24 protein-coding genes and 1 pseudogene are annotated in these 51435 nt (G+C 71.9%); 11 read left to right on the top strand and 14 right to left on the bottom strand.

The annotated features are described in order from the left end of the window. Nucleotides 1-501: 501 nt before the first annotated feature. A pseudogene (locus tag SNR22_RS25150) lies at nt 502-723 on the top strand (MerR family DNA-binding transcriptional regulator); the annotation flags it as partial. 170 nt (nt 724-893) lie between these two features. After that, a complete protein-coding gene (locus SNR22_RS25145) occupies nt 894-2087 on the top strand; it encodes a DUF418 domain-containing protein (RefSeq protein ID WP_320069123.1) in 1194 nt (397 codons plus the stop codon). 61 nt (nt 2088-2148) lie between these two features. On the opposite strand, the gene SNR22_RS25140 is transcribed toward SNR22_RS25145, so the two are convergent. Both SNR22_RS25140 and SNR22_RS25135 read right to left on the bottom strand, forming a co-directional pair. Then, nucleotides 2149-2856, bottom strand: coding sequence for a glycosyltransferase family 2 protein (locus SNR22_RS25140; protein ID WP_320069122.1), 708 nt, complete (start codon nt 2854-2856; stop codon nt 2149-2151). Nucleotides 2857-3000: 144 nt separating this feature from the next. Beyond that, a complete protein-coding gene (locus tag SNR22_RS25135) occupies nt 3001-3621 on the bottom strand; it encodes a YdcF family protein (protein ID WP_320069121.1) in 621 nt (206 codons plus the stop codon). 233 nt (nt 3622-3854) lie between these two features. Between SNR22_RS25135 and SNR22_RS25130 the strand changes: the two genes are divergently transcribed. The 3 genes from SNR22_RS25130 (at nt 3855) to SNR22_RS25120 (ending at nt 11150) form a co-directional block, all read left to right on the top strand. Then, nucleotides 3855-5939, top strand: a complete 2085-nt coding sequence (locus SNR22_RS25130; RefSeq protein ID WP_413775701.1) for a cellulase family glycosylhydrolase — start codon at nt 3855-3857, stop codon at nt 5937-5939. Between the two features lie 942 nt (nt 5940-6881). Next, nucleotides 6882-9005, top strand: a complete 2124-nt coding sequence (locus SNR22_RS25125; RefSeq protein WP_320069120.1) for a discoidin domain-containing protein — start codon at nt 6882-6884, stop codon at nt 9003-9005. 90 nt (nt 9006-9095) lie between these two features. Continuing rightward, nucleotides 9096-11150, top strand: coding sequence for a glycosyl hydrolase family 28-related protein (locus tag SNR22_RS25120; protein WP_320069119.1), 2055 nt, complete (start codon nt 9096-9098; stop codon nt 11148-11150). Between the two features lie 312 nt (nt 11151-11462). On the opposite strand, the gene SNR22_RS25115 is transcribed toward SNR22_RS25120, so the two are convergent. From SNR22_RS25115 to SNR22_RS25100, 4 genes are all read right to left on the bottom strand, one after another. Further along, nucleotides 11463-15128 (bottom strand): discoidin domain-containing protein, encoded by a 3666-nt coding sequence (locus tag SNR22_RS25115; RefSeq protein WP_320069118.1) that lies wholly within the window; start codon nt 15126-15128, stop codon nt 11463-11465. A 125-nt stretch (nt 15129-15253) separates the two neighbouring features. After that, nucleotides 15254-18130, bottom strand: a complete 2877-nt coding sequence (locus tag SNR22_RS25110; protein ID WP_320069117.1) for a discoidin domain-containing protein — start codon at nt 18128-18130, stop codon at nt 15254-15256. A 245-nt stretch (nt 18131-18375) separates the two neighbouring features. Continuing rightward, nucleotides 18376-21414 (bottom strand): discoidin domain-containing protein, encoded by a 3039-nt coding sequence (locus SNR22_RS25105; protein WP_320069116.1) that lies wholly within the window; start codon nt 21412-21414, stop codon nt 18376-18378. A gap of 135 nt (nt 21415-21549) precedes the next feature. Further along, on the bottom strand, nt 21550-22956 hold the full coding sequence (locus SNR22_RS25100) for a DUF1996 domain-containing protein (RefSeq protein WP_320069115.1): 1407 nt from the start codon (nt 22954-22956) through the stop codon (nt 21550-21552). Between the two features lie 359 nt (nt 22957-23315). Here SNR22_RS25100 and SNR22_RS25095 point away from each other — a divergent pair, with 359 nt between their 5' ends. Then, complete coding sequence (locus SNR22_RS25095; protein ID WP_320069114.1) at nt 23316-24104, top strand: DUF427 domain-containing protein; 789 nt, start codon at nt 23316-23318, stop codon at nt 24102-24104. A gap of 66 nt (nt 24105-24170) precedes the next feature. Here SNR22_RS25095 and SNR22_RS25090 read toward each other — a convergent pair whose 3' ends face one another. The 3 genes from SNR22_RS25090 to SNR22_RS25080 are packed head-to-tail and all read right to left on the bottom strand — an operon-like array spanning nt 24171 to nt 35895. Next, the gene (locus tag SNR22_RS25090) at nt 24171-25658 is read right to left on the bottom strand and encodes a hypothetical protein (protein ID WP_320069113.1); all 1488 of its coding nucleotides are present in this window, start codon (nt 25656-25658) and stop codon (nt 24171-24173) included. A gap of 3 nt (nt 25659-25661) precedes the next feature. After that, nucleotides 25662-26105, bottom strand: a complete 444-nt coding sequence (locus SNR22_RS25085; RefSeq protein ID WP_320069112.1) for a hypothetical protein — start codon at nt 26103-26105, stop codon at nt 25662-25664. A gap of 58 nt (nt 26106-26163) precedes the next feature. Beyond that, nucleotides 26164-35895, bottom strand: a complete 9732-nt coding sequence (locus tag SNR22_RS25080; RefSeq protein WP_320069111.1) for a pre-peptidase C-terminal domain-containing protein — start codon at nt 35893-35895, stop codon at nt 26164-26166. A 346-nt stretch (nt 35896-36241) separates the two neighbouring features. Here SNR22_RS25080 and SNR22_RS25075 point away from each other — a divergent pair, with 346 nt between their 5' ends. Beyond that, nucleotides 36242-38881 carry a tetratricopeptide repeat protein gene (locus tag SNR22_RS25075; protein WP_320069127.1) on the top strand — a complete coding sequence of 880 codons (2640 nt, stop codon included), beginning with the start codon at nt 36242-36244 and terminating at the stop codon, nt 38879-38881. 39 nt (nt 38882-38920) lie between these two features. Here SNR22_RS25075 and SNR22_RS25070 read toward each other — a convergent pair whose 3' ends face one another. After that, entirely contained in the window at nt 38921-39811 is an 891-nt protein-coding gene (locus tag SNR22_RS25070; protein WP_320069110.1) for a hypothetical protein, read from the bottom strand. 4 nt (nt 39812-39815) lie between these two features. Continuing rightward, on the bottom strand, nt 39816-40160 hold the full coding sequence (locus SNR22_RS25065) for a peptidase inhibitor family I36 protein (RefSeq protein WP_320069109.1): 345 nt from the start codon (nt 40158-40160) through the stop codon (nt 39816-39818). On the opposite strand from SNR22_RS25065, the gene SNR22_RS25060 reads away from it, so the two are divergent. Then, nucleotides 40159-40431, top strand: a complete 273-nt coding sequence (locus tag SNR22_RS25060; protein WP_320069108.1) for a hypothetical protein — start codon at nt 40159-40161, stop codon at nt 40429-40431. The two genes, SNR22_RS25065 and SNR22_RS25060, sit on opposite strands and share 2 nt — an antisense overlap. A gap of 669 nt (nt 40432-41100) precedes the next feature. Further along, entirely contained in the window at nt 41101-41658 is a 558-nt protein-coding gene (locus tag SNR22_RS25055) for a winged helix-turn-helix domain-containing protein (RefSeq protein WP_320069107.1), read from the top strand. 90 nt (nt 41659-41748) lie between these two features. Here SNR22_RS25055 and SNR22_RS25050 read toward each other — a convergent pair whose 3' ends face one another. Then, complete coding sequence (locus SNR22_RS25050) at nt 41749-46107, bottom strand: S8 family serine peptidase (RefSeq protein WP_320069106.1); 4359 nt, start codon at nt 46105-46107, stop codon at nt 41749-41751. Nucleotides 46108-46443: 336 nt separating this feature from the next. Between SNR22_RS25050 and SNR22_RS25045 the strand changes: the two genes are divergently transcribed. Both SNR22_RS25045 and SNR22_RS25040 read left to right on the top strand, forming a co-directional pair. Further along, nucleotides 46444-46992 carry a winged helix-turn-helix domain-containing protein gene (locus SNR22_RS25045; protein WP_320069105.1) on the top strand — a complete coding sequence of 183 codons (549 nt, stop codon included), beginning with the start codon at nt 46444-46446 and terminating at the stop codon, nt 46990-46992. Between the two features lie 126 nt (nt 46993-47118). After that, on the top strand, nt 47119-48138 hold the full coding sequence (locus tag SNR22_RS25040) for a zinc-binding dehydrogenase (RefSeq protein ID WP_320069104.1): 1020 nt from the start codon (nt 47119-47121) through the stop codon (nt 48136-48138). Between the two features lie 3 nt (nt 48139-48141). Here SNR22_RS25040 and SNR22_RS25035 read toward each other — a convergent pair whose 3' ends face one another. Then, nucleotides 48142-49308, bottom strand: a complete 1167-nt coding sequence (locus SNR22_RS25035; protein WP_320069103.1) for a hypothetical protein — start codon at nt 49306-49308, stop codon at nt 48142-48144. 298 nt (nt 49309-49606) lie between these two features. Beyond that, nucleotides 49607-51193, bottom strand: a complete 1587-nt coding sequence (locus SNR22_RS25030; protein WP_320069102.1) for a DHA2 family efflux MFS transporter permease subunit — start codon at nt 51191-51193, stop codon at nt 49607-49609. Between the last annotated feature and the right edge of the window lie 242 nt (nt 51194-51435).

Genomic DNA, 51435 nt, shown 5'->3' with positions numbered 1-51435 from the left:
GAACAACCACACACCATCCGAAACCCCCACACAATGGGAGCCCATCCGGGGCATTTCCGTTCACCGTTCCGTTCCTCGCACCCGCCGCTCTCGCGCCGGGCACTTTTACTAAGTTACCCGCCGATTTTCGCTCTGTCAAATCGGCATTTCCCGATTCGAACCGCTTCCATTCTCATTGCGGGCACCATTCATCGACCGACTTTCGCCGGACGCTTCCTGGGATCCGGCAGGCCGTCCGCCGCGGTTTCCCGCTTGGCGCCCGTTTCCCTGCCGGCGCTGAACAGTACCCCGCCGGCTCCACCGCGCCAAATCGGCCCCCTGCCAGCCGGGAGGAAGCCGATGCTCCGGCGCGTGCGACGCGAGTCTTCCCTGGTCAACCGACCGACTCAGGGCTGCACACCAGGCCCTGCGCAGCTCTGCCCGCTCGGGCTGACGGTGGTGCGAGCCGGACACCCCCTCGGCAGAGCCGTCTACCAGCACCCCTGCCCTGATCGTGCGGCCATGACCAGCGTCACCCACCGGGAACTCTCGGGCAGGTGCGGCGCAGGCGGCAGGCGGCGCCGACGAGCGCCCGGGCCGGAACACCCCGGCGGCCGGCTGGCGCAGATCGGCAAGGTCGCCGAGCGGGTCGGGTTGAGGATCCGCACCATCCGTCACTACGAGGAGCTCGGGCTGATCGGCTCCGCGGCGCACAGCGAGGGCGGGTTCCGCCTCTACCCGGAAGTCGTCACGGTGAGCGGCCGACCGGCTGACGGGCGTCGTCGCGCCGCCTGTGGCGGACGCCGGGTCCGTCGAAAGCAGCACCCCGATCTCGCCAGCCAGCAGGAGGCCGGGCGGTACGGCGGCTGACAGCGTTGACAGCGTCAGCCGCCGTACCCCGAGAGGGAGCCCCCTTGGCCACCGCCGTCACCACCGCCGCCGGCCCGACCGGCACCCGGATCGCCCTGCTCGACGTCCTGCGGGGGGTGGCGATCCTGGGCACCCTCGCCACCAACGTGTGGATCTTCGCCACCCCCGGCTCGGAGGCCCGGCTCCTGGTCGACGCCGCCGCGGTGTCGGCCACCGCCAATCTGACCGGCGGGCCGGTCGCCGCCGTCGCCGAGGGGGTCTTCCGGTTCCTCGCCAACGGCAAGTTCCTCGCCCTGCTCACCATCCTGTTCGGGGTCGGCCTGGCGATCCAGCACGGCTCTGCGGTGTCCCGGGGCCGGGCCTGGCCCGGCCGGTACGGCTGGCGGGCGCTGCTGCTGTTCGTCGAGGGGACGCTGCACTTCGTCCTGGTGTTCGCCTTCGACGTGCTGATGGGGTACGCGGTGACCGCCCTGCTGGTGGCGTGGCTGCTCGCCCGTTCGGCGCGGGTGCAGAAGGTGGCGATGTCCCTGGCCGCCGGGGTGCACCTCACCCTCATGGGGCTGCTCACCCTCGCCCTGGCGCTCGCCCCGCCCGACGAGCGGGCCGTTCCCGACGCGCCCGGCCGGTTCTTCACCGAGGGTGGTTACCTCGCGCAGGTCACCTTCCGGCTGGCCAACTGGCTGCCGCTGCGCGCCGAGCCGATCATCAGCTTCGGGCTGCTGGTCTTCCTGTTCCTGCTCGGGGTGCGGCTGTTGCGGGCCGGCGCGTTCGGCACCGACGACCGTGGCCGCGCGCTGCGCCGTCGGCTGCTCCGCCTCGGGCTGGGCGTCGGGCTCCCGCTGAACGCCGCGACCACGCTGGCCGGGCCGGAGCTGTTCCTGGTCGACCGGTACGTCTGCGCGCCGCTGCTGGCGGTGGGCTACCTCGGCCTGGTCGGGGTGCTGCTGGACCGGCGGAGCACACCGGGCGCGGTGACCTCCGGGTTGACCGCGGTGGGTCGTACCGCGCTGTCCTGCTACGTCCTGCAGAACGTGTTGTGCGTGGTGGTCTGCTACGGCTGGGGGCTGGGGTTGGCCCGATCCTGGCAGGGGGCCGCGCCCTGGTGGGTGCTGGGCCTGTGGGCGGGGGTCAGCGGCACGCTGGTGCTGGTGGCGAGCTGGTGGACGGGCCGGTTCGGGGCGGGGCCGCTGGAGGCGGCCCAGCGGGCGGTATTGCGCCGGCTGGACCGGCCGTCCTGACCGCCCCGAGGGGTTCGGTGGGTCGCGGCTTCCCGCCGGTCTGCTCGTGCGGGGCGCGACACTACCGGCGTGGGCGGGGCGCGGCCAGCAGCGTCGAGGCGGTGAACCGTAGCAGCGGCAGGTAGATCCGTACGGAGTCGCTGAGCGACGCGAAGTGCGAGGACTCCTTGTCCGCCAGGTAGGTGGTGGCGATGACGGTCTGCCGCACGGGGTGACCGTCCCGGACCGCCTCGAGCAGGATGTTCATCTCGTACTCGAATCGCTCGCCGGGCACCGCGAGCAGCCAGTCGAGCAGGGCGTGCGAGTACGCCCGCAGGCCGGTCTGGGTGTCCCGGACCCCGACGCCGGTGGCGGCCCGGAAGAGCAGGCCGGTGACGCCGTTGCCGATCCTGCTGCGCAACGGGACTGTCCCGTCGAAGCGCCGCACGCCCAGCACGATGCGTTCGTCGTCGTGCAGGGCGCCGGCGACGCGCAGGACGTCCGCGACACGGTGTTGACCGTCGGCGTCGGCGCAGACCACGTCGTGGCCGGGATGCGACCGGGCGATGTGCCGGAACCCGGTCTTGAGGGCCACGCCCTTGCCCCGGTTCGTCCCGTGGCGCAGGACCTCGCAGCCCAGCTCGCGCACGGCGTCGAGGGCCGACGCGGACGCCGGGCCGCTGCCGTCGTCCACCACGACGACGCGGGCGTCGGGGGCGGCGTCACGCAGGTCGCGGACGAAGGCGAGCAGCCGCTGCCGCGGTTCGTACACCGGCGCGAGAACAATCATGTGACCCGCCCACCCTTTCGTGACATCGGCCGATCCGATGTCGACGGTCCTGTACCCCGTCGGCGCTCGCGCGTCACCTCCCGTCCGCCACCGGCTGCTACCGGCTGCCCCGGGCGGGCCTGAGCCCGGCCGCCCGGCCCCGGTTCAGCCGCCGGCCCGCCGCAGCAACGCGATCATCGCCCGCTCGCGGCGCAGCAGCCCCCCGGGGTCGCCGGCGCCGAGGAACCACAGCCGGGACGCGAGGCGTACGGCGTTCTCGGGCCACCCCGTGGGCTCGGGCTCCCCGCCGGTCGCGGGGACGTCGAGCAGTGCTCCGCCGCGCAGCCCGAGCGCCCGGCGCGCGAGGTACCTGACCCGCGGCAGGTGCCAGGAGTGCGAGACGATGCCCAGCGGGTGGCTCGGGCCGAAGACGTGACCGTCGAACAGTCCGTCCTCGGCGGTGCGCAGAAGGTTCTCCAGGGTGCTGCGCGAGCGCGGTTCGGCGTGTAGCTCCGCGTACCGGTCGAGGCCGGAGTCGAGCGCGTGCCGCAGCATCAGGTCGGCCTCGCGGCACCCGGCCGGCGGCGGGTCCGCACCCTCGGCGGCCTCCGCCCAGCCGCCGCTGAACACCACTCGGGGCAGGTTGCCGCGCGCGGCGGCGCGCCGGAACGACGCCTCGTTGGCGGCGACGTAGTCGAGTGCGGCCTGCACCCGCGCGGTGCTGGCCGGGGTGAGCGCCCAGGTCGTGCCGGAGCGTCGCACGCCCCGGCCGAAGACGATGAGCACGGTGGCGGTCGGCGACGTGTGTCCTCCCCTCGGCGGCTGTCTGACAAGCGTAGCCGGATGGCCGGGAGGCGGCCCGGGCCTGCCGTAATCGCAGTCCAGCCATCGCACATATCGGCATGCGACGATTGACAAAGTTTAGATTGACAACTTAATCTGCCGGCGATCCGACCGCCGTCCACGCACGACGACGGCCACCACCTTCGAAGCGGCACCACGTCCCGGCAAGGAGCGTCATGACCGTTCTCCAGCACCCCAGAAGACGTACGCGATGGCGGATCGGCGCGTTCACCAGTGCCGTCACGATGCTGCTGGCCGCGATCGGCGTGCTGCTGACGGGCCCCGCCCAGGCGGCGGCCGGTTGCGCCGTCACGTACCAGGTCAGCAGCCAGTGGCAGGGCGGGTTCGGCGCGAACGTGAGCGTGACCAACCTCGGCGAGTCGGTCAACGGCTGGCGCCTGACCTGGACCTTCCCCTCCGGACAGCGGGTGACCCAGGCGTGGAACGCCACGGTCACCTCCGCCGGCAACGACGTGACCGCCGCCAACGTCAGCTACAACGCCACCATCGCCACGAACGCGACCGTGTCGTTCGGCTTCAACGGGTCGTGGTCCGGCGCGAACACGAACCCCACCGCGTTCGCGCTCAACGGCGTCGCCTGCACCGGCGGCACCGGTCCCACCACCGCGCCGCCGACCACGCCACCACCGACCACTCCCCCGCCCACCGGTGACGCGATGGCGGCCGTGGCCGCCATGCAGCCCGGCTGGAACCTGGGCAACTCCCTCGACGCGGTCGGCGCCGACGAGACCGCCTGGGGCAACCCGCGTATCACCGAGGCGCTGCTGGACAACGTGCGGTCGCAGGGCTTCAAGAGCATCCGCATCCCGGTCACCTGGAGCGCACACCTGGGCGGCGCACCGAGCCACACCATCGAGGCGGCGTACCTCAACCGGGTCAAGGAGGTCGTCGACTGGGCCCTCGCCGACGGCTTCTACGTGATGATCAACATCCACCACGACTCATGGCAGTGGATCAACACCATGCCCACCGACCGTACCAACGTGCTGACCAAGTACAACGCGATCTGGACCCAACTGTCGAGCACCTTCCGCAGTTCGTCGGCGAAGCTGGTGTTCGAGAGCGTCAACGAACCCCAGTTCACCGGCAGCTCCGGCGACGCCCAGAACGCCACGCTGCTCAACGAGCTCAACACGTCCTTCCGCACCATCGTGCGGCAGTCCGGCGGCAACAACGCCACCCGCCTACTGGTGCTGCCCACCCTGCACACCTCGTCCGACCAGGCCCGGGTCGACGAACTGGCGGCCACGTTCACCGCGCTGAACGACCGCAACCTCATCGCGACCGTGCACTACTACGGCTACTGGCCGTTCAGCGTGAACATCGCCGGCGGCACCCACTTCGACGCGACCGCGCAGAAGGACCTCACCGACTCCTTCGACCGGGTGTACAACGCCTTCGTCGCCAAGGGCATCCCAGTGATCATCGGCGAGTACGGCCTGCTCGGCTTCGACCGCAGCACCGGCACCATCGAGCAGGGCGAGAAGCTGAAGTTCTTCGAGTACTTCGGCTACTACGCGCGGACCAGGAAACTCACCACGATGCTGTGGGACAACGGCCAGCACCTCGGCCGGACCTCGTTGCAGTGGAGCGATCCGGAGCTGATCGCGCAGCTCAAGTCGAGCTGGACCACCCGCTCGGGCACCGCCTCGACGGACCTGGTGTTCAACGCCAAGGCCAGCGCCATCTCGGCGAAGACGATCACGCTGAACCTCAACGGCGCCACGTTCCAGGGTCTGCGGCAGGGCACCGCCGACCTGGTCCAGGGCACCGACTACACCGTCAGTGGCAGCCAGCTCACGCTCACCGCGTCCGCGCTGACCCGGCTGACCGGCAACCGGGCGTACGGGGTCAACGCGACGCTGCACGCACGGTTCTCGCAGGGCGTCCCGTGGCGGATCAACGTGCTCACCTACGACCGGCCGATCCTGGCCAACGCCACCGGGACGACCAGTTCGTTCGCCGTACCCACCCAGTTCCGGGGCGACCAGCTCGCCACGATGGAGGCGAAGTACGCCGACGGCAGCAACGCCGGTCCGCAGAACTGGACATCGTTCAAGGAGTTCGACCGCACGTTCGCGCCGAACTACACCACCAACGCGATCACCCTGACCTCGGATTTCTTCGCCGAGGTCAACGACAACGCGCCGGTGACCCTCACCTTCCACTTCTGGAGCGGCGAGAAAGTGACGTACAAGGTCACCAGGTCCGGCAGCGCCGTCACCGGCACCGTCGGCTGACCGCCCGGCCGGGGCCCGGTCGTCCCCCCATGCAGCACGGTGGGGACGACCGGGCCGCACGGTGGGGACGACCGGGCCGCGCCGCCGTCACGAGCGCCGCCGTCGCCCCGGCCCGGTCGGTGTCAGGAGAAACGTTCGATCGTGACCGGGATGAGCCCCTACATCCGCAGTGTCGTCGCCAGCTCGCGCAGGTAGCGGCCCGAGGGTGTCGTCACGGCTGGTGGCCAGCTCGGCGGTCAGGTCGAGGCACCAGGGGCCGCCACCGCCGATCCGGCGCAGGTGCCAGGTGAAGGAGTCGACCCCGACGCGGCGTCCGGCCACGCCGAGGACCCGCGACCCCGGGTCGGCCGGATCACCGGCCCTCTCCATCCGCCAGGCCTCGTGCAGCTTCGCCAGCCCGTCCGGGGCGAGGTCCGCAGCGAACAGGATCCGGTAGATCCGGGTGTCGGCCGGGCCGGGGCTGCCGTGGACAACGGCTGCCCGTCGTAGAAGTGGCCGCGCAGGGCCTCCTCGTCGGGCAACGCGCCCCCGCCGAGCCGGCGATAGGCGGCCGCCGCCAGCTGCCGTGGCACCCCGACCACCCGGCGGCGCAGGCCGGCGTCCACCCGGATGCTCCGGCTGAAGACCGCCGAGTCCCACCAGTGACGGTCCGCCGGCGTCCAGGCGACAGAAGCGAGGCGCGCCGCCGGCGGTCACGCGCGGCCCCGTCCGGCACGGGGTCCGGGTTGTTCTCCTCCCGCTCCAGCCCATCGGCGCCGGTCCGGACGTCGCCGGACCGTCTCCACGCCGACCGAGGCGGACCGCGTTCCCCGCCAGGCGGGATATCAACTTCCTTCAGCATGCAGTCGCAATATTTCGTAAAGCCGTTCAACTCTTGCACGACGTAGTCGACTGCTGACACGATGACTCTCAATGTCTTCACCAACCGGAAGGAGTGGAGCCATGACGGTTTCCCGTCGGCGGCTGATCGGATCCCTCGCAGCGGGTTCCGCCCTCGCCGCCGTCTCCCCGGCCGACCTGGTGTTCGCCCTGCGGGGCACGGCCTTCGCAGCCAGCCCGCCCGGCGACGTCGTCGGCAAGGTCTCGGTCGGCTACCAGGGCTGGTTCAGCTGCCCCGGCGACGGGGCGCCCATCGGCGGCTGGTGGCACTGGAGCCGCGACCGGTTCCAGCCGCCTGCCCCGGCCAACACCACCATCGTGTCCTGGCCGGACATGCGGGAATACACCCGCGGCTACACCACCGCGTACCCCGCCCTCGGCAACGGCCAGCCGGCGCAGCTCTTCTCCTCCTACGACCAGCAGACCGTAGACACCCACTTCCGCTGGATGCAGGAGCACGGCTGCGACACCGCCGCCCTGCAACGGTTCAACCCGTTCGGCGACGAGGGGCCGACGCGCGACGCCATGACGGTCAAGGTCCGCAGCGCGGCCGAGCGCTTCGGCCGCAAGTTCTACATCATGTACGACGTCACCGGCTGGACGACGATGCAGTCCCAGATCAAGGAGGACTGGACCAACCGGATCTCCGCGCACACCGCCTCCCCGGCGTACGCCCGGCAGAACGGCCGGCCCGTCGTCTGCATCTGGGGGTACGGCTTCAACGACGACGGCCGCCCCTTCGCGCCCGCGCCCTGCCTCGACGTGATCAACTGGTTCAAGGCCCAGGGCTGCTACGTCATCGGCGGCGTGCCGACCTACTGGCGGCAGGGCATCAACGACTCCCGGCCCGGCTTCTCCGAGGTCTACCACGCCTTCCACATGATCTCGCCGTGGATGGTCGGCCGCACCGGCACCCTGGACGGGCTCGACTGGTTCCACACCAACGTCAACGTGCCCGACCAGGCCGACTGCGACGCACACGGCATCGACTACCAGCCCTGCGTGCTACCGGGCGACCTGTCGTCCGGGCACCGCCGCCACGGCGACTTCTACTGGCGGCACCTTTACAACTTGACCCGGCTCGGCGCCCAGGGCCTCTACGTGTCGATGTTCGACGAGTTCAACGAGGGCAACCAGATCGCCAAGACCAGCGAGACGCAGGCGACCACCCCGGCCGGGGTGGGCATCCGGGCATTGGACGAGGACGGCACCGCCTGCTCCGCCGACTACTACCTGAGGATCACCGCCGACGGCGGCCGGATGTTCAAGGGTCAGCTCGCCCTCACCGCCGTACGGCCGACGCCGCCGGTCGTCGGCGGAGGCCCGGGCCCGGAGCCCGGCGGCGACCTGGCCGCAGGCCGGCCGACGGCGGCGAGCAGCCAGAACGGCCCGTTCGTCGCCGGCAACGCCGTCGACGCCGACCGGGGCAGCTACTGGGAGTCGAGCAACAGCGCCTTTCCCCAGTGGTGGCAGGTCGACCTCGGCGCGAGTCACCAGGTGGCCCGGATCGTCCTCGCCGTGCCGGCCGGCTGGGCGGCCCGTACCCAGACCGTGACGGTGCAGGGCAGCACCGACGGCGCGACCTTCACGACGCTCGCCGGGACGGCCGGGGTCCGCTTCGACCCGGCCACCGGCAACACCGCGACCCTCACCGTGCCCACGACCGCCGCCCGGCACCTGCGGGTCACGGTCACCGGCAACACCGCCTGGCCGGCGGCCCAGCTCGCCCAGATCGGCGTGTACGCGCCGACCGGCACACCCACCCCGACCACCGACCTCGCCCGGGGCCGGCCGACGGCGGAGAGCGGTCACGTCCAGACCTACGGCGGCGCGAACGTCGTCGACGGCAACCCCGACAGCTACTGGGAGAGCGCCAGCAACGCGTTCCCGCAGTGGGTGCGCGTCGACCTCGGCACGACCGTCGGCATCGGACGGATCGTGCTCCGGCTCCCGGCCGCCGCCACCTGGCAGCGACGCACCCAGACGCTCTCGGTCGAGGTGAGCCCGGACGACACCGCGTGGAGCACCCTCGTCGCGCCCGCCGGACGGGTCTTCGACCCGTCCACCGGCAACCAGGTGACCCTCACCGTGCCGGCGACACCGGCCCGGTACGTGCGGATCCGGGTCACCGGCAACACCGGCTGGCCGGCGGCGCAACTGTCCCAGCTGGAGGTATACGCCGGGTAGTGGCGGCGTAGGCGTCCCCCCGCGCTTCCCGCAGCCCGTCCACCGGCCGCCGCGCGGCCGGATCCCACCACCCACAGAGAAGAGTCACCCATGTCCCGGAGCATCATCCCTGCGGCACGAGGGCCGGCGCGGCGACAACCGCACCGAACCCGGGCATCCGTCGCCGCCGCCGTCGCGCTCACGACCGCCCTCGGCGTCCTGGCCGGGGCCCCCGCCCCCGCGACCGCCGGCCCGCCCGCCGGCGCCGGCCCCGTCGTGACCCGGGCCGGGCTCGATCCGCAACTGGTCGCGGGCCGCGGCGCCGACGTCGGTTTCATCGCGCAGGAGGCGGAGAACGCCACCACCGACGGCGAGATCATCGGTCCCGACCGCTCCGCCTACACCCTGCCCGCAGAGGCCTCCGGCCGCCGGGCGGTCCGGCTGACCCCCGGCCGGTACGTCGAGTTCACCCTGCCGAACGCGGCCAACGCGATCACCGTGCGCTACAGCATCCCTGACGCGCCGGGCGGCGGCGGCATCACCGCGCCGTTGGAGGTGGCGGTGAACCACCGGCAGGTCCGGACGATGACCCTCACCTCGCAGTACGCGTGGCTCTACAACCAGTACCCGTTCTCCAACGACCCGGGCGCCGGGCTGCTGCACCCGGACTGGTGGATCACCGAGTGCTCGTGCGTGCCGTCGGCCACCACCCCGTACCCGCGCATTCCCACCCCGTTCCGCCCCAGCCACTTCTACGACGAGCAGCGGCTGCTGCTCGGCCGCACGTACCGGGCGGGTGACCGGGTCCGACTCACCGTCCCCGCCGACAGCAGCTCCGCATGGACGGTCATCGACCTGCTCGACTCCGAGCTCGTCGCCCCGCCGCGCGTCCGGCTCGCCGCCGCGAACGTGCTGGCCTTCGGCGCCGACCCGACCGGCCGCCGCGACTCCGCCGCCGCCCTGGACCGGGCCATCGCGTTCTCCCGGCGGGCGGACCTTCCGGTCTACCTGCCGCCGGGTACGTACCAGGTGAACCGGCACATCGTCGTCGACGACGTCACGATCGAGGGCGCCGGAAGCTGGTACACGATCATCAAGGGGCGTGAGGTCGCGCTGCCGACGCCCGCCCCGGACGGCTCGGTGCACACCGGCGTCGGCTTCTACGGCCGGGACGCCGCCGACGGCGGCAGCCGCAACGTGCACCTCGCCGGCTTCGCGATCGAGGGCGACGTCCGCGAGCGCATCGACACCGACCAGGTCAACGCGATCGGTGGCGCGATGAGCGACTCCACCATCGACGGGCTGTACCTGCGCCACACCAAGGTGGGCATCTGGTTCGACGGGCCGATGACGAACGTACGGGTCACCGGCAACGTCATCGTCGACCAGATCGCCGACGGGCTCAACTTCCACACCGGCGTCACCGACTCGCTGGTCGCGCACAATTTCGTCCGCAACACCGGTGACGACGGGCTCGCGATGTGGTCGGAGAAGACCGGCAACGCCCGCAACAGGTTCGACCACAACACCGTGCAGTCCCCCGTGCTCGCCAACGGCATCGCCCTTTACGGCGGCACCGACAACACCGTGTCGAACAACCTTGTCGCCGATCCGGTCCGGGAGGGCAGCGCCATCCAGGTCGGGTCCCGCTTCGGCGCGGAGCCGTTCACCGGGCGGCTGCTCATCACCGGCAACACCACCGTCCGCGCCGGCACGTACGAGCTGAACTGGAAGATCGGGCTCGGGGCCATCTGGTTCTACGCGCTCGACCGGGACATCGACGCGAACATCGAGGTGGTCGGGGACCACTACCTCGACAGCACCTACAACGCCGTCATGCTGGTCAGCGACTGGCCGGTGAAGGACCTCTACTCGATCAAGAACGTCCAGTTCCGCGACATCCGGGTCGACGGGACGGGAACCTCGGTGGTGAGCGCCCGCTCGGCGGGCTCCGCCTCGTTCCTCGACGTGGACGCCCGCAACGTGGGCGCGGTCGGGGTCAACAACTGCGGGTCGTTCCACTTCACCCCGGCCGGCTCCGAGTTCTCCCTGTCCGACCTCAGCGGCAACGACGGTGGCTGGCTCGCCCCATGGCTGCTGCCGAACACCATCACCTGCGACGATCGCCCACCGGTCGTCCCGCCGCCGCCACCGTCCTCCTGGTGAGCCGGGGCCGGCGGGCGGTGGACCACCCGCCCGCCGGCGCCCGCACCGAGCCCCGCCGTCCGGCTATGGACGGCCGGGGCGGAGCGACTCACCGGCTGGGCGCCCGGCGTGTGCCCGATCTTGGTGCCGTACGTCAGGGTGCGCTTCAGGCCGTGCGGCCGCTGTCCGAGCCGTAGGTGTCGTAGAAGCTGCGGTCTTGCCCATCTATAGGTAGGTGTCGGCCCGACCCACGCGGGACGGGCCGGGCCGCGCGCGGCAGGACGCCGTCGGAGGGCGTGATCCCCCGACGGCGTCCGGTGGTGGTGCCGTGGGTCAGTTCCTGTTGATGGTGAAGGTGGACGTGGTGTTCTTGACGTCCTGGGCGTTGTTGCTCATCCGCAGGTTGTTGAAGGTGACCGAGCCGACGGCCGGGCCCTGACCCGCCTCCGGCATCTCGTTCACCCAGATCCCGAAGCCGGACTTGGCGTCGAACGCGTCGCCGCTCTTACGGGCTCCGGTGATCGAGATGTTGGTGAAGATCGTGTCCTTGACCGGGAACTGCGGCTGACCGCCGACGTAGTTGGTCTGGAACATGATGCCGCTGTAGGTCGGGTCGACGATGTCGACGTCGCTGACCCGGATGCCCTGGAACACCTTCGAGGCGGAGAAGACCCAGATCGCCGGGAAGGTCTGCCCGTTCCAGAAGTGCCCGCCGGCCCGCACGATCGAGATGTTCTCGAACCTGGTGGGCGGGTCGGCCCCGAAGCCGTTCATCGGGTACCCGAAGTCGAGCGAGCTGATCGTGATGCCCGAGTAGACCAGGGTGTCCGCGATGTAGATGTTGCGGAACGTGTTGGCGTAGCCGCCGTAGACGGCCACCCCGGCGGCCCGCCAGGTCAGGGTGGAGGTCAGGTTCTCGTAGATGTTGTCCCGCATGTCGGCGCCACCCGCGTCGATCGCCGAGAAGAGCGCGAAGCTGTCGTCGCCGGTCGCCCGGGCGTCGTTGTTGCTGACCAGGTTGTTGGTACTCCCGTTGGTCATGTTGATGCCGTCGGCGAACATGTTGCGGATCCGGGAGTTCTTGATGGTCATATAGTCGGTGTTCGCGCCCCAGTAGAGGCACACCATGTGCTCGTTCCAGACGTTGTCGATCACGATGTTCGACACGTTGGAGAAGTCGAACACCTTGCCCGGGCCGTCGATCCGCGAGGTGTAGTTGCCGAAGTAGGCGAAGTTCGCGAAGGACGAGCCGGCCGCCGAGTTCTCGGCCCGGAAGCCGATGTCGGTGTTGTCCTGACCCGACGGGGCGTTGAAGCGGGTGTACCAGGGGCCCGCGCCGGTCACCTTGACCGCCTTGCCGTACACCTGGAACTTCGACGCGGTCGAGTAGTTGCCAGCGGGCAGGTAGACCCCGACCAGGGTGCCGGTGGTGTCCATCCGCACCCGGTCCAGGGCGTTCTGCACGTCGGAGTGAGTGAAGCCGGTCGGCGTGGTGTACTTCGCCGGGTCCGGGTTGGCGGTCGGCGCGACCTGCTCGGTGTTGACGAAGTCGATCGCGTACGTGGTGGTGTTCGCCGGGTCCTTCTGCAGCCGGATCCTGCTGCCGGCCGGGACGGTCGAGTTGAGCATGACGTTGGCTTCGTCGTAGATGTGCCGCGGCCCACCCGCGCCCGGCGAGTTGCCCGGACTGGCCTCGGCCCCGTAGAGCCAGGCGTACTGGGAGGTCAGGTCGATGGCCTTGTGGAAGGTGCCGTTGACGTAGACGTTCAGCGTGGAGTTGATCCCGCCCCCGCCCGGGGCGTCCGGGATGGAGAAGCGGGTGACCAGGGTGTTGGTGCTGCCCCGGGTGGTCCACTCGACGTAGCTGCCGGTGCTGTTGAGGGTGACCGCCCGCCGCCCGGACGCCTCGCCGGCCGGATCGCCGATGTTCCGGTTCGGCCCGATCACGGCCGCGCCGCCGCCGACCACGCCGTCCTCGGCCTCGTACATGTCGTACGGCATGTTGGCGCCGCGCCCGACGAACAGCGGCCGTTCGCTGGTGTTGTTGGCCTGCTTGACCGGCAGCTCGTTGGCGTCGACGGCGAGCACCATCCGGACGGTGTACTTCCCGTTCGCGGCGGTCCAGGTGCCCAGGTTGACCGGGCCCACGGTGGCCCCGGCGTTGATCACACCGGAGTACGAGCCGGTCAGGGTGCGGACCACGGTGCCGGCGTCGTTGAGCACGGTCAGCGTGACGCCGTGCGCCCCGGACGCCGAGGCGACGGTGCCCGCGTTGCGCAGGGTGACGGAGAAGGTGACGGTGTTGCCCGCCGACGGGTTGCCGGGCGTCCAGTCGACCGACTGGGCGACCAGGTCCGAGCTGGCGACCGGGCTGACCACCAGCGGAGACGGGCTGGTGTAGCTGTTGTTCGTCTCGTCCTGCTCGATGACGGTGTTGGCCTCATCGACCTTGGCGCTCAGCGGGTAGCTGCCCGCCGCGCGGGCCCCGATGTTCGCCGTGACGGTGCTCGAGGCGCCGGCCGCGAGGGCGCCGACGGAGGCGGTGCCGACCCGTACGCCGCCCAGGTAGAGGTTGACGTTGGTCGCGCCTGAGGCCAGCGTGCCGGCGTTGCGGACGGTGGCGGACACGGTGATCGCGTCGGTCTCGGTGGGGCTGGCCGGGCTGGCCGACAGGCCGGTCACGCTCAGGTCCGGGTTCGCGGCCGGAGTGCCGATGACCTGGAACTCGGCCACCTGCCCGCCCGGGGCGCCGGAGTTGGCGGTGATGTTCAGCCGCACGTCGGCGGCGGTGGCGGAGACCGGGATGGTCACCGTGTTGCCCGACGCCGGGTTGAACGTGTAGCTGGCCGCGCCGGCCAGGCTGGTGAACGCCGACGCGCTCTGCTCCCGGCCGAGCACCTGCACGGTCTGGGTGCGGGGGCCCCACGAGGAGTCCGGGTTCAGCCTCAGCACCACGGAACTGACGGCGGCGTTCGCCCCGAGCTGCACGGTCAGGGTGCCCGGCTGGCCGTTGCTCTCCCAGTACGTCGCCGCATTGTTGTCGTTGGCGTTGGTCGCAACGAACGTGTGCACGTACGACGAGGCGGTGATCGGCTTACCGACGGCGAGGTTGGTGCCGCCGGTGCCGCTGCCGGTGCGGGTCACCGTGTTGCTGTTCGCCGACTGGTTGCCGGCGGCGTCGCGCGCCCGCACGTGGTAGGAGACGGTGGCGCTGGCGGGCTGGTTGTCGGTGTAGGTCAGCACGGTGCCGGCGACGCTGCCGCGCAGCGCGTTGTTGGCGTAGACGTCGTACCCGGTCACCCCCACGTTGTCGGTGGAGGCGGTCCAGGTCAGTCTGATCTGACCGCTGGCCGGCTGGGTGTAGGCCAGGTTGGCCGGCGCGCTCGGTGCCTGGGTGTCCCCGGCCGCCGGCCCGTACAGCTCGAACTCGGAGACCTGGCCGGCCGGCCAGCCGCTGTTGGCGGTGAGGTTGAGCCGGACGTACCGGCTGCTGGCCGCGGCGAACGTGATGGTCACCGTGTTGCCGGTCGCCGGGTCGAAGGTGTACCCGGCGGACGCCTTCAGGGTGGTGAAGGACGAGCCGTTGGTGCTGCCCTGCACGGACAGCGTCTGGGTACGGGTCTGCCAGGCGGCGGCCGGCGGCAGCTTCAGCACCACCCGGTCCACGGTGACGGTGGCGCCGAGGTCGGCCTGGAGCCACTGCGGGAAGGCGTTGTTGGCGCTCTCCCAGTAGGTGTCCGGGTTGCCGTCGTTGGCGTTGGCCGGCACGTAGTTCTGGCTGACGCTGCTGGCGGTCATGGTGGCGGAGATACCGGCGAGGGCCGCCGCGGTCGCGGGCGCCGGCGCGGCGGCCGGTGCCGCGCCGACGCGGGCCCCGGCCGGGGCGGGCGACGCGGCGGCGGGCAGGGCGGGGACGCCGGAGACCAGCAGTCCGGTGGCCAGCAGTCCTGCGGTCAGCCACCGGCTGGGGGTACGTCGTCTCGTGCTGTTTCCGGGCATGGCGGAGCTGCACCTTCTCTCGGGGGTGGTGGTGCCCGCCGCTGGCCGGGGGGTGCCGCGGCGGGGTGGGGCTGCCGGGCCGGCCGGGTCGCGAGGACGGCCGACCGGCCCGGAGACTGGCGCCGTCAGGCGGAGTGGACCTCGAACTCGGAGAGCTGCCCGGCCGGCCAGGCGGTGTTGCCGGTGACGGTCACCCGCACGTACCGCTGGGTGGCGGCGGGGAAGGTGACGGTCACGGTGTTGGCGCTGGCCGGGTTGAACGCGTAGCCGGCGGAGGGCTTCAGCGTGGTGTACGAGGAGCCGTCGGTCGAGCCGAGCACCGCGACCGTCTGGGTACGGGTCTGCCACGCGGTCGCCGGGGGCAGCTTCAGCACCACCCGGGACACCGACCGGGCGGCGCCCAGGTCGACGGTCAGCGACTGCGGGAAGGCGTTGTTGGCGCTCTCCCAATACGTGTTGGCGTTGCCGTCGACGGCGTTGCCGCCGCCGTACACGTCGGCGTGGCTGGTCTCGCTGACCGGACGCCCCAGCGCCAGGTTCCCGGTGGGCGGCGGCGTGCTCGGCGGCGGGGGTGTAGTGGGCGGGGGTGTGGTGGGCGGCGGCGTGTCGCCGTACACCTCGAACTCGGAGAGCTGGGCCGCCGGCCACCCGGTGTTGCCGGTGACGGTCAGCCGCAGGAACCTCCGGTTGCCGGCCGGAAGGCCGATCGACACGGCGTTACCGGTCGCCGGGTTGAACGTGTACCCGGCCGAGGAGACGAGGGTCGAGTACGCCGAGCCGTCCGTCGAGCCGGCGACCGAGAGGGTCTGGGTTCGGCTCTCCCAGCCGGCCGGCAGCTTCAGCGCGATCCGGTTGGTGCTCACCGCCGCGCCGAGGTCGACCGTCAGCGTCTGCGGGAACGCACCGTTGGCGCTCTCCCAGTAGCTGGCCGCGTTGCCGTCGACCGCGTTGCCGGCCAGGTAGTTCTGCGACACGCTCGACGCGGTCACCGGCCGGCCCTGGGCCAGGTTCCCGCCGGGCGGCGGGGTCGTCGGGGGCGGCGTGGTCGGGGGCGGCGTGGTGGGCGGCGGGGTGCCGGTGGGCGGTGGGCTGGTCGGCCCGTTGCCCCACTGCGGCGCCGGCCATGGCCCGCAGTACGGGGTCGCGGTGTACCAGCCGGAGTTGCCGGCGCCCTGGGTGATCTGGAAGCCGCTGCCCACACAGTTGTGCATCGGGTTGCTCTGCGCGATCCCGGTGGCGCGCACGCCTGTGAACGACACCTGACTGGGCGCCTGCACCTGCAACGCGTACGTTCCGGCCCCGTCGATGCGGATATTGTTCAGGTTGATCCCGCTGGTCTGGCCCTCGATCCAGTGCAACGCCGCATAGGAGCTGTCCAGGATGTCGGTGTCGGTGACGTTGATCGTGGCGCCCTGGATCGCCTCGTTCAGCGCGGAGAACCAGATCGCGCCGACGCCGAAGTTCCAGTTGTAGTCGGAGTTGCCGTTACGGATCAGGGTGTTGCGGGCGATCGTCCAGGTGCCCTTGACCGCGGTGTCGCCCTGCACCCCCGGGTAGCGGTTCGCGACGTGGATGCCGCCGCCGTTGGTCACCGAGTCGGCCGTCACGTTGTCGGTGATCTTGATGTCCCGGCCGCCATAGCTGACCAGGTGGTTGGCCAGGATGGTGACGCCGATCGTGTTACGGGTGAAGGAGTTGTTCACGTTCGGCACGCTCTGCGCCCACATCGCCAGGGCGTCGTCGCCGGTGTTACGGACGAAGGTGTTGGTCACCGTGGAGTTGGTGACGCCCCAGTGGAAGTTCACCCCGTCGGCGGTCTGGTCGAGGATCCGGCTGTTGCGGATGGTGAAGTTGTCCATTGGGCCGTCCATCCAGGCCCCGACCTTGGTGCGCTGCATCCAGACGTTGTCGACCACCGAGTTCGACATCGCCCCGCCCATGGCGTTGACCTGGTCCTCGTCCACCCGCTCCCGGATGTCGCCGATGATGGCGAAATCGCGCAGCGTGACGTTGCGGCTGGGGCCGCCGGCCTCGTGCGGCCGGATCTCCCCGGTGTACCCGCCACCGGGGACGTACTTGCCGTAGATGCCGGCCGCGCGCTTGCGGTCGGTGGGGTGCCGGCCGCCGAGCACCGAGTACCACGGGCCCGCCCCGCGCAGGGTCACCCCGTCGACGACGACGTGGTCCCAGAGGGTGAAGGTGCCGGCGGGAATCCAGACCGCCTTGCCCTGGGCCTTGCCGGCGTCGACCGCCGCCTGGAACTTCGCCGTCGAGTCAGTGCCCCCGCTCGGGTCCGCGCCGAAGTCGGTGACGACGTCGAGGACGCCGGCGGGCTTGGCGATCGCCCCGCCGACCAGCTCGAAGTCGGCCAGGTCGATGGTGAAGGTCGGCGACTGCGCGGTCGAGGAGACCTGCAACCGGATCTTCGTGCCCGCGGGGTACGTGGTCCCGAACATCGCCCGGGTCTCGTCGTAGAAGTGGTGCGGGTTGGTGTCGCCCGGGTTGTTGTTGAACGGGTATCCGCCGTAGTACCAGCCGTACTTGGAGGTCACCGGGACGGCCTTGACCAGGGAGCCGTTGGCCCGCAGGTCGATGCTGGCGTCCCGGCCGGTGCCGGCGGCGTTGTCGGGCAGGCTGTAGCGGAAGGTCACCGCGTTCGCCGGGACGGTGAGGGTGAACTCGACGTACTCGCCGACCGCGTCGAGGGTGACCGCCTCCCGGCCGGACGCCTCGGACGGCAACTGGCCGTAGTAGCGGGTCGGGCCGATCTTCGTGCCGGTGTGCGCCGCCTTCTCCGCCTCGTGCTCGACGAACGGCACGGTGGCGCCGCGGCCGACGATGTCGAACGGGGACAGCCCGGCGGCACGGGCCGGGGTCGCGGTGGAGAACGAGACGACCGAGACGGCGGTCGCCACGAGCGCGGCGCCGGCGAACGCGGCCAGCGCGGCGCGGACGGGTCTTCCGGTGGGTGCAACGGTGGTGCCGGTGGTGTGGTGGGCCATGTGAGTGGCTCTCCGTTTCGTCAGCAGGCCAGGTCCCCGTGGAAGGGTGGTTCGCTGCGGCTGCTCCTCCTTCCGGTCGTGCTGGCCGTGGGCCAGCGGTGCTGCGGCCACCGGCAGGGCAGCCGATGGAGGGTGGCGGCGGGGCGGCGGGGCCGGACCGCCCGCCCGCGCGCGGGCCGCGACCGCCGGCCGGCCCCCGGGCGGCGCCCGCCCCCCCGCCGGCCCCCCCCCCCCCCACGGCGAGGTCACCTGCGGTAGACGCCGAACTCCCAGAGGGAGTAGCCGTAGTCGGTGGCCTTCCTGGTGCCGGTGACCCGCACGTACCGGCCGGTGCCGGAGAGGTCCAGGTCGTCGAAGCCCCCGTCGCCGCTCGTGGTCGAGTAGATCGTCGTCCAGGTGTTCCCGTCGTTGGACACCTCGACCGAGTAGGCGGTGGCGTACGCCGTCTCCCAGGCGAGCTGGACCTGGTCGAAGGACTGCACCGAGCCCAGGTCGACCCGGAGCCAGGCGGTGGCGACCCACTCGCTGGCCCACCGGGTGCCGTGGTCGCCGTCGACCGCGTACCCGGGTAGCTGCGGGCCGTTGGCACCGGTGGGCTGGTACGAGGAGGCGGTGGCCGCCCTGCCCCGGGCCAGGTTGGTGCCCGGGACGGTCGGCGGCACGACCTTGAAGGAGCGCTGCTCGATGCCGACGTTGCCGTGCCCGTCGAAGGCGTACACGTAGACCTTCCACACCCCGAGCCGCTCGGGGGCCCGCACCGTGAACCGCCCGTTCCCGGTCTGGGTGAACGTCAGGTTGGTCAGCCCCCGGTTGCCGGTGATGTGCTTGTCGCTGGCCATCAGCTGGTAGCGAACCAGGTCGCCCTGCGGGTCCCCGGCGGTCACGTCGACGGTGAAGGTGCCGCCGGCCGGCACGGCGGTCTGCGGGCTGACCGACATGGCGGTGATCTCCGGCGGGGTGTTCGCCGCCGCCTGCCCGGTGTACGCCTGGCGCAGCGCGTGGTAGCCGAGCCGCCGCCACCCGCCGGTGGTGGCGTTGAGCCACACCCCGCCGAAGTCGTTCTCCAGGCCGTAGTGGAACTCGGTGGCCCCGAGCGCCACGCCGGGGTGGCCCTTGATGGCGTTCCAACTCGCCGTGTAGCCGGCCCGCTTCGCCAGGTCGGTCGGCTCGTCGGGCACCCCGTTGACGTCGTTGGGCACCTCCCACTCGCCGTTCGGGCCGCCCTCGGTGAGCAGGTACGGCTTGGTGTGGCCGCCCGCGATCCAGTCCGACTTCACGGTGCCGATCGCGCCGTAGGAGTTGACCGCCAGCAGGTCCAGCGCGGGCGCGTACCGCTTGTAGTACGTCCACGCTTGGGTGTAGGCGTCCGTGGAGGTGACCGGGTGGTTCGGGTCGGCGGCGTGGACCGCCTGGGCCACCTCGTTGACGAACTGCGCGTACGCCACCCGCCGGGCCTCGACCACGTCGGCCGGGAGCCCGTGGTCCTGCATGGTCAGGATGACCTCGTTGCCGACGTCCCACATCAGCACGCCCTGCCGGTTCTTCAACGCGTTGACCCGGGCCACGATCTCGGCCTTGACGGTGTTCTTGTAGGCGGTGTCGTTGACGTAGTCGGCGCCCTGGTTGAGCCAGTGCCCGACGACCACCTTGATGCCCTGCTGGGCTGCCCGGTCGAGCAGGGCCGGGGTGTGGGTGTCGTCGACGCCCCAGATCCGGATCGTGTTGACGCCCATGTTCCGCAGGTCCCGCGCGTACCCGTCGGCGGCGGCCTGCGGCGGCCCGTAGGTCATCCCCCGCACCTCGTACGGCGCGCCGTTGACCTGGAGCTGCCAGTTGCCCTGGGTGCCGGTCACCCGCACCGTGCTCGGCCCGGCCGGGGTGGGCGGGTCGGTCATCGCGGCGGGGACCGTGCCGGTGGCCCGGGCCACGGTCACCGAGTCGACGCTGAGCACCCCGCCCGAGGTGGTCCCCGGGGTGGGGGTGCTCCGGCCGGCGATCGCGTTGGGCAGCGAGCCGCCGACGGCCAGGTCCAGCCGGAGGAAGAAGCCGTGGTGCACGGCGGCGTTCCAGGCGGTGACGCCGACCTGCGACTCGCGGACCACCCAGGTCTGCCGCCCGTCGAGGTAGAAGCGGATCTCCTCGTCGGTCCTGGTCCGGTCGATGACCTGGGTGTACTCGTGATAGCCGGTCCGGCAGCCGGTGCAGGTGGCCAGCCCGCTGGAGCGGCCGGTGTACTCGGCGCACACCCCGTCGGGCGCGGTGCCGCAGTGCAGGGTCTGGGCGAGCTCGCCGCGGCCGTTGACGTCGGTCATGATGTCGGTCTCGCCGACGCCGGGCCAGTTGGTGTAGTTGCCCCGGAAGGCGGCGCCGGTGGCGCGGAACCCGGGCCAGTACCCGAGGCCGTCGGCCACGTCGGGCTGCCGGAGCACGGCGGTGAACCGCAACTGCTCGCCGGCGCGCGGCTCGAAGTCGGCCCGCTGGGTCTCCAGCCGGCCCGAGGTCCAGGCGCCGGCGGCATCCCGGATCGCCCGGATGCTCAGCCGGCCGGCGCCGTCGAGCTGGACGTTCGCGGTCGACGCGGTCGCCGTCTCCACCTCGCCGGTGCCCCAGTTCGCCGCGCCGCCCGGGTAGGAGGTGCCGGTGCGCAGCAGCCAGTTCGCCGCCGACGGCGAGGTGCCGGCGGGGCCGGTGAAGTTGTCGGTCCAGACGGTCTGCCAGTCGCCGGGGACCGGCGGCGGGCTGGTGGGCGGGGGTGTGGTCGGTCCACCGAGCGAGCCGTAGACCTTGAACTCGTACAGCGAGTAGCCGTAGCCGCTGGACCGCGCGGTGCCGTACATCCGCACGTACCGCCCGCTGCCGGCGACGGTAATCGTCTCGGTGCCCCCGGGCCCGGTGGCCGTGCCGTACACGGTGGTCCAGGTGACGCCGTCGGCCGAGGTCTGGATCTGGTACGCCCGCCCGTACGCGCCCTCCCACTGGAGGACGACCTGGCTGATGGTGGCGGTGCCGCCGAGGTCGACACGCAGCCACTGTGGGTCACTGAACTGGCTGGACCAGCGGGTGCCGGCGTTGCCGTCGACCGCGTTGGCCGCGCCGACGTCCGGCCCCTCCTGGGAGGACGCGGTGACCGGCCGGCCCTGCGACAGCAGGACATCGGCCGCGTACGCGTCAGGTTGGGCGACCACGAGGTACGCCGCCACCAGCGCGACGACGGCGGCGACGAGCAGTGCGGGCCGGTGCCGCAACGGTGATCGGCGGCGGGGGACGGGAGAGTGAACGGTCATGGGCCTGCCTGTCGGAGAGGGGACGCCGACGCGAGGACGGCGGCGGATGGCGGCGGATGGCGGCGGATGATGTTCGTGTCCGGGCCGGTGACCGGGGGCGGGGGCGGGTCGCCCCCGGTCACCGCACGGCGCCGGTCAGGGCAGCTCGTAGTTGGCGTTGAGCGCCGCGCCGCGCTCGGGCTTGTACTGGTCGAAGCCGCGCGGGTCGCACTGGAGCCCGCCGTTGACGCAGTGGGTCACCAGCGCGTTGAGCGTCGGGGCGTCCCAGGCGTTGTAGAAGTCGTAGTGGAAGGAGTAGCCCCGGCCGCTGGCCAGCCGGACCCCGGACATGTCCCCGCTGGCCGGGAAGGCCATCTTGAACTCGATCATCGGTACGGCCACCGGGTGGCTGGTCGGGCAGACTCCGACGGTCGGGTACGCCATGTGACTCTTGTGGTCGGGCGTGTCCAGGTACCGGCCGTCCCAACAGCTCGGCGCCTGGTAGCGGATGTTGAGCTGGCTGCCGGCCGGGCAGGACGCCGGGAAGTCCCAGTTGCGGACGCTGTCGCCGCACTCCCAGCCCTCGACCGCGCCCGGGGCGTTGCGGAACTCCTCCAGGGTGGTGGCGGGGCTGCCGACGACGTACCGCAGGCCGAGCGGCGAGGGACGGACGCTGCGGTAGTCGATGACGCCGCTCTTGTAGTAGATGACCTGCCGGCCCACCGGTTGGATGGCGGTGTCGCCCCGGTACAGGGTCGGCATCCAGTAGCCCGTCTTGTCCCCGGGCGTGATGCAGGAGGTGCCGCCGGCCCGGAGGGAGGCCAGCGTGGTGCCGGCGTTCGTGGTGGTGTTTCCCATGAACGTGTGCGAGTGCGAGGCGCCCGGCAGGTTCGGGAAGACGATCGGGTCGTCAGGCAGATTCGACCGGCTCACCGAGCAGTTCGCCTGGAACTCGTGGTGGGTGGTCGGCGGGTTGGTGGGCGGCGGGATCGCCGTGGACGGGACCACGCCGGTGACCGGCGGGTCGGCCGGCACGTAGCCGGGTCCGCCGGTGGGCGGCGGGGTGGTCCCGACGGAGCCGTAGACCTTGAACTCGTACAGCGAGTAGCCGTAGCCGGTGCCGCGCTGGGTGCCGTACAGCCGGACGTACCGGCCGCTGCCCGTGACGGCGACGCTCTCGGTGCCACCGGCGCCGGTGGTGCTGCTGTGGACGGTGGTCCAGGCAGTGCCGTCGGTGGAGGTCTGAATCTGGTACGCCCTGGCGTAGGCGTACTCCCACTGCAGGACCACCCGGCTGACCGTGGCGGCGGCACCCAGGTCGACGCGGAGCCACTGCGGATCGGCCCACTGGCTGCCCCAGCGGGTGTCGGTCCGCCCGTCCACGGCGGCTGCGGCGGGGGCCTCGCCGTTCTCCACGGACGACGCCAGCGCCGGCCGGCCCTGGGACAGCAGGGTCTCCGCGGCCTGCGCCGTCGGGACGCCCGCCACCAGCAGTGATGCCGTCAGCGTCAGGGCGGCGACGGGCGCGATGGTTCTCCTGAGCCGTGGTCTGTCGGTCTTCATGATGACCTCTCCAGGGGTAGGACGGCTGCGCTCCGGCTGTCTCGCCGGCCGGTGGCCCGCTCGTGCCGCACCTGGCCCGGGATCAGGATCGCCGCCGGACCACGCACTCGGAGAGCGCTCTCCAAGTGTTACGCCGAAATTTCACATACGTCAATACGATCGACCCTCGAAGGCCGGTGGACGCACGGAACCGGACGGTGGGCAGCCCACGCCGGGATCCACCGTTGACTCGACCGGCCGAGGGCCCGCATGGTGCCTCACCACCGCAGGGCACCCGGCTCGTTTGAGCAGTCGGGGCCGGCGACGGCTCCGCCGGACGGCCAGCGCGGGCGGGTCGGGCCGGTCGTCGCAGCGGACCCGTGCGCACCGAACCGGAGGACCACATGCAGAGCTACCCGAAGGCGATCGTTCCCGTCGGCCACGTCGAGCCGGTGCCGCGCCGGATCCGGGCGTACGTCGGCGGCGTCCCAATGCTGGACACCACCGGGGCGCGGTACCTGTGGGAGGCGCCGGCCTACCCGCAGTACTACGTGCCCCTGGCCGACGTCGACCAGGAGCTGCTGGTCGACGAGGGACGCGTCGAGCGCACGTCGTGCGGGACGGCCCAGGTGCACGGGATCCGGGCGGGCGACACGGTGCGGCCGTCAGCCGCACGGGTCCTCGGCGACGACGGGCCGGCGGCGCTGTCGGGCACGGTGCGGTTCGAGTGGACCGCGCTCGACGCGTGGTTCGAGGAGGACGAGGAGGTGTTCGTCCACCCCCGTAGCCCCTACAGTCGGGTGGACGCGTTGCGGTCCACCCGGCGGGTACGGGTCGAGCTGGACGGGGTGCTGCTGGCCGAGTCGGTCTCCCCGGTGCTGGTCTTCGAGACCGGACTGCCCACCCGCTACTACCTCGGGCGCACCGACGTGGATCTCACCCGCCTGGTCCCGTCGGACACCAGGACCGCCTGCCCGTACAAGGGGCGCACCACCGACTACTGGTCGGTGCGGACCGACGCCTCCGTACACCCGGACCTGGCCTGGTCCTACGGGTTCCCGACCGGGGCGCTGGGTCCCGTCGCCGGGCTGATCGCCTTCTACAACGAGCACGTCGACCTCGTCGTGGACGGCCGGCCGCTGGACCGGCCGAGGACGGCGTTCTCCTGAGGCCACCGCCGGGCCGGCACGGACCGGAGGAGCCGGGACCGGCGGGTCGCCGGAGGGGTCCCGGGCTCAGCCGGCCAGCTCGGCGAGCGGGAACGCCCGGTGCCGGCGGGGCGGGACCAGGAAGTTCTGCCGGCGGGTGCAGGTCAGGAAGCGTTCCAGGCCGTTGTCCTGCTCGGCCACCCGGTGCGCGCGGGCCAGGTCCACCGACGCCTGGCTGCGCCGCATCCTGGTGAAGAAGTCGGCGGTGGGCACGAAGACGCTGAAGTGCAGCTTCGGCTGGCTGCTGCCGTCCGGCACGTCCAGCGCGTCGAAGCCGGGGCCGTCCACCCGCAGGTGCATCGGGGTGCCGTCGGGCGCCCGGGAGCTGCGCTGGAGGGTGGACAGGTGCCCCATCCGACGTTCACCCCGGGGCAGGCCGATTCCCCGAGCGGTCCGCTCGGCGTAGTCCGGGCCACGGTTCTCGGCGGGCAGGAAGGACGGCCCGCCGCCGTCGGTGAGCTGGTCGGTGTTGCCGGCGTGCACCGGCGGGGCGTGGAACATGTACTGCACCCGCTTGGTGAAGTTGCCGTTCTCGCTGGGTGGGGTGTCCGCCGAGGCCATGTCGTAGAACTGGAGCAGGTCGAGGATGACGTGCGACAGGTGCTGGATTCCGCCGTTGTCCAGGTAGTCCCCGGGGCGGGCGGTGGTCAGCCGGGCCGAGGGGTGCCCGGCGAAGGTGCAGATCGCCGGGGGGCCGGAGGCGTTGGACTGCTGGTCGGAGAAGCCCATCCACATCGGCGAGTCGGGCTGGATGAACCGGGCGTAGGGCAGCCGGTTCTGCTCGGCCACCGAGCGGGGCAGGCCGACCTGGGTGAACATGTGCCGGCTGGAGGTGATGGTGAGCAGCCCGGCGAAGGCCGGCGGGGGCGTCGGCCGGCCGGCCAGCGTGCCGCTGCCGTCGAACCAGGCCAGCACGTCCTGGATGACCGCCGCCCGGTCGCTGCGGAACGTGAACAGCAGGTCGTTCTGCTCGATCCGGACCGGCACGGTGAACCGCTTCTTGACCACCCCCGGGTTGTCCGGGTGGACGTCGGTCGGCGCGGGCGCCGCCTCCTCCAGCACCGACCGGGACGGGTCGGCGAGCAGCCGCGGCAGGTGCGCGCCGGCCAGGTCGCCGGTGAGCCCGCCGGGCAGCCGCCGGAAGTACGGCAGGCCGTAGGAGACGAAGGTCATCAGGCCGGCCGCGCCGAACGGATACCGCGTTTCCAGGGCGGCGAGCACCCGGGCCAGTTCCCGCTGGTCGTCGCGGCCGGGACTGCGGGAGAGCGCGGCGGTCAGGTAGACCGTGTGCACCGGGGGCATGACGAACGGCCCGCCGGTGGGCGAGGTCTGCTCCGGCGCGCTGAACCGGGCCACGTCGAACTGGATGTCGGGCAGCCCCTGCGCCGGGTCGGGCGCGGCAGGGCGGTCCGGGGTGCGGGCACCGGCCGAGCAGGCGGCCAACGCGGACGCGGCCATGGCGAGGGCGCCGCCGGCCAGCACCGTCCGGCGGTGCAGCCGGGGTTGGTCGCCCACGCGTCAGCTCGACCGGTCGAGCGCGGCGCGCAGCGCCCCGCCGAGTTCCTCGTCGCCCGGGTCGGTCAGCCGCACCGCGTACTCCGTCAGCCCGACGAAGCCCACCCGCGCGCCGCCGTTCTGGCTCGGGCTGACCAGCACCGTGTCGGCGTCCCGCTCGACGCCGACGTGCCGGGTGCCCTTGGCGTACGTGGCGTAGGAGCGCAGGCCGAGGGCGTCGAGGACGGGAGCGAACGGCGAGGGCCCGCCCCTCGGATCGGGGGTGGGGACGCCCGCGCGGGAGCCGTCGAGCATCCGGCGCACCGCCGCGCCCAGCGTCCGGTCGTCGGCGGGCTCGTCGAGGAGGTCGAAGAGCCCGTTGGCGATCCACATGCCATCGGTGCTGAGCGAGGAGGAGTAGGCGACGTACCGACCTCTGCGCAGGTCGAGTGCGGCGAGTCTGGTCATCGGTGTCCTCGGTCGGGATAGGGACGCCCCAGGGTACCCGTGGGGCGTCCCCGGCGGACTATCTCATCGGGACGATCCGAACGGTCACCCCCTTCTGGGCACCGTACTGGACTACCTGGTTGAGCGCGCTCTGCTGGGCGGCGCTGGCCTTCCCGCTCTGGATGGCGATCTCCAGTTCCCGGGCGGTTACCTGCCCCTGAGTGATGGTGCGGCCGTCCCAGGTGACCTGAGTGTTGTTCTTGAGGAAGCCGGCAGCCTTGTCCACGTAGCCCTGCAACCGGCTGGTGAGCTGGCCGGCGGTCTGATAGCTCTTGGCGGTCAGGTCGACGCTCTTGATGCTGGTGGCGGTGCCGTTGGCGAACCTGTCGATGGTCGGGAAGCTGCGCGGCAGGTTGCCACCGAGCTTGGCCTCGATGGCCAGGCCGCGCTCGAACTGGTTGAGCTTCCAGACCGAACTGCCGGCCTTCAGGTACGCACCGAGGCCACCGCTGACCGCGCCGAGGGCACCGCCGATCGCGAAATCCTTCAGGGCGTCGCCCATGCTGTACTTGCGCCCGGTCAGCGCCGCGAGGCCCGCCCCGATGCCGACGGAGGAGGCGCCGCCGATCAGCGCCCCGATCAGGATCGGTATGCAGATCGGGCAGTCGCCGTTGGGGTCGGAGAGGTTGACCGGGTCGTTGAGGGCGTAGGTGTAGAGGTTGGCGTTGCCGCCGCCGTAGCCGGCCGGGTCCTGGCTGAGGAACCGGCCCGTCTCGGGGCTGTACCAGCGGGCCCGGTGGTAGTTCAGTCCGGTGGCGGCGTCACGTTCCCGGCCGGTGAACTGCTGGGTGTTGCCGCTGGCGGCGCCACTGGTGGTGACCGCGCCGAACGGGTCGTACGTGTACTGCGTGGTCAGGTTGCCGGCGGAGTCGGCCAGGCCGAGCACGCTGCCGAGCGCGTCGGTGATCGGCACCCGGGGGCCGGCGGCGTCGGTGCGCACCAGCGTCTGGTCGAGCCCGGCGGTGAGCCGGTCGGATGCGGTAGCGCCGGTCTGCTCCCGGACCAGGTTCGTTCCGTCGTAGAGGTAGCCGGTGGTGGACCCGCCGGCGGTGCGGCTGGCGAGCCGCCCGGCGGCGTCGTAGCCGTACGAGGCGGCCAGGCCCGGCCCGGTCACCCCGGCCAGTTCGCCCCTGGCGTTCCAGGTGTAGCCGAACACGCCGTCGCCGGTGAGGTTGCCCTCGTCGTCGTAGCTGTACGTCCGGGTGCCGCGGCTGGTCAGCCGGTTCGCGGCGTCGTAGCCGGCCGCCGGCCCGGTGCTGGGAATGGTGACGTTGGCGAGGCTGCCGGTCAGCTCCGCCACCCGGCCGGCGCCGTCGTAGGAGTAGGCGAGGTGGCCGATCGGCACCCCGCCGCCGCTCTCGTAGAACATCCCGGTGAGCTGCGAGGCGGCGTCGTAGGTGTACCGGGTGGTGACGCCGGCCTGCTGAACCCGGTCGGTGCGGCCGGCGGCGTCCCGGTGCCAGGTGGCCGTGGTGGCGCCCTGGGTGATCTGCTCGATCATGCCGGCCTGGTCGTAGCCGTAGGAAATCGCCGGCTGGCCGGGCACGGTAACTCCGGAGCGTCGGCCGGCGGCGTCGTAGGTGTAGCCGACGGTGCCGGCGGGGCCGGCCGCGCTGACCACCTGGTCGAGGTCGTTCCAGCCGAGGGTGAGCAGCCCGCCGGCCGAGTCATTGACGGTGGCGAGCCGGTCCTGGGTGTCGTAGCCGAATTGCTTGGTGCTCTCGTAGCTCGGGCCGGCGGTCGCGCCGTAACCGATGAAGGTGGTCCGGCCGAGCACGTCGTACTCGGTGACGGCGGTCTTGCCGCGCCGGTCGGTGGCGGAGACCACCCTGCCGAGCACGTCGTACGTCTGCTGGGCCTGCTTGCCCAGCGGGTCGGTGACGGTGACGGGGCGGTCGGAGTTGTCGTAGGCGACGGTGCTGCTGTTGCCCCGGGCGTCGGTGACCTTCGTCAGGTTGCCGTTGCCGTCGTACTCGAAGGTGGTGGCCCGGCCGAGGCCGTCGGTGCTGGTGACGATCTGGTTGTCCGGGTCGTAACGGACCTGTTCCAGCACGCCCCTCGGGTCGGTGACCGCCACCGGGCGGCCGACAGCGTCGACGAAGCTGCGGGTGGTCCGGCCCAGCGGGTCGATCATCGCGACCAGGTCGCCCTGCTCGTAGGTGTAGCGGGTGGTGTTGCCGAGCGGGTCGGTAGACGAGGTGACCTGGCCGGCGGCGTTGTAGGCGTAGCGCCGGGTCCGGCCCGCGGCGTCGGTCGCCGCGGTCAGGTTGCCGAGGTCGTCGTACGTCATCCGGGTGGTCCGGCCCTGGTCGTCGGTGACCGAGGTGACCTGCCGGTACGGCCCGCCGGAGGTGACCGTGGCGGACTGGGCAGCGGCGGTGCCGGCAAGCGCGGTGAGCGTGGTGAGGTCCCCGGTCGGCCCGTACCCCAGCGTGGTCCGCCGCCCGTACGGGTCGACCAGCGAGGTGGGCAGGTGGGTGACCGGGTCCCGCGCGGTGGTGGAGGTGCGCGCCTGGGCGGTGCCGGCGGCGATGGTCTCGGCGGTCACCCGGCGGTCGGCGTCGAAGCTGGTCTCCCGGACGCTGCCGTCGGGCTCGGTGACGGCCGTCTTCACGACCTTGCCGTTGGTGTCGGTGGTGTACGCGAAGCCGTAGGTGACCCCGCCGGGCATGGTCTGGGCGGCCACCCGTCCGGCGGCGTCGAAGGTGTTGGTGAGGTAGGTGATACCGCGGGCGTCGGTGACCGTGGTCATCCGGTTCGCGGTGTCGTAGGTGTACGAGGTGGTCCGGCCGCCCGGCGAGGTGACCGTGGTCAGCCGGCCGGAGCCGTCGTAGCCGTACTGCACCGCCCGGCCGGCGTTGTCCTGCGCCCGGGTGACCCGGCCGCCGGTGTAGCTGAGCTTGATCCAGCGCCCGTTGGGTGAGGTGACCTGGGTGATGTCGCCGGACTGCCCGCCGCTGGATCGGGTCAGGGTGATCTGGTTGCCGTGCCGGTCCCGGATGGACTGCAACGGGGCGTTCTCGCCGAAGACGTAGACCATGCCGTCGGTGCGGACCAGGTCCCAGCCGTCGCCGTTCCAGGTCATCACCGCGTCGCGGAACGGGCCGGTGGTGCCGACGACCTTGAAGACCGCGTCGGTCCAGCCGGTTCCGGGGCTGATCCGGTCCATGTGGACCTTGCCGCTGTCGGGGAAGACCAGGTCGGCCTCGGTGTACTCCCGCTCGGAGAAGACGAAGATGCCGTAGGTGAAGTTCGCCCCGATGCCGAACTCGCGGTTCTGGGTGTCGTTCTGCCGGTAGGTGCGGGTGATCGAGATCGGTAGCACATCGTTGACGGTCAGGTCGGTGTGCTCGTCGACGAAGAGGCCGCTGGCCAGGTCGACGGGGTCGCCGCCGGAGTCGCCGTCCTCCCCGGGGCCGGTGCCGGCGGGGCGCTTGCCGCTGCCGTTGAACATCGCCCCGGTGAACTCCCAGACCCGCACATCCGGGTCGGGCACGATCTGCCGGCCGTCGGGGGTGACGGTGCCGTGGCCGTAGATGTACCAGCCGGCCTCCGCGCCGGACACCGCGCAGACGGCGGGGGCCTTCGCGGGCGTGGCGGGCTTCTTCGGGTACGACTTCACCGGGGCTTTGGTGCACGGCGCCCGCTGCGGGTCGTAGTCCCAGAAGTCCAGCCGGCTGCCGGGGGCGAGCCCCTGGGTGTTCGGGTAGATGATCTGCGCGCCCTTCGGCAGGATCACCGACCCGCCGGGCTGCACGGTGAAGTAGACCGGGGTCCGCACCCCGGCCGGGAGCGGGAACGGCGGCTGGTCCACCGGGAGCGCGGTGATGGAGAGCTCGGTGACCCGTTTGCCGGCCCGGTCGCGGATCACGGAACCCTTGGGCAGCCGCACCTCGAAGCCGGGGATCGCCGGGGTGGTGAGGACCGTCCGCTTCGTGGTGGGCGAGGGGAAGCGGACGCTGTGCGCGGTGTCGAGCCGGGTCATCCAGACCGGGTACGACAGCTCGACCGTCTCCCCCGCCCGCAGGTCCACCCCGGTCTCGAAGCGGCCGAAGGCGCGGCCGGGGCTGCTCGCCGTCGCGCCGTCGATGACCAGGACGTGGTGCCCGGCGGTGAGGCCGGTGAGCAGGAACCGGCCGGTGGCGTCGGTGCGGGTGCTGCGCCGGCCCACGGTGATGGTGACGTCGGCCAGCGGGTGGCCGTTGAGCAGCAGGGCCTGCCCGGCGAGCGCGGTCACCCCCCGCTCGGCGCGCAGCGCCGGCTGTAGGTTGCCGTACGCGCCGGTGCGGTGGCTCTGCCAGTCCTCGCCGGCGAGGTTGAACCGGTCCGGCGTCCAGGTCTCGGTGACGTCGCCGGTCGGGCGGGGCGCGGTCTTCGCCGGCGGCATCTTCGCGGCGGCGGCGGGGGCGGGCAGTCGCACCTCGCCGGTCACGCCGCCGACAGTGCTGGTCGACGGGTCGACGAAGACGGTGTACGTGCCGGTGGCGGGCAGGGTGACCGAGGCGATGGTGCAGCTGGATCCGCAGTAGACGCTGCTGCCGAGGTTCGTCCCGTCCGGCTTGCGGATCACCGCCATGGCGTTGTACTGGCTGTAGCTGCCGGCGGTCATCGCCACGGTGACCACCTGGCCGGCGGTGCCGGGGAAGGTGAGCTTCGCGTTCTGGCCGGGCACGGCGGTGGTCAGGGTGGCCCCCGGGCCGCCCGGGGTGACGGCGGCGGTCGCGTCGGCGGGGACGTCGTAGAGCTGGAGGGTGACCGCTCCGGTGTACATCCCGTCGGGGTTCAGCAGGATGGTGTACGTCCCGGCCACCGGCAGGGTGGTGGTGTCGAAGAAGCACGTCGCCCCGCAGTACACGCTGCTGCCGAGGTTCGACCCGTCCGGCTTGCGGATGATCGCCGACGCGTTGTAGGTGCCGTACGTTCCGGCGCTGCCCAGCACCGAGAGCCGCTGCCCGGCCGCGCCGGTGAACGAGAGCACCGCGTTCTGCCCGGGGGCGGTGGTGGTCAGGGTGACCGGTGCGCCGCCCGGCGTCGCGCTCGCGGTGACGTCGGCCGGCACGTCGTACACCCGCAGCGAGACCGAGCCGGTGTACATCCCGTCGGGGTTCAGCAGGATGGTGTACGTCCCGGCCACCGGCAGCGTCGTGACGTCGAAGAAGCACGACGCACCGCAGTACGCGCTGCCGGTCAGGTTCGACCCGTCCGGCTTCCGCACGATCGCCGACGCGTTGTACGTCCCGTACGTACCACCGGTGCCCTGCACCACGATCCGCTGACCCGCCCCACCGGCAAACGACAGCACCGCGCTCTGGCCCGGGGCGGTGGTGGTGGCCGGCACGGCCGGGCCGCCGACGGTGGCGCCGGCCGTCGCGTCCGCCGGGACGTCGTAGACCCGCAGGGTCACCGCGCCGGTGTAGGCCGCGTCGGGGTTCAGCAGGATGGTGTACGTCCCGGCCACCGGCAGCGTCGTGACGTCGAAGAAGCACGACGCACCGCAGTACGCGCTGCTGGTCAGGTTCGACCCGTCCGGCTTCCGCACGATCGCCGACGCGTTGTACGTCCCGTACGTACCACCGGTGCCCTGCACCACGATCCGCTGACCCGCCGCACCGGCGAACGACAGCACCGCGTTCTGGCCGGGGACCGTGGTGGTGAGGGTCGCGGCGGCCCCGCCGGGGGTGGTGCCGGCGGTGGCGTCGGCCGGCACGTCGTAGACCCGGACGGTGAGCGCGCCGGTGTACGTGGACGCCGGGTCGACCAGAATGCTGTACGTGCCGGTGACCGGCAGCACCGTCGCGTCGAAGAGGCAGGACGTCCCGCAGTACGCGCTGCTGATCAGGTTCGACCCGTCCGGCTTCCGCACGATCGCCGACGCGTTGTACGTCCCGTACGTGCCGCCGGTGCCCTGGATCAGGATCCGCTGCCCGGCCGTGCCGGGGAACGACACCACGCCGTTCTGCCCCGGCACGGTGGTGGTGACGGTGACCGGGTCGCCGCCCGGGGTGGTGCTGACGGTGGCGTCGACGGGCACGTCGAACACCTGCGCGGTCAGGCTGCCGACGGCCACCCCGACCGGGTCGACCAGCAGCGTGTAGGTGCCGCCCGTGACCAGCGACACCGAGCTGAACGAGCAGCTCGTCGCGCAGGACGAGGAGCTGGTGACGGCGCTGCCGTTGGGCGCGCGCAGCGTCACGGTCGCGTTGCCCCCGCCGAACGCGCCGGCGGAGAGGCTGACGGTGACGACCTGCCCGGCGGTGCCGGGGAACGACACCACCGCGTTCTGCCCCGGCACGGTGGTGGTCACCGACACGGCCGCGCCGCCCGGGGTGGTGGCCGCCGTGGCGTCGGCGGGCACGTCGTGCACCTTCGCGGTGAGCGCGCCGACCGCGGTGGTCTTCGGGTCGACCAGCAGGGTGTACGTGCCGTCCGCCGGCAGGAGGGTGCCGTCCAGGAAGCACGAGGCCCCGCAGGCGGTGTTCGACGCGACCGTGGTGCCGTCGGGGCGGCGCAGCGTCACGGTCGCCTCGGCGGCGCCGAACGTGCCGCCGCTGAGCTGCACCGCGACCCGCTGCCCGGTGGTGCCGGGGAACGACACCACCGCGTTCTGCCCCGGCACCGTCGTGGTCACCGACACCGCCGCGCCGCCCGGGGTGGTGGCCGCCGTGGCGTCGGCGGGCACGTCGTGCACCTTCGCGGTGATGCTGCCGACGACCGTGCCCTTCGGGTCGACCAGGACGGTGTACGTGCCGGCCACGGTCAGCGCCTGGGTGTCGAGGAGGCAGGAGGTGCCGCAGGTCGTGTGGGACACGATCGTGGTGCCGTCGGGGCGGCGCAGCGTCACCGTCGCCTCGGTGGCACCGAACGTGCCGCCGCTGAGCTGCACCGCGACCCGCTGCCCGGCCGCGGCGGGGAACGACACCACCGCGTTCTGCCCCGGCACCGTCGTGGTCACCGACACCGCCGCCCCACCCGGGGTGGTGTTGGCGACCGCGTCGTTGGGCAGGTCGTAGACCCGGGCGGCGATGGCGCCGAGGGTGGTGCCGGTCGGATTGACAAGCACGGTGTACGTCCCGGTGACCGGCAGTGTCACCGCGTTGAACGAGCAGGTCGTGCCGCAGTAGCTTTCGCTGACGACGGTGGAGCCGTCCGGGGCGCGCAGCGTCACGGAGGCGTTGTAGGTGCCGAAGGTCCCGTTGGCCAGGGTGACCGAGACGGCCTGCCCGGCGGTGCCGGCGAACGAGACCACCGCGTTCTGCCCCGGCACCGTCGTGGTCACGGTGACGGCGGCGCCGCCGGGTGTGGCGGTCGCCGCGGCGTCCGCAGGCACGGCGTGGACCTGGGCGGTGACCTGGCCGACGTAGGTGGTGTCCGGGTTCAGCAGGATCGTGTACGTGCCGTCGACCGGCAACGTCACCGTGTCGAAGAAACACGACGCCCCGCAGTACGCGCTCCCCGTCAGGCTCGACCCGTCCGGCTTACGGACCACCGCCGACGCGTTGTACGTCCCATACGTACCACCACTGAACTGCACCGACACCCGCTGCCCGGCCGTGCCGGCGAAGGAAATCACGCCGTTCTGCCCCGGAACGGTGGTGCCCACGGTGACCGGGGCGCCGCCCCGGGCCGCGGTCGCCGTGGCGTCCGCCGGCACCAGGTGGACCTGCGCCGCGACCTGTCCGACGGTGGCCCCGTCGGGGTTCAGCAGGATCGTGTACGTACCGTCGACCGGCAACGTCACCGTGTCGAAGAAACACGACGCCCCGCAGTACGCGCTCCCCGTCAGGCTCGACCCGTCCGGCTTACGGACCACCGCCGACGCGTTGTACGTCCCGTACGTACCACCACTGAACTGCACCGACACCCGCTGCCCGGCCGTGCCGGCGAAGGAGATCACGCCGTTCTGGCCGACGGTGGTGGCCACGGTGACCGGGGCGGAGCCGGGTGTGGTGCTCGCGGTCGCGTCCGCCGGCACGACGTGGACCTGCGCGCCGACCGACCCGACGTGGAAGGCCTCTGGGTTGACCAGGACGGTGTACGTGCCGTCGACCGGCAGGACGGTGGTGTCGAAGAGGCACGAACTGCCGCAGTACGCGCTGCCGGTCAGGTTCGACCCGTCCGGCTTGCGGATCACCGCCGCCGCGTTGTAGGTCCCGTACGTGCCGCCGGTGAGGTGCACGAGCACCCGCTGGCCCGCCGTGCCGGCGAACGAGACGACGCTGTTCTGGCCGGGCACCGTCGTGGTGGCGGTGACCGGTGGCCCGCCGGGAGTGGCCGCCACCGTGGCGTCGGCGGGCACGTCGTGCACCTGCACGGTGATGGCCCCGGTCGTGGTGGACGGCGGGTCCACCACGACGGTGTACGTGCCCTCGACCGGCAGCACGGCGGTGTCCAGGAAGCAGGCGGTGCCGCAGGAGCCGTTGGAGGTGACCGAGCCGCCGCCCGGCTTGCGCAGCGTGACGGCGGCGTTGTACGTGCCGTACGTGCCGCCGCTGAGCGTGACCGAGACGCGCTGTCCGGTGCTGCCGGGGAAGGTGACCGCGGCGTTCTGCCCCACCACGGTGGTGGTGACGGTGACCGGGTCCCCGCCCGGGGTGCTGCTCGCCGCGGCGTCGGCCGGCACCTGGCGCACCGTCGCGGAGACCGAGCCGGTCGCCGCGCTCGCCGCGGCCAGCAGCAGGGTGTACGTGCCCGGCGTCCGGGCGGTCACCGTGTCGATGAAGCCGGTGGCGCCCACGCATCCCGACGACGCCGCAGTACGCCCGAACGGGTCGAGGACCTTCGCGGTGGAGATTCCGCAGGAGCCGAAGGTGCCATCGGCGAGTTGCACGCTGGCCCGTTCTCCCTCGGCCAGATCGAAGACGACCAACCCGATGTCGCCCGCGCTCGGGATCGACACGGACGCGGTGCCGCCCAGCGCGACCCTGGAGGTGTGCGCCACGTCGGCGACGGTGTAGGGGGCGGGGGCGACGAAGACGTCGGCGGCACCGTCCCCGCTGCCGTGGCGGGTGCGTACCCCGATCCGGCCGGAGGCGGCGCCGGTGGGTACCTGGACGGTCAGGCTGCCGGCGGCGACCGCCGAGGTGAAGGCCCGGGTGCGGTTGAGGGTGACGGCGTTGTCGGCCGTCTCGGCGGCGAAGCCGGTGCCGGTGACGGTGACCGTGGCGCCGGGCGCGACGACGGTCGGGGAGACGCCGGTGACGGTCGGCGCGGACTCGTCCGGCCCGGAGACCACGAAGGACTGGGGACCGGTCGCGGTGGCCCCGCCGACGGAGACGGTGACCGGGCCGGTGGTCGCCCCGGCGGGGACCCGGGCGACCAGCCGCCGGCCACCGGCGGCGGTGACCGTGGCCGGGACGCCGTTGAACGCGACGGTGTTCTCGGTCGCCACGTCGGAGAAGCAGCCGCCCTCCAGGGTCACCTCGGCACCCACCACCGCCCGGGCCGGCACCACCGACAGCAGGGCGAGGGCCGGGGCGACGTCGCCGGTGACGGAGGTGATGTTGCCGGCGGGGTCGTATCGGTACCGGGCGGTCCGGCCGGACCGGTCCTGCGCCCCGGCCAACTGCCCGGCGGCGTCGTAGCCGTAGCCCACGGAGTCGCAGGAGACCGAGGCCGCGACGATGTCCGGCAGGTCCGCCCGGACGGCGAGGGCCAGCAGGAGGGCGAGCGCGGCGAGGCTCGCGGTGAACCGCAGCCGGGCACCTGCCCAGACCCGCGATCGGACGGTACGGCGACCGAGCGGTCCCGACATGCTGCCTCCCCGGACGGAATATCTGGATGGCAAGGTAGGCGAGATCCATCAGCGGGAATAGATGGCGGGGCGAGCGCGGTGGGGCGCACGCGTCAGTGACCCACGGTGACCACCTCCCCCACCGGCCGAAACGGCCGCCGCCGCACCCAACCGTGTCGACTATCGGACAGATGATTGCGTTGGTCGATCCCGGTCATAAGTGGGCAGGTCAGCGGCGGACCATAGAAGCCGGACGCCGTTGCGCCACCGGCCCGAGGCCCGCCGCCGCGCCGGATGCAACGTCCCGGTTGTCAGTGATTTGTCATCTTGAATGGAAAATCGCGGTGATAGAGTGCGCTCCGTGACGATGCCGACGCGGCCTGGTACGGCGCGAACGGCAGCGGAGTTCGTCGCTCGGCTACGTGCGGTCAAGACCTGGTCCGGGCTGTCCTATCGGGTCCTGCAACAGAGGGCGCGAAAGGGCGGCGACCAGTTGCCGGCCAGCACCGTGGCGAGCGCGCTCAACCGGGTCTCGCTACCGTCCGAGGAAGTCGTGGCAGCGCTGGTACGCGCATGCGGCGGCGATGCCGTGGTGGTGGCGGAATGGGTCGCGGCCCGCCGGGCACTGGCCCTGCTCGGCGAAGCCGCACCGGCGACCGGCCCGTCCGGTGTCGTGTCGCAGCCCTCGCCCGGGCCCGGGGATGAGCCGAGCGCCGAATACCCGGGGGCTGCGGCGACGCCGGGTCGTGAGGGGAACGCCGGGCCCCATCCGTACCGGCTGGCCGGAAGACAGGTCACCCCCTGCCTGCTCCCACCGGACCTGCCGCTGTTCGTCGGCCGGGACGACGAGATCTCCGAGGCCTTCCGGCTGCTCGACCGGGATGCCGCCGGGCCGGCGACCCTGCTGGTCACCGGGCCCGCCGGAGTCGGCAAGACGGCCTTCGCGGTACGGGTCGGGCACCTCCTCGCCCCACGGTTCGCCGACGGTCAGCTCTACATCGACCTGCAGGGCTTCGGTGACGAGCCGGCCGAGCCGTTCACGATCCTGGGAGCCTTCCTGCGCGCGCTCGGGGTCCACGGCGGCATGGTGCCTCCGGACCTGACCAGCCGGATCCACCTCTACCGCACCCTGCTGGCACAGCGGAGGATGCTCATCGTCCTGGACAACGCGGCGACGACCCGGCAGATCGGCGACCTGCTGCCCAGCGGCGAGCGGTGCGCCGCCATCGTCACCAGTCGCGCCACCCTGGCCGACCTGGGTGGTCGCCGGCTTCCCCTGGGCGTTCTGAGCACCACCGCGGGCCTCGCCCTGCTGCACGGGATGCTGGGCCGGGACCGCACCGCCGCCGACCCTGAGGCGGCCCGGTTCATCGTGGAAACCTGTGGTGGCCTTCCCCTCGCGGTGTGGGTGGCCGGAGCGCGACTGGCCGCCCGGCCGCACTGGCCGTTGGCCAGGGTCGCCCGGGCGCTCGCCGACGAACAGCGCAAGCTCGACGAGCTCGCCGTCGGTGACGTCGCCGTACGGGCCAGTCTCGAACTGACCTACCGGGGGTTACCCGCCTCGACGCAGCAGGCCCTGCAGATGCTCAGCCTGCTGCCCGGTCCGGACTTCGCCGCCTGGGCCTTGGCCGCGCTGCTGGACATCAGCCTGTCGGACGCGGAGACGATGCTCGACGACCTGATCGAGGTGCACCTGGTGGAGATAGGGCCGATCGGCGCCACCGGGATCCGCTACCGGCTGCACGACCTGGTGCGGCTACTCGGTCGGGAACGGGCGGAGCGGGAGGTCCCGGCACCGACCCGAGCGGCCGGGCTGGACCGGCTGGCCGGCGCGAGCCGGCACCTCACCGACCTCGCCGCGACCATCCTCAGCGCCGACTTCCAGGGCACTGCGCAGGCCGAGCCGATGTCCTGGCGGCTCCCGGCGACGGACGCCGACCAGCTCGTCGCCGAGCCGGTGGCCTGGTTCGATGACGAACGCCGGTTCCTCATCGCCGTGGTCGACCAGGGGCTGGACGGCGCAGAGGTCGCGGCGGCCACCGCGCTGGCCACCGCGCTGGCCACCGCGCTGATGACGTTCTTCCAGCTGGGAAGCCACTTCGACGACTGGGAACGGCTCCACACCCGGGCGCTCAAGGCCGCGTTGTACAACGGCGATTCGGGCAGCGCCGCCAAACTCCACCGTTGCCTCGGCGAACTCACCACCATCCTGGACCGGTACCCGGAGGCACTGGTGCACTTCGAGCAGGCCCTGCTGCTCACCGACGGCCCGGACCCGGCCTACCGGGCGAGCGCCACCGCCGGTCTGGCGTACGTGCACCGGCTGCTCGGCCAGTACGCCGAAGCGGTGCGTCACTTCGAACAGGCCATCGAGCTCTCCCGCGCGACCGGCAACGTCAACTGCCTCGTCTACGCGACCAACGGCATCGGCGTCATCGACCTGGAACAGGGGCGCATCGAGGCCGCCGGCAAGCGGTTCGGGGAGTCCCTCCGGTTGAGCCGGTCCACCGGTTACCGGTCCGGCGAGGCCCAGACGCTGCGTTGCCTGGGGCAGCGCCATCGCGGCCTCGGCGACCACCGGGCCGCCGCCGACTGCTTCCGGCAGGCCGCCTCGATCAGCGAGGAGTTGGGTGATCGGCTCACCGCCACGCACGCCACCTGTTGGTTGGGCGACGTGCTGGTGCGACAGGGCGAACACGGTGAGGGACGCCGGTTGCTCGCGCGAAGCCTGTGGGCCTACCGGGAGTTCGGCAACGTGTGGGGTGAGGCGGCGACGCTCTATGCGCTCGCGGAAGCACAGCTCGCGGCCGGGCGTCCGGTGCTGGCCCGTCGGCGCGCCGAGGCCGCCGTTGACCTTTGGCGGCAGGTCAACTCCCGAACCTGGCTGGCCACCGCCCTCGACACCCTGGCCGAGGCGCACCGGTTGGCCGGGGATTCCGTGGCCGCCGCCCGGATCCGGGAGGAGGCGGCGGCCACCCGCGCTCTCCCCGACGGCGCCCACCACTGACACCGGCACCGGCCACCGACGCGCTGGTGTGCCGCCTGCTCAGTGGCCGAGGACCACCCGACGGCGCTGACGAAGCTCATCGAGGTCGCCTCGGAACCGGTCGGTGAGCACCTCCTGTTCCACCCGTTGCTGGGCGCTCCGCACCACCTCACGTAGGTCTGCCTGCTCCTGGCAGTTGGCATCCGCCGTCGCGGCGGCGAGTTCGGCCCTGGCCGCCTCGCGGACGGCCGCGTCGTCGGTCGCCGCCCGCGCCCGGGTGAGGATCGACTCGCGTAGCTCCTCCGGGTTCGCGGCCCGGTAGCCGGCCCGCTCGGCGCACGAGGACCAGGTCTTCCGCGTCTCCAGCACGGCCGGACTGTCGCCGGTGCGCTCGATGACCATGTTGCTCAGTATCTGGACGGTGTAGAACAACCGGTCCCAGCCGGCACCGAAGACCTCGGCGCGCGCCTGTGTGACGCACGCACCCACGGCGATGGAAACCTCGTTGCCCTCGGGCAGGGCAATACTCTGCTGGTGTTCCTGATCGCCGACGAGCGCGGCAGCGTAGCGGGGATCGGGCGGGGACGAGGGAGCAGAACGGGCCTGCGCGCGTTTGCGCAGCTCGTCGGGCACGATGTCGTATCCCGCTGTCCGCGCGGTCTGCCTGTCGATGAGTCCGTAGGGGTCGCCCGGCTCCGAGTCGTCCCGGGCAGTGGGGCTCGGGACGGGCGTCGCCGGATAGGTGAACCCGCGGCCTTTCATGCAGGCCCCGGTGGCCCGTTCCAGTTTCTCGTCGACGGCCCGTTGGTCGGCTGCGGAGTAATAGGCCGCACCGTCAAGAGGGTGGACGCCAGCCGGGCGGGCCCGATCGGCAGGCGGGGCATTCCCGCAGCCGACCAGACCCCCCAGCGCGAGCACCGTCACGGCGCAGCACGCGATAGCTCGTCGCATCGCTTCAGCAGAACCACTTGTTGCTGTAGGCGTGGTGCCAGATCTTCGAGCCGGAGATCGTCTTCCACCCGGTGCCCCGGTTGAGCGGGTACGCGGTTCCTCCGCGGCCGATACCGGAGTAGATGGTGACGTTGCAGCTGGCGCCGTTGTTGTAGATCGACTCGGAGTGGGTCCACTTGTAGTAGCCCGTCAGGTCGCTGTTGTCCCCGTACACCGGGCCGGGCGCCCCGCCCCAGTTCGTGGTGGGGTAGGAACAGGTCGCCCCGGAGGGGCAGGCGTGGGCAGTGGCCACACTGGCCGTGCCGACGAGGGTGGCTGCGGTCAGCGCACCCGTGAGACCCAGGGTCATGGAGATCTTCCTCAAGCCGGACATGTTTTCTCCCAACTGGTGGTGCCTGGACGATCAGCGGTTGACTGACCGATGCGGAACAGTGGTGTCGGCCGCGATCCGGAGCTTCTCCGATCGCAGCGAATTGGTGGGCACCCGCCTGCAAACCGTCGATGTCGGCCCCTCGGCGCGATCCCGGGCTCAATTCCCGATCGGCACCGGAACTGATGCCGGCGACCACGAACCGCGGACGGTTCGTGCTGAACGGGCCTCGATCGCGCCGCCCCCTTAGGCGGGGTCAGCGGTGGTACTGGCGGATGTCACCCTCGGCGTACGGGCAGCAGTTCCACTTCTGAGACATGCGGCACCCGAAGCCCCACTTCGAACGCGGACAGCCGGAGGGGCATGGATGGACTGCGAATTGATACCGCTTTCCTTCGTCATCAATCCTCCTTTCGCACCAGCACCCTGCCTGTCGTAGAACGAGTAAAGCACCGACAGCGCACGGCCGGCCGTTGTCGCCTGTACGGATCTGATCGAGCCTGTACGAAACGAAATGGCACACCATTTCGTACAGCCGCGTGCTCGTCTCGACGTGACCAGCTCAGCGCGGCAGCGACCGACGCGTAGGCCCGGGCCACCAGGCTCAAATCGCTTCCACCGCACGGGAAAGCGCCGCGATCTTCCGGGGATTTCCCGTGCGGTGGGGCGGCCACGGCCGGGTAGCGGCGGTGACGCCGGTCGATCAGGCCGGACGCGGTCGGCCGGCGGCGGGCCGGCGGACATCGTTGCCCATCGCATCGACCTCGATTAGTCTGCCAGTGCTCGGGGAGCGGCCCCGGCGGTGGCGGTCCACACCAGAGACCGCGGGATGAAAGGCGCCCGCGCCCACCACGCCGCCGCCACGGCGGCGATCAAGCAGCGTCAGGAAGACCTTAGCGGGTGGGAAGGGTGGTGGAGGATGAGCGGGATCGCCCCTTTGGCCATCGGGATCGCCTCGTCTGGGGCGCAACGCCGGCAACTCGCCGAGCTGTTCGGCGGGACCGAGGCGTTCCTGATCGTCTCGAGTGTGGACCAGGCGCGGCAGTTCCTCGGCGTGGTCCGTCAGCCCGACGCCGCGGCGGCGGCGGTGGCCGCAGTGGCGGCGGCAGTGGCGGCGGCGGCGCTGGCGGCGGTGGCGGTGCCCGCCCGGGCTGCGTTCGCCGAGGCGACGGCCCCCACCTGTCCGCCGATACCCGAGTTGAGCGTCGACTCCGACCGCCGGGTGCTGTGCTGGCGCGGCCGCGAGGTCGAGCTGACCCCACTGGAGCACGATCTCGTGCGGTGCCTGGTCGGCACGCCCGGGCACGTCTGGACCTACCAGCGGCTGCACCGCGAGGTCTGGGGCACCGCGCACCTGGGCCGCGGCTCCGACATGCACTCGGTGGTGCGGCGACTACGCTCCAAACTCGCCCGGCTGGGCGCGGCCGCGACGATCCACTCGGTCCGTGGGATCGGCTTCCGTCTCGCGGCGTCCTGACCACGAGCCCGGCTCACCATCTGCGGAACGGGTCCGGCCCGCCCGGTCGGGTGACCAGGCGGGCCGGAGCTGTCCGTCAGCGTGCGGCGGTCAGCAGCGGATCGGTGACAGGGCGAAGTCCTCCACGGTGGGCGTGGCGGTGTTGATCCTCGTCTGTCGACTCTGCGGCTTCCAGCCGTCCTTGGCGACGATCATGGAGAGCGGGTTGCTCCGCCGGTCCAGCCAGTAGGCGTACCGGCCCTGGTTGTCGGTGGCGAACGTCCACGACGCCGCCCACGAGTCCACCTGGACCACCGCGCCGGAGATCGGCGTGCTGGCACCCTGGCAGCTCGTCCCGGTGACCGTGCCCATCAGCTTGCCCCAGGTCGTGGGCGGCTGCGCGATCATCGTCACCGACACCGGCGGCACGGTGTACGGGGTGTTCTCCTTGATCACGATCGACCCGGAGTAGGTACCCGGCTGGTCGACGGTGGCCGCGATCCCGATGTTGACCGTGACACTCTGACCCGGCGCCAGGGTGGCCGCCGTCTTGTCGATCGTCATCCAGCTGACATCCGCAGCGGCCTCGGCGCACCCCTCGAACCCCGGCAGCGCCTCGCTGTCGGCGGTGGCGGTGAAGCCACCGGAGGCGCCACCGACCTTGTAGAAGCCGCACGCCGCGCCGCCGCGGTACCGCGCGGTGTTGGCGTTGGGCAGGTTCGACCACGAGCTGGTGGCCGGGTCGTAGGCGAAGCCGACGTTGGTGATGGCACCGCCCTGCGACCCGCCGACGACCAGGAGCTTGCCGTTGGCGACGGCGAACGAGCTGGCCCAGTTGTCGGCCGGCGCGTCGGCGATGGCGGTCCAGGTGTTGGCCGCCGGGTCGAAGGCGTAGCCGGCCTTCTGCGCCGCAGTACCGTCGTTGCCGCCAGTGCAGTAGACGACGCCGCCGATCCCGCCGCAGGACAGGAACGCGACCGACTTCGGGTAGTCCGGCAGCGCCTCCCAGGTGTCGCTGCCCGGGTCGTACCGGACGACGTCGTTCGACATCGGCGTGCAGCTTGCCGTCGTGCACCCGCCGATGGCGTACAGCTTGCCGCCGGCGACGGCCTGCCCGGCGGCGGAGCGCGGCGCGGGGTTGTCCGCCTTCTCCGTCCAGGTGTTGGCCGCCGGGTCGTACGACCAGGTGGTGCCGTCGGGGCCGGCCGGCCCCCAGCCGCCGGTCACGATGATCTTCCCGCCGACGGCGCCCGCCGTCACGGCGTTGCGCGCACCGGGAAGGTCGGCGATCGCCGTCCAGGTCTGGGCGATCGGGTCGTAGACATAGTTCTTCGCGGTCGACGCCGTGCCGTTGCCGCCGACGATCGAGTACACCTTGCCGTTGAGGTTCACCACCCGGTTGTCCATCACGGTCGTCGGGTGGTCGGCGATGTCCGTCCAGGGCGCGGCCTGCGGGCCGACCGGGGCGGAGGCGGCCGTGGTCGCCTTGCCGGACGCCCACGCGGCGACCGACGTCGCGGCGGTGAGCCGCTGCACCGGGGCACCCTGGGCGCCCAGGATCTGCCGCTCGGTCAGCCGGGATCCGTCGGCCCGCAGCAGCTCGAAGCCGTTGTCCTGCTCGCTGAACGCGACGTCGACGGGGGCGCCGCCGGTGTTGGTCACCGTGAGGGACTTGGTGACCTTGCCGGTGGGCATCCGGACCGTGGCGCTGACCGCGGCCGGCTTCACCGACAGCCTGCCGGCCGCGAGCTGGAAGGTCACGGCGGTGGCCCAGTCGGTCTGGACGTCGACCTGCTTGGTCTGGCTGACGTAGTTGCCGGCCTTGGCAGTGAACCCGTGTGTGCCGGTCTGCGACGAGAACAGCCAGTAGAAGCCGTCCGCCAGCTTGGTGTCGTCGGGGGTGGCCACCGTGGTGGCCGTCTCCGTCGCCTTGTCATCGCTGGTAACGGTGGCGCCGTTGACGTAGCCGTTGTCGTTCTTGTCCCGGACGTGCCCGAGCACCAGGCCGCCGTTGGTCGGCTTGCAGGTGACCTTGCTGCCGATCAGCACGTTGTCGACCTGCCACCACCACTCGTAGGAGGCGTCGTAGTAGTGGAACCGGACCTGGACCTGCGCCTTGCCCGCTGCCTGCGGGATCGGCACCTCGGTCACCAGGGGGCCACGGACGTCCTTCGCCTGCCGGAGCACGTTGGCCCAGGTCGCGCCGCCGTCGATGCTGAGGTCGACGTCCGCGCGGTCGGAGCCCAGCCAGTTGTAGTCCTGGTTGAACCGGACCACCGGGGTCGCGACGTCGGTGAGGTTGACGACCGGGCTGACCAGCGAGGTGTCCTGCCGCCCGCCGCTCGCGTACTTGTCGCTGTCGATGATCGCGAACCTACCGGCGCCGCCGGTGAGGTTGCCCCGCTTGCCGGGGTCGTTGAAGTCCCACACCTGGCCGAGGCCGGCGTTGTCCACCACCGACCAGTCGGCCGGAACGCGGTTGCCGTCGAAGGTCTCGTACACGCCGTCGGAGCCGTACGTGTACCCGGGCGCCGTGGTGCAGGCCTTGGGGTCCACCGGCACGGCGATGTTGTGGGTGACGTTGCCCGGTCCGACGACGACGTCCTTGGTGACGGTCTGGTAGCCCGGGTACTGCGGCTCGACCTTCAGCTTGTACGTCGACGAGGCCGGCAGCGTGAAGCTGTAACGGCCGTTGACCGGGATGGTGTAGTCGGAAACCGGTAGGCCCTCGACGCTCACCTTGGCGTACAGCGGCCAGCCGTGTCCGGAGCCGTCGGTGACCGAGCCGCTGACGGTCACGGAGGGCACCGCGGTCAGGGCAACGTTGAGGGTCGTGGTCGCGTTGCGGGCGACCGTCGCCGGCACCGTCTTGCTCGCGTAGCCGAAGGCGGTCACGGCGGCCTGGTAGTCGCCGACCGGAAGCAGGGTCGAGTACGTGCCGTCGGCGCCGGTGGTCAGCTCGCGGGTCGCCGGGCCGGTGAGGGCCACCGTGGCGCCCGGCAGCGGGTTGCCGGTGTCCGCGTCGGTGACCTTGCCGGCCAGGGTGCCGGTTTCGCCGATGGGGGCGGCGTCGAGCAGCGCGAGCGCGTCCAGCCGGCCCTCGCCGTACACGTTGTTGTCGTCCGCGGTGCCGCCGCACTGGGCGTCGGCCTTGTCGATCGCCGAGTTGTCCAGCAGGGCGCGCGTCGCGGTGATGTCACCGACCAGCGCGGGTGCCGCCGACCACAGCAGCGCGACCGCGCCCGCGAGGTGCGGGGCGGCCATCGAGGTGCCGCTGTAGCTGGCGTAGCTGCCGCCGGGAACGCTGGAGCGGACGTTGACGCCGGGCGCCGAGATGTTGGGCTTGATCCCGCCGTCCTGCCCGCTGCCGCGGGAGGAGAAGCTGGCGATGTTGTTGTTGACGTCGTACGCGCCGGTCGAGTAGTTGCTGGTCCGGCTGCCCGGTGAGCCACTGGTCTGGCAGGCCGAGCCCTTGTTGCCGTTGGACCAGGTCCCGAAGATGCCCGACGCGGCCCAGGCCAGCGTCACGTCCTCCATGAACGGGTCGTTGGAGGGCTGCGTGGTGCCCCACGAGTTGTTGATGATGTTCGGCCGCTTGCTGGCGTCCGGGTTCTGGCCGTTGAGGTCGGTGGGCTCGAGCATCCACTGGCCGGAGGTGACCAGTGCGGCGTCGGAGGGGCAGCAGCCGTTCGCCGCGATCCACTTGACCCCGGGCGCGACACCGATCTGGTTGGCGCCTACGGCGCCGGCCATCGTGCCCATGGTGTGCGTGCCGTGGCCGTCGCTGTCGCACGGCGCGGTGGCGCAGTCGCCGGCGGCGTCGAACCAGTTGTAGTTGTGGTCGAAGGTGCCGTCGCCGTTGTTGCCGCGGTAGGCGCCCACCAACGCCGGGTGGTCGTACTGCACCCCGGTGTCGATGTTCGCCACCGTGATGCCCGCGCCGGTGACGCCGTACTCGGACCAGACGTCGTCGGCGTTGATGTTGGCGATGCCCCACTCCAGGGCGTTCGCCGTCTTCTCGTCGGTGCCCTCGGTGACCTTGGGCAGCTGGTAGGCCGTCGTGGCGTAGATGCCCTCGACCTCGGCGTGCGCGGCGAAGTTCTGCACCATCGTCAAGGAGCCGCTGCTGACCTTGATGGCGTTGGTCGCCCAGAAGGTCTGGTATTTGGCGCCGGCGCCGTCAAGCTCGGAGCGGACCTTGGCCTGGCTGTCGGCGGCGGTCTTGCGCAGGGCGTCCGCCACCGCGGCGCCCCGCTTGTTCCAGTCCTGGTTCGCGCTGGCCTTGCCCAGGTCCGCCCTGCCGGTGAAGCGGATCCAGAAGTCGCTCTCGCTCTTGCCCTGGAGCTGGCTCATCAGTTCGGGTCGGATCTTGTCCGCGGACGCGGTCGCCCCACCCGGCGCGGCCTGCGCGCCGGAACCGGTCGTCGCCAAACCCGCCGCGGCGAGTGCGATCGCCGCACCGGCGCTCACCAGTCGCCTGAACAGGCGCCTGGATTGTGGACGTCTCAGCATCGGTGCTGCCTCCAAAAAACGACCCGCGTTTGGTGAAGCCGTGGCGAAGGTGCAGAAGACCCATCCCCCGTCTGGATCACACACCGGATTGAACGAACCCCCCAGGCCCCCAGGCGCCGCGCGGGTCACGCCGGCGCCTGTGTGGACACTATGATCGACAAAGATGCGCGATCAAGCACTTTGTGTGAGCAAACTGTCACCAAGAGCTGTCCGCTTGACGAAGGGTCTGACAATTACTGTCACGGCCATGACAGAGTCGGGCAGAAATTGCCCATCGCTTCCGGGTGGGGACGGGTGAACGAAGGCGACGAGAGCACGGCGCCGGGCGGGTCCGACGAGGCCTGGGCCCCGTTCCCGCTGGTCATCGCGGTGACGCCGTCGCCGGTGGAACGGATCAGGCTCGCCGAACGCCTCGACGGTGTCGCGCCGCTGCTGCTGGTGGCCGACCTCGACGAGTTGCGCAGACTGATCGGGGTTCCCCGCCAGCGCTCCGGGGCACCGACCGCGCGGCCACCCGCCCCCGCAGCTCCGGGGGACGCCCTGCGGATCGACTCGGCCCGGTCCACGGCCCGCTGCCAGGACCGCGAGGTCCCGCTCACCCGGCTCGAACACGACCTGCTTGCCTGCCTGACCACCGAGCCGGTCCGGGCCTGGAGCTACGCCGAGCTGCACCGATCGGTCTGGCACGACGAGGAACAGCAGCGCACGTCGGACGTGCAGTCGCTGGTGAAGCGGCTGCGGCGCAAACTCGACCGGCTCGGCACCGGCGTCACCATCGTCGCGGTGCGTGGTGTCGGGTTCCGGCTGACCGGCCACCACGGGGCACGGGCCGGCGGCGCCTGACGTCCCCGCGATCCCGGCCGTCGACCGGAGGGTCCTGGCTGGCCGGCGGCGGCCGAAGCTGCGGCGACCCGGTGCGGGCCCCCGCACCTCTGCCGCACCGGGGTCCGGTGGGGGCATGCTGGTGGCATGCGCGCGGTGGTCTACGAGACGTTCGGCACGACGCCCGAGGTACGGCAGGTTCCCGACCCGGTGGCCCCGCCCGGTGGGGTGGTGGTCTCCGTCGAGGCGACCGGGGTGTGCCGCAGCGACTGGCACGGCTGGCGAGGACATGACGCGGACATCCGGCTGCCCCACGTGCCCGGCCACGAGTTCGCCGGGGTGGTCGCGGGGGTCGGCGCGGGCGTCACCGGTTGGGCCGCCGGCGACCGGGTGACCGTCCCGTTCGTCTGCGCCTGCGGCGCGTGTCCCGCCTGTCTCGCCGGCGACCATCAGGTCTGTCACCGGCAGCAGCAGCCGGGGTTCACCCACTGGGGGTCCTTCGCCGACCTGGTCGTCGTGCACCACGCCGAGGTCAACCTGGTCCGCCTGCCGGACGCGGTGGACTTCCCCACCGCCGCGGCGCTCGGCTGCCGCTTCGCCACGGCGTTCCGGGCGGTGGTGGCGCAGGGCCGGGTTCGCGCCGGGGAATGGGTCGTCGTGCACGGATGCGGCGGCGTCGGGCTCTCCGCCGTGATGATCGCTGCCGCCGCCGGGGCCCGGGTCGTCGCGGTCGACGTGCGACCGGAGGCGCTCGCCATGGCGGCGCGGTTCGGTGCCACGGTGACCCTGAACGCGGCTGCGGCTCCGCTCGACATACCCGCCGCGACCGGCGGCGGAGCTCACGTGTCGATCGACGCCCTCGGCAGCCAGGCGACCCTCACGGCGTCGGTCGAGGGGCTGCGCCGGCGAGGCCGGCACGTCCAGGTCGGGCTGCTCCCGGCGCGGGTGACCGTGCCGATGGACCGGGTGGTGGCACACGAACTGGAGATCGTGGGCAGCCACGGGATGGCGGCCCACGCGTACGGCGACCTGATGGCCCTGGTGGAGTCGGGCCTGCTTAGCCCCGGAGACCTGGTGACCGAGCAGTTGCCCCTGACCGCCGCACCGGCCGCACTGGCCGCCATGGACGGCCCCACCCCACCCGGGATCAGGATCGTCACGCCCTGACGGTCAGGGTCGGCCCGGTGGTCGCCCGCCCCGACGGGCGCCCCTGACCATGACCAGCCCCAGGGTGACCAGGCCGAGCGCCACCCCCACACCGCCCACGACCAGGGTGGCGGTACCGCCACGGTCGGCATGGTCCCCGGCGGCACGACGGTCCCCGGCACCGCCGGCAGCATGGTCGCCGACGCCGTCAGTACCACCGTCGCCGGGCCGGGAGCGGGAGGCGGTCGGTGCCGGATCGGGCCGCCGGGTGGAGACGGTCGGCGTGGGAGTGAGGGCGTAGCGCAGGATGGTCGGCCGCGTACCCGGTGGCTCGTTCGCGGTCTCGGAGACGGTGAGCAGGGACCGGCCGTCGGGGCTGTAGGCGATCGACTCGCCCTGGGGCTCGTTCGGCAGCGCGACGACCCGGGGCGTGCCGGTGGTCAGGGCCTCGACCATGTCGCCGCCGGTGACGTCGAACTCGAACGCGTCGGCGTAGGTGCGCAGCACCACCCGGCGCCCGTCCGGCGCGGTCGCGCCGCCCGTGACCACGCCCCGACCGACGAAGGAGAACGGGTTGCGGGTCGTGGTGGAGGGCAGCCGCACCTGCCCCACCCGGGCCAGCGGCACCGTCGCGCCGGGCCGCAGCGGCGCGGCCGGCCGGTACAGGCCCGCCGTGCCGCCCTGCTTCGTCACGATCACCGGCGGTCCGTCACCGGCGACCAGCAGGGCCTCCGCATTGTGCGGCCCGTCGGGGTACGCCACCCGGTGCAGCACGGGGCGGGCCGCCCCGGGCGCGAGTCTCCACAGGGCGACGGTGCTCCGGGAGCGGTCGTTGTCACCGATGTCGGCGACCCAGATCGTGCCGTCCGCGCCGACGCCGAGGTCCTCCGTGTCGCGGGGACGCGACGGATAGCGCACCGTACGCACCACCGCGCAGTCGGCGTCGAGGAGGAAGATCCGCCGCCGGGACTCCTCGTCGGCACCGTCGTTGACCACGACGAACCCCTCGTCCGTGGCGACCAGCCCGGAGATCTCGTTCAGCCGGGCGTCGCGGATCTGGCACACCGGCGTTGCCGACGCCGCCGGGAGAACGGTGGACGGGCCCGCGACCGCCACCCCGGGGGTCGGGGCGGTGGTGACGACGACGACCGCCACCGCTGCGGCCGCCGCCCACCGCCCACGTCGCGTCACCGCGTGTCCCCGCATCGCCCACCCTCCGCGCAGCCGCCGTGCACCGGGCCGCCCGTCGGCACCCGCGCCCCGGGGTCACGCCAGTGTCACCCGATCCCGTCGTTCGTCGGGTTTACCTGCCGCGCACTCCCAGGGTCCAGCCTGGACCATCGGCGCCTGCGGCGGGGGTACGCGCAGCTGGCAGTCCCCGTGGGGCACCGAGGTCGCGCCCCGGGGTGGGACACGGCCGGCCCCTCGGGTGAGCGACAGGTGTCCCGGCCCCCGCTCGGGGTCCGGGACACCGGGTCGCGCGGGGCAATCAGTGGACCATCACCGGCACGGCACGGTCGCCGCCGCCCTGCTCGTCGTCGAACAGGTGGGACTCCTGGCGCCGACGCGGCAGGAAGAACACCGGCACGAACGTCAGCAGCATCAGCACGAAACCCACCCAGAACGTCGTGCCGAACGCGTTGGCCACGAACTCCAGGCCCCGCTGGAGGATTCCCGGGTCGACCGGGAACTCCTGGGCCAGGTCCGGATTCTGCTTGACGGCGATCGCGAGGCCAGCCTCGGTGATCGGCGCGCCGGTGTTCGGGTCGGCCGCCCCCGGGATGGCGGGCGAGTCGTTCAGCTGGCTGGTCAGGATCACCGACATCAGTGCCGAGCCGACCGAGCCGGCGATCTGCTGGAGGATGTTCAGCAGGGTCGAGCCGCGGGCCACCTCGTGGTGCGTCAGCGTCTTCAGCGCGGACGTCATGATCGGCATCATCGTGCCGCCCATGCCGAGGCCCATCACGAACAGCGAGCCGCACAGCAGCCAGTACGACGTGTCGGTGCCGACCTGGGTGAACATGAAGAAGCCTGCCGCCATCAGGGCCAGCGCGAACGGCACCGTCCGCCCGACCGGGATCCGGTCGGCCAGCATGCCGGCGATCGGCATGGTGACCATCGCGCCGATGCCCTGCGGCGCCATCAGCAGGCCGGCGTCGAGCGTCGACTCGCCGCGCACCTGGAGGAAGTAGCTCGGGAACAGCAGGCCGGCGCCCATGAACGCGATGGTGAACACCGCCAGCGTCAGGGTCGCGACGGTGAGGTTGCGATCGCGCAGCAGCCGCAGGTCCAGCAGCGGGTGCTTCGGCTTGAACGAGTAGAGGACGAACCCGATGACCAGCAGGCCACCCACCAGCATCGGCAGCCACACCTTCCGGTCGGCGAACGTGCCGGTCTCGGGCAGCGACGACACCCCGTACAGGAAGAGAGCCAGGCCCGGCGCGAGCATCAGCATGCCGACGAAGTCGAACGACTCGGACGGCCTGGGGTTGTCCTTCGGCAGCGCCCGCTGCGCGTAGATCAGCGCGACGGCGCCGATCGGCAAATTGATCAGGAAGATCCAGTGCCAGCTCGCCACGTCGATCAGCCAGCCGCCCACAATCGGCCCGCCGATCGGGCCGAGCAGCATCGGGATGCCCAGCACAGCCATCAGCCGGCCGATCCGGTCGGGGCCGGCCGCCCGCGTCATGATCGTCATGCCGAGCGGCATCAGCATGCCGCCGCCGAGTCCCTGCAGCACCCGGTAGCCGATGAGCTGGCCGATCGAATCGGCGGTGGCGCAGAGCCCCGAGCCGAGCGTGAAGAGCACGAGCGCCGTCATGTAGAGCCGCTTCGTGCCGAACCGGTCGGCTGCCCAACCGGTCAACGGGATGACCGTGGCCAGCGCCAGCGTGTAGCCGGTCATCGTCCAGGCGACCCGGGCGTACGACGCGTCGAACTCCGTCTGGAAGGTCGGCAGCGCGACGCTGACCACAGTCACGTCGAGGATCGACATGATCGCACCGAGGACCACAACCCCGGCGATCTTGAGTACGGCGGCGTCGATTCTGCTCGGCGCCGCTGATTGACTACTCACAGCACATCTCCTGGAAGCTGGCGGATGTCGCCGACGGGCCGCGCCACACAGCACGTGGCGTCGGTTCCCAATCGGAGATCAGGCGGGGCCGTCGCGGACGGCGACCCCGTGCGCCCGGGGCCCTGCGCCCTCGTCCCCTCGCACGCATGATCTCCGCGGACGCACGCGGCGACGGTAACAAGTCGCGCCCGGCTACACCTGCTTTAACGGCTTGTTCCCCTGTGGGCAGGGTCACGGCAGCG

Origin of the sequence: Micromonospora sp. RTGN7 (genome assembly GCF_033804645.1) — a bacterium.
Classification (GTDB): Bacteria; Actinomycetota; Actinomycetes; order Mycobacteriales; family Micromonosporaceae; genus Micromonospora.
This window is presented reverse-complemented; position numbering and strand designations above follow the sequence as displayed.

Bases quoted from the DNA above. Each gene is read 5' to 3' on its own strand.
- SNR22_RS25140 (WP_320069122.1), bottom strand. From the start codon at position 2,856: ATGATTGTTCTCGCGCCGGTGTACGAACCGCGGCAGCGGCTGCTCGCC.
- SNR22_RS25130 (WP_413775701.1), top strand. From the start codon at position 3,855: ATGACCGTTCTCCAGCACCCCAGAAGACGTACGCGATGGCGGATCGGC.
- SNR22_RS25125 (WP_320069120.1), top strand. From the start codon at position 6,882: ATGACGGTTTCCCGTCGGCGGCTGATCGGATCCCTCGCAGCGGGTTCC.
- SNR22_RS25120 (WP_320069119.1), top strand. From the start codon at position 9,096: ATGTCCCGGAGCATCATCCCTGCGGCACGAGGGCCGGCGCGGCGACAA.
- SNR22_RS25115 (WP_320069118.1), bottom strand. From the start codon at position 15,128: ATGCCCGGAAACAGCACGAGACGACGTACCCCCAGCCGGTGGCTGACC.
- SNR22_RS25110 (WP_320069117.1), bottom strand. From the start codon at position 18,130: ATGGCCCACCACACCACCGGCACCACCGTTGCACCCACCGGAAGACCC.
- SNR22_RS25105 (WP_320069116.1), bottom strand. From the start codon at position 21,414: ATGACCGTTCACTCTCCCGTCCCCCGCCGCCGATCACCGTTGCGGCAC.
- SNR22_RS25100 (WP_320069115.1), bottom strand. From the start codon at position 22,956: ATGAAGACCGACAGACCACGGCTCAGGAGAACCATCGCGCCCGTCGCC.
- SNR22_RS25085 (WP_320069112.1), bottom strand. From the start codon at position 26,105: ATGACCAGACTCGCCGCACTCGACCTGCGCAGAGGTCGGTACGTCGCC.
- SNR22_RS25080 (WP_320069111.1), bottom strand. From the start codon at position 35,895: ATGTCGGGACCGCTCGGTCGCCGTACCGTCCGATCGCGGGTCTGGGCA.
- SNR22_RS25075 (WP_320069127.1), top strand. From the start codon at position 36,242: ATGCCGACGCGGCCTGGTACGGCGCGAACGGCAGCGGAGTTCGTCGCT.
- SNR22_RS25070 (WP_320069110.1), bottom strand. From the start codon at position 39,811: ATGCGACGAGCTATCGCGTGCTGCGCCGTGACGGTGCTCGCGCTGGGG.
- SNR22_RS25060 (WP_320069108.1), top strand. From the start codon at position 40,159: ATGGAGATCTTCCTCAAGCCGGACATGTTTTCTCCCAACTGGTGGTGC.
- SNR22_RS25065 (WP_320069109.1), bottom strand. From the start codon at position 40,160: ATGACCCTGGGTCTCACGGGTGCGCTGACCGCAGCCACCCTCGTCGGC.
- SNR22_RS25055 (WP_320069107.1), top strand. From the start codon at position 41,101: ATGAGCGGGATCGCCCCTTTGGCCATCGGGATCGCCTCGTCTGGGGCG.
- SNR22_RS25040 (WP_320069104.1), top strand. From the start codon at position 47,119: ATGCGCGCGGTGGTCTACGAGACGTTCGGCACGACGCCCGAGGTACGG.